Consider the following 55,692-nt stretch of genomic DNA (forward strand, 5'->3'; position numbering starts at 1 on the left):
GAGAACGTCATCAGGCCTGAGGTTGGGATCAGGCCCCTGATATGATCCAAAAGCGGCAGGCAGGGCAGAGATTTGGCCACCAGTCGCCGATCCAGCGCAGCATCCGCGCCAGCATCGGCGGCTGCGCAATTCGCCTCTAACCGGTCCAGATCGACGGCCACAACGGGCTGATCTACGCCATGTTTGTGCAGCGTTTCGGACAATCGTTTTAGATACGGATCGCTCATGGCCGGAACAGCCGCGCCAATGCGGGTGTCAGGAATTTATCCTGCGGGTCCAGCTGCGCGCGCAAGGCACAGAAGCGGTCGAAATCCGGATAAAGCCCGGACAGGTCCTTGTAGGTCAGGCTGTGCATCTTGCCCCAATGCGGCCTGCCCCCGGCCTCAAGGAACAGCGGTTCCAGCGCATTGAAGTACCGGCTGTGATCTTGATCCGCATCCGTGTGAACCGCGACCGAGATCCGGGGGCCGCCCTGAAATGGAGACAGACACGCAGTATCTCCGGCGGTTTGCCGAACCTCGATCGGGAAATAGATGTCCTTGTGATCCCGTTCCAGCCTGCGAAATACTTCGTTCAGCACGTCACCGGCAGTATCGGGCGGCAGATGATATTCCATTTCCTTGAAACGAATATGTCTGTCGCTGCACAGAACCTTCCAGCTTTCACCAACATAGTCCTCGTCGGACTGCGCCAGCGTCAGCAGTTTCAACAGCGCGGATCGCAGGCCTGCGCTGAAGCGGCCCGCATTCCGGGCAAGTTTCAGCACCTTGACCGCGATCATATCCAGATCGCGCGGCGCCTTGCTTTCCGGACCATCAACAACGGCATGCCTCAGTTCGACCGCCTTGCCGGTGAAGGGGATGTAGAAGAATTCGAAATTACGGTTCTCGGCCCAGTTCTGGTGCATATTGGCCAGACACTCTGACAAATCGGTCAGGGTCACGCGTCGGCGCAGGTTGTATTTGGGCACGACATTGATGCGTGCTTCGGTCAGCACCCCAAGCAGGCCAAGCGATACCTGTATCATTTCCAGCGGCACGTCACCCGTGGTCAAGATCTCTCCGCCTGCGCTGATCAAACGGGCATCGGTGATCTCGGCCGACAAACAGGGCAAGCTGCGCCCGGTGCCGTGGGTCGCGGTTGCGGTTGCACCGGCCAGAGACTGCGCGTTGATGTCACCGAGATTGCGAAAGGCCAGACCCTGTTGACCCAGTGCGGGCGACAGGTCGCGCAGGCGGGCGTTGGCGTTCACCCAGACCTGACTATCCTTAGCGTCGCCGACTGCGGGCAGGTTCAGGTTTGACAGGTCCAGAATTCTGTCGGCCCCGGCCACAATGGGCGTAAACGAATGCCCGGCCCCGACTACACGCAGGCTTTCGGGCGCGGATACCGCCTGCTGCAACTCTGCAAGCGTTTCGGGGCGCGCGACGTTGATCTTGGCGCTTTCGTTCCCTGCCCAGTTTGACCACATGCTCCTGCTCCTCCGTTGCAAGAGGATTGCAGCCAGCAGACTGTAAAACAAGTCAGGGAATCAGCGCGTTACGCTACGTGACCCGCACCTAAGCCGCGTTGGCCCGCTGCGCTGAGACGCGCTTGAACCACTCGGACACGGCGGTCAGGTCCGGGGCCAGCTGCTCGGCCTCGCCATCCGTGAACTCTTGAAACTTTTCGCTGTTCATCCCATTCACACCGACCAGAACCGGGATGTCCTGCGCCAATGCCTCGGCAATCACAGGGCGGAACCCACGGCCATCAGCTTCATGCTTGCCGAACTTGTTGATGATCAATAGCTGCGGCGCATCCGACAGCGAGGCGGTGACATAGCCAACCGCCTGTTCCAGCGCCGCCGGGTCCAGACGACACCCACGGGATTCGGTCCCCAAGGATTGGGAAATCCGGATTGTCTCACCTTCCGGCAACACGCGCACATCCATGTCGCATTTGCTGCTGTCAGCGCATTCCGTGTTGGTCTGGACAACGCCTGCCAGCTTCGCGCCCGATGCCAGCAGGTGCTCTGCCACTGCGCTCAGCAAGCGGTCGGTTGCGCCGCGATCGGTGGTTGTGACATAGGCCAGATTCATCTTTGGACCCCCGTGGGATGAGTTTCAGAGTTTCAAATAGCACGCCGACTGCGGCTCGACCACTCCCGGCGTCAGGGAAGCGGCGACAGGCCGGTCACGAGAGGGTGTAGCACAAGCAGCACCGCATAGGCCGCAACCGCGCTCACCCACACCCAAGGCCCGGGCCAAGGGCGGGGCGCGCGCAGCGACAGGCGCGCGGTATTGCGCGACAGGCGCACCCACTCTGGCCCCATTTCTCGGGCCTTGCGGCGATCGATCAGGGCCATTCCCATCAGCGCGAACCCGGCAAACAACCCAAAAAGGATCACATGGGACAGGCTGCCATTGGCGACCAGATGCGCGGCGGCCCACAGCATCAGGGCGGCAAGGATGGGATGGCGCGTGGTGCGCAGAATACCCGGGCATTCGGGGTCAAACCTGCGCGTACCCATGCCACCAAACGAGAACGGGTTTTCGATACTCAAACCGGCGACTGCCAGCCAGCACACAAGCGGCATGACCAACATCGGAACCCATCGCAGGGCCTGCGCCGGTGGGATGATCTCGACATAAGGCGCGTTTGCGGCGGCTATGATCAGCCAGATCAGCACTGCGACGGACAACAACGAATAAGCGGCGAAATAGGCCCGCCGCCCCATCGCATCGATCAGCCATCCACGAACGGGTGGGCGCACGGGTATGACGTGGCTGAGCAGAAATACTGTCAACGCTGCTATGAAGATGCCCCATCCGGCCATTTCGATCTCCGAACCTGTTTTCTGGAATTGGTAGGTTTACCGGACCGGCGGGTCTTTGTCCGAAATCAAGTCGCCGGGCCATGGATTGGCAAAACCTCCTGCAATCTGGCATCAAAGAAAAAGCGTCACAGGCGGAGGTCGCAACAATGCGTTCATTTGATGAGATTTTTGACATCGCAGCAGGTCGCCACGGCGGGGTCGACGCCCTGAATGCAAACCTGAGCAAGCCCAAAACCCCCGCAGAACTGGCTGCGATGCCCGAGGATCGCTGGCTTGCGACCCTGACCAAATGCATCTTTCAAGCCGGGTTCAACTGGAAGGTCATCGAGGCCAAGTGGGGCGGATTTGAAGAGGCGTTTGACGGCTTCGACGTGGGCCGCTGCGCCTTTATGGATGACGAGAAATTCGACGCGCTTTTGCAGGACACACGTATCGTGCGCAACGGCACCAAGATTGCCACCGTGCGCGACAATGCGGCGTTTCTGCTCGAACTGAGGGGTGAAGGCGGTGCCGGTCAGGTTCTGGGCGGTTGGCCCTCGACCGATTACATCGGCCTTCTGGCGATGCTGGCAAAACGGGGATCACGGCTGGGCGGGGCCTCGGCCCAATATGCGATGCGGTTTGCCGGGCGCGACAGTTTCATCCTGTCACAAGACGTGACAGCCCGGTTGATCGCCGAAGGCGTGATCGACAAGGCCCCGACGTCCAAAAAGGCGCTGGCTGCCGTGCAAGAGGCATTCAATGCATGGATGGATCAGTCCGGACGCTCACTGACGGAAATCAGCCGTGTTCTGGCGATGAGCATATGAAAACGGCTTGCGGAACCGATGGGGCAAGCTAAATTTTGCTTCATGGGTTTGCGTTTTTTGGTTCTGGCGTTTCTGTTTCTGGCGGCTTGCGGACGCCCGTTGACTCAGCAGGAACGCGACTTTGCTGATGCCGTGCAAGGCGAGACGCTGAATCTGGATCGCGTTCGTCTTGTCGAGGGTGCCCCGGTCGCGCCGATCACCTATTACCGCGAAGCCCGCCCGCGTCTGGCCTGCCGCGAGCGCATTCTGCCCCCGGTCGAGCCGGGACCGGTCACCGGCAAGCCTGCGGCCATCGCCTTGTTCAACAAGGTCTATTTCGCCCGCGACTGGTATCTTGAGGACTATATGTCTGACTATCCCGAGCAGATGAACCTGATCGCGGCCATGTTGCTGGCGCATGAATTGACCCATGTCTGGCAATGGCAAAATCGCAAGACCACTGGCTATCACCCCCTGCGCGCAGCGGCAGAGCATGGCGGGCGCAAGGATCCGTATCTGTTCGATCTGGATACCTCGCCCGATTTCCTGTCCTACGGCTATGAACAGCAGGGCGCGATTGTCGAAGAGTATGTGTGCTGCCGCGCGCTGGACCCACAGGCGCAGCGGACCAAACGGCTGCACCGGATGCTGGGCGCGCATTTTGACCTTTCTCCGCTGCCGCAGGAAGGGCGCGAGCGTGCGGTGGCCATCCCATGGAACGATGCGCAGGTCGAAGGGATCTGCAGCTAAGCGTCAGTTGCGCTGCAGGGTTTTCAGATACGCCACCAGATCGACGATTGGCTGACTTGTCAGGATAGGCTGGCCATCTTCGGTTTTCATCGACGTGTCTTGCCCGTCGAAATACGGCCCGTAGACCGGCATCGGGCTTCCGTGGCTGACCAACGGATCACGCCCGTCGATCCGGGCAACAACCCGCGCGGTTGGAAAGCCACCCCCTTTCGCCAAGCCGGTCAGGTCGGTCGGCTGAATGACCAGAACCCCGGCCATCGGACCGTGGCCGGTGGCATCTATGCCATGGCACGTCGCGCAATAGTGCTGATACAATTCCGCGCCCGTTTGCGCATCCTGCGCCGCGGCGCTGTGTCCGGCGAACATGAGCAAGGCAGATACAGTTCCGAGCTTTGACCACTTCATCGCATCCTCCTGTCAGCATTGGCATTTACAGGCTTGCCCGAGCCGCGGCTTGGCGCAATGATCCAGATCAACGAGGCAGGAGGGTTCGGGCCATGACACAATACGCAGCCATCATGCTGGCCGCAGGGATCGGTGTTCCCATTCTGGCCGCATTGAACGCGGCGCTTGGCAAGCTGATTGGGTCGCCCACCACCGCTGCCGTGGTCCTGTTTGCCATCGCCTTTGCCGCGTCGGCCCTGGTGATGCTGCTGTTTCCCGGATTTGAGGCGCTGTCCAAGGTGGCGCAGGCCCCCAAACACCTGTTGCTGGCAGGCGTTCTGATCGCGTTTTACGTGCTGTCGATCACCCACGTTGCCCCGCATTTCGGGGTCGGAAATGCCGTCTTCTTCGTTCTGCTGGGTCAGTTGATCAGCACAGCCGCGATTGACCATTTCGGGCTGTTCGGCGCTCAGATAACGCCCCTGACATGGATGCGCGCTGGTGGGATTGCCGTGATGGCCGTTGGCGTGGCGATCACTCAGCTGGCTTGAGAACGCCGCCTTCAAGCCGCACCATCCGGTCCATACGCGCGGCAAGCTCCATGTTGTGTGTGGCGATCAGGGCAGACAGGCCCTCATCCCGCACCAGCACCATCAACGCATCGAACACCTGATCCGAGGTCTCGGGGTCAAGGTTCCCGGTTGGCTCATCTGCCAGCAGAACCTTCGGCTTGTTCGCCAGCGCGCGGCAGAACGCCACGCGCTGTTGTTCGCCGCCCGACAACGCCGCCGGGCGGTGGCTGGCGCGTGGGGCCACGCCGACGCGGTCCAGCAGGTCCATGGCCCGCTCCTGCGCCGCTTTTTCAGAGACGCCGTTGGCCAGTTGCGGCAGGGTGATATTTTCCGACGCTGTGAACTCGGGCAGCAAATGGTGGAACTGATAGACAAAACCCACATCCTGCCGCCGCAAGGCCGTTCGCGTCCGATCGCCCTTGCCGCTGACATTCTGCCCGCCGATCTCGACCTGGCCGTCATCCGGCATGTCCAGAAGGCCCGCGATATGCAGCAGGGTGGATTTGCCAGCGCCCGACGGCGCAACCATCGCCACCGCCTCCCCCGCGCGCAGGACCAGATCGACGCCGCGCAAGACCTGCACCTCGCCCGGAGTGCCTTGCAGATAGGTCTTGGTCAGGCCCTTCAGTCGCAATGTCACATCATTCATAGCGCAGCGCCTCAACCGGGTTCAGCCGCGCCGCGCGGCGGGCGGGAAAATAAGTGACGATAAAGGACAGGCCCAGCGACAAAGCTACGGCCTTGAGCACGTCGCTCAGGTGCAGTTCAGCCGGAAGGGCATAGATGCCGCGAATGGACGGATCCCAGACGCCACCGCCCATCACATAGTTCACGAAAGAGAAGATCGGATCGATATAGATCGCAAACAGGCAACCCAGGATCACGCCCATCACGGTTCCGATGATGCCGGTGAAGGCACCGCAGATAAAAAACACCCGCAGGACCGAGCCCTCGCTCAGACCAATCGTTCGCAAGATGCCGATGTCGCGCCCCTTGTTTTTGACCAGCATGATCAGGCCCGAGACGATGTTCATTGCCGCAATCAGTACGAGGATCGACAGGATGATGAACATCACGTTGTCCTCAACCTCAAGCGCGCGCAGGAACCCGCCCGAGGCGTCCTGCCATGTCCAGATCTGACTGCGCTGGCCCGACGCTTCGAGGATCGGGATCAGGATCGGACCCAGCGCCTCGGGTTGGGTGACCATCACCTCGATCTCATCCGCCACGCCCTCGCGGTTGAAAAAGCCCTGAGCTTGGGAAAACGGCATGTAGACGCGCGTGCGGTCGATATCGTAGCGCCCGGCAGAAAACACGTAGACCACGCGATAGGCATTGACGCGCGGTGAGGTTCCAAAGGCGGTTTTCACCCCGTTGGGTGAGGTCAGCTTGACCGTATCCCCCACAGTGGCCCCGATGCTGCGCGCCACGCCCGAGCCGATGGCGATCACATCCTCGCCCGTCTGAAACAGGGACAGATCCCCTGCCGCCTGTTCGGCTTGCGCAATGCCTGGCAGGTCCATCAGGTCATCGGGACGGATGCCAAATACCTCGACCCCGCTGCTGCGGTCGCGGTTGGTGATCAGCACCTGACCTTTGACCAACGGCGCAGCCCGTTCGACGCCCGGCACCTCAGCGATCCGCGCGGCCCGTTCCTCATAATCTGCCATGGTGCGCACCGGGCGGCCCTGCGCGTCAACCTCGCCCGAGGAATACACGGCGACATGCGCGTTGGCCCCAAGGATCGTGCCCACGAACTCGGCCCGGAACCCGGACCGCACCGCCAGGGTCGCGATCAGGGCAAATACCGCCAGAGTGATCCCGATCAGCGAGATCCACGTCATCACGCTGACGCCCCCCTCGGCCCGGCGGGCCCGAAGGTATCGCCACGCGATTTTCCATTCGAAAGGGGCAAAAGGCGGGGGTGTCTTGGCCATGCCTGCTCCGGTCTTGTTGTTTGGCGGCGACCCTTTCGGCATTTCGCGCGATGGTCAAGCCGCTTATGGGCGTGTCGGTCCCGGCAGGCGAATTCGGCGTGGAAAACCCCAATATCGAACCGAATCAGTTCCGGCTGCCGGACACAGCGCTCAGATAAAAAGTGATATTAGAATCAAAGACTACACTATTGGTTGTGACGACCTTCACAGACCACGCGTCATTGTTTCAGCTATGAAGTCAATATCGGCATTGCGTGATCGACTGAACTCAAAATGCCACATATAGTAAGCAATATTATTTCGCTTTTTGCTTATTTTCAGAAACTTTGTCACCCTGCTTGCGGGGGAACACATTTCAGAGCGGGGGTCGCTCAATGAATATTCACAATACACCGGAAGGGTTGGACCCGATTTTGGTCCGCGCATCATCAACGGAATTGGATTGCGAAACGGCCGCGTTGCTGCGGGCCGCGATCCGGCCAATCTTCGCAAAAGCAGCAAGCTGGGGCAGCTTAGCGGATCGGCTAAGGGAAAAGGGCTATCGCCTTGCCTTTCTCAAAGGCCGCCTTTGCATCACCGATCGTACAACCGGTCAGCGCATCTGCGGGATACGGTTTCTGGGCTTTGAGCTGAAAGAACTGGTCAACCGGCTGGGCCGCCCCATCGTGGTTGCACGCGGCAATCAGGCGGATGGCGAGCTGCTGATCGCCCGCCCTGCGTCGGCGCGGTTGTAACACCGCGCCAGCATTGATCGAGGCCTATCGCCGTGGTCAGGCGATACCCTGATAAATTTCAGCGATCTTGGTAACAGCCGCCTCGGGGCTTAGTTCTTCGCTTTCGCCGGTCCGGCGGCTGGTCAATTCAACCACACCGTTTTTCAAACCACGCGGTCCGACAGTGATCCGCCAGGGCAGACCGATCAGGTCCATCGTGGCAAACTTGCCCCCGGCCCGTTCGTTGCGATCATCATAGAGCGGCTCAAGGCCTAGTGCCGTCAGCGCGACGTAGAGTTTCTCACAGGCCGCATCCGCCTCTTCATCGCCCTGCTTCAGGTTGACGATCCCGCAATGGAACGGGGTCACGCCTTCGGGCCAGATGATGCCCTTGTCGTCATGGCTGGCCTCGATGATCGCACCGATCAGGCGGCTGACGCCGATACCGTGGCTGCCCATATGTACCGGAACCGGCTTGCCATCGGGGCCCTGAACGGTCGCGCCCATGGCCTCGGAGTATTTGGTGCCGAAATAGAATATCTGGCCGACCTCGATCCCGCGCGCAACGCGGCGGCGATCTTCGGGGACCTCGTTGAACAGCGCCTCGTCATGGGTTTCATCGGTGCGCGCGTATTTCGAGGTGAACTCTTCCAGGATCGCCTGACATTGGTCGCGGTTGTCATAGTCGATCTCCCGATCCCCAAAGGTCAGATCGGTCACTGCGCTGTCATAGAAAACCTCGGACTCGCCAGTGTCGGCCAGTACCAGAAATTCATGCGTGTCGTCGCCGCCAATGGGACCAGAGTCCGCGCGCATCGGGATTGCTTGCAGACCCATGCGTTCATAGGTGCGCAGATAGCTGACCAGATGGCGGTTATAGGCGTGCAGCGCGTCCTCTTTCGTCAGGTCGAAATTGTAGCCGTCCTTCATGTAGAACTCGCGCCCGCGCATAACACCAAAGCGCGGGCGGATTTCGTCGCGGAACTTCCACTGGATCTGGTACAGCGTCAGCGGCAGGTCCTTGTAGCTGCTGACATGGCCGCGGAAGATGTCCGTCACCAATTCTTCGGCTGTGGGTGTATAGAGCATGTCGCGGCCATGGCGGTCCTGCATCCGCAACATCTCCTGACCGTAGTCGTCATACCGCCCGGACTCGCGCCACAGGTCCGCCGATTGCAGAATCGGCATCTGGATCGCGATATGACCCGCGCGCGCCTGTTCTTCATGCACGATGTTTTCCAGCTTGCGCAGCACTTTGAAGCCCAGCGGCAGCCAGGAATAAATCCCGGCGGCGGCCTGCTTGATCATCCCGGCGCGCAGCATCAGCCGGTGGCTGACGATCTGAGCCTCGGAGGGGTTTTCCTTGAGAACGGGCAGAAAGTAACGGCTGAGGCGCATGGGTGGACCTTCAAAGGTGAATTTGGACTTCAAAGGTCATTATTCCAAAGCCCCGCCGGGGGCAATCGCGCATTGGCGAATTTGCGACCCCAGACCTGTCGGTTTTTGATTGACCCGCCAGTCAGGGTTTTCAATTGTGACAGGAATGTAAAACCCATGAGGCGCCGATGCAGACGATTCAGGAACCCGCCCGCCAAATCCCTGTTGTTCACCAGACCGATATTCTGGTCGTCGGCTCAGGCCCTGCCGGGCTGGCGGCTGCGTTGGCGGCGGCGCGGGCGGGGGCCGAGGTGTCTCTGGTCGACCGGTTCGGCTGCATGGGCGGCAATATCACCGCCGTGGGGGTCGAGGGGTTCGCCTGGTATCGCCACGAACAGACCGTCGAAGCCGGCGGTATCGGCATGGAGTTCGAAACCCGCGCCAAAGAGATGGGCGCGGCAGTGCCCGAAAGCCAATCGCTGAGTTATGAGCTGGACAGCGAAGGCTTCAAGCTGGTGGCTGACAAACTGGTCGAAGAGGCGGGCGTGCATCCGATGCTGCACCGTCAGTTCGTCGCCCCGATCATGGACGGCGACCGGATCACCGGCATCATCACCGAATCCAAAGCCGGGCGTGAGGCAATTCTGGCCAAGGTGGTGATCGACGCCACAGGCGACGCGGATGTGGCCCATCGGGCCGGAGCGCCGACGCATAAAACCCCGCGCGAAGACATGATGGCCGCCTCGGTCATGTTCCATCTGGCGGGCGTCGACAAGCGCGCGTTCATGGAAGGCGTCAAGGCCGACCCGCAGACCTACAAGGACTGGGGCGGTGGTGGTGAGTGGAACATCGAAACCAGCGGAAAAGAGGACGACATGTTCTCACCCTTCGTGCACAAGCCGTTCCAGCAAGCCATCGATCAGGGGCTGATCCCGCCGCATCTGAACACCATCGCGGGCACGTGGGGTGCGATGCATGACACGGGTGAGCTGACCTATATGAACCTCATCCATCTGGCCGAGGTGGACGGCACCGATCCCGACAGCCTGACAAAGGGTGAGATCGAAGGCCGACGCCAGTCGATGCTGGCCATCGAAGCCCTGCGCCGGTTTATGCCGGGCTGTGAAAACGCGCGGCTTCGGAACTTTGGCATGACCATCGGTATCCGCGACACCCGCAAGATCGACGCGGTTTACAATATGACCGAGGATGACGCCCGCTATCAGGGTCGGTTTGAGGATACGATCGGCATCTACCCCGAATTCATCGATGGTTATGGCATCCTGATCCTGCCGACCACGGGGCGATACATGCAAATCCCCTATCGCTCGATGCTGCCCAAAGGGGTCAAGGGCCTGCTGGTCGCCGGGCGCTCGCACGGTGCGGACCGGGTGGCCCATGCCGCCACACGCAACATGGCCTGCTGTGCGGTGATGGGTCAGGGCGCGGGCATTGCGGCCGCGCTGTCGCTGAAAAGCAATCAGGAGCTGGATCGGTTGAATCTGACCCCCGTGCATACCGAATTGGAACGTCAGGGCGTTAGGATCAGCTGATGGATACAATCCCGACCATAGATATCTCGGCACTGTCCCACCCGGGCAGCCCGGAATACGCGGCGACTGCGCAGCAGATACTCGACGCCTGTATTGGCATCGGCTTCTTGTCGATTACCGGGACGGGCGTGTCGCAGGACAGCGTCGATCAGGTCCGGCAGACGGTGCGCAAGATCTTCGACCTCGAAGAGAGCCGCAAATGGGATCAGGCCATAACGCGCGAAAACTATCGCGGGTACATTCCGATGGGGTTTTTCACCCCGAATGACGGGTCGGGAAAAGCCGACAAATACGAAGGCTACAAACTGCATCACGAAGTCCAGGAAGACGCGGAAATCCGGCAGGCCTGCGCGCTGTATGGCCCGAATATCTGGCCGGACCACGCGCCCGAGGCGCGCGGGATCATTCTGGACTATTGGTCCCAGTTGGACCGTGTGACCGACCTGTTGCTTGGCGCGCTTGAGACCAGCCTGAACCTGACACCGGGACAGTTACAAGACGCGTTTCGCGATCCGTTGACCAACATGACCCTGCTGCACTATCCGCCGCAGGCCCCGGAAGAGGACGGGTACGGCATCCATCCGCACAAAGACACCGACGCGCTGACAATCATCGCCCCCGACCCGGTCGGCGGGCTGGAGGTGCAAACCCGCGACGGTGGCTGGATCACACCTGACTGTCCCGAAAGTGGCTTTGTCGTAAACATTGGCGACATGTTAGAGCTATGGTCAGGCGGGCGGTTGAAATTGACTCCGCACCGCGTCATCAATCGATCCGGCAAGGAACGGTACTCGTTCCCTTATTTCGCCGTGCCGCGCCATGACGTGGTGGTCCAGCCGCTGCTGCCCACCCTGCCCGGTTTTGATCGCCCGGCCGTGCATTGCGGTCATTGGTCGGCGGAAATCTGGCGCACAAACTGGCCGGACGAGGCGGCGACAAGCGACACTCCGGAATTGGGGACGCTGGCGGATTAAGCGCCTAAATCTGCGTGTCATGAACCGCTTGCATCATGTGTCGGTATAAGCGAAGAACATCCCCGACGGTCAAAACACGAGGACGACCATGGCGCTGCCGGTAAAGGATCAACTGAGATACTGGGGCTTCGCCGCAGCGATTTTCATTCTGATCCTGTGGACCTTGGGCGACGTCCTTTTGCCTTTTGTGATTGGTGGTGCGATTGCCTATTTCCTTGATCCGGTTGCGGACCGGCTGGAAAAGCTGGGCCTGTCTCGGGTTGCGGCGACCGGCATCATAACCGTTGTCGGCGTTCTGGGATTCGTCCTGATGATCCTGATGGTCGTCCCGGCCCTGATCACGCAGCTGCTCGAACTGGTCGACATCCTGCCCAGCCTGTTCAAGCAATTGCGCGGCTTCGTCGAACAACAATTCCCATCCTTGCTGGACCGCGAATCCAGCACCCATCAGATGCTGGTCTCATTCGGGGAAACTCTGAAATCGAAAACCGGCGATGTGCTGGAAACGGTGCTGGCCTCGCTGGGTTCGGCCATCAACATCGTTGTTCTGCTGGTCATCGTCCCGGTTGTCGCGGTCTACCTGCTGCTGGACTGGGACCGTATGATCGCCCGTATCGGAGAGCTTCTGCCCCGCGATCACGCCCCCACAATCAAGCGGCTGGCCAGTGAGATCGATGCAGTTCTGGCCTCATTCGTACGCGGTATGGGCACGGTCTGTTTAATCCTGGGCACCTACTACGCAGTTGCCCTGATGATTGTCGGCCTGCAGTTCGGGCTGATCGTCGGCTTTATCGCCGGGCTGGTCACTTTTATCCCCTATCTGGGCGCGCTGATCGGGGGTACTCTGGCCATCGGGCTGGCCCTGTTCCAGTTCTGGGGCGATTGGGCCCATATCGGTCTGGTTGCCGGGATTTTCGCGCTGGGTCAGGTGACCGAAGGCAATTTCCTGACGCCCAAACTGGTCGGCAGTTCGGTTGGATTGCACCCGGTCTGGCTGCTGCTGGCCCTGTCGGTCTTTGGCGCGCTGTTCGGATTTGTCGGGATGCTGATCGCTGTGCCTGTCGCCGCAGCCTTGGGGGTCGTAGCGCGGTTCGGCACATCGCTTTATCTTGACAGTCGCCTTTACACCGGCCTTGAAAGCCCGGATCAGGAAGACAAATAAATGGCTCGACAACTGAGCTTTGATCTACCAGCCAAAACCGCGCTGGGGCGCGAGGATTTCTTTGTCTCGCCCTCTAATGCGCTGGCCGTGGCGATGATTTCGGCCTCATCCTGGCCCGGCAACAAACTGGTGCTGAGCGGCCCGGCAGGCGCGGGCAAGACCCATCTGGCACATGTCTGGGCCGCCGAAACCGGGGGACGTATCGTGCGCGCGGCGGACCTGCATCATGACGAGGTGCCGGAACTGGCACGCTCGGCCATCGCGGTCGAAGACGTGCCGGATATTGCTGCCGATATCGAACAGCAAAAGGTTCTGTTTCACCTGCACAATCTGGTCCTTGCCGAAGGTCACGCCCTGCTGATGACCGGCCGCCTTGCGCCTCGGTTCTGGCAATTGCCGCTGGCCGATCTGCAAAGCCGGGTCGAGGGTGCGCATCACGTAGCACTGGATCCCCCCGATGACGCGCTGTTGGGTGCAGTGCTGGCCAAGCTGTTCGTCGACCGCCAGCTGAACCCCGGACCCGAGGTCATTGCCTATCTGGTCAAACACATGGACCGCCGCTTTGAAACCGCAGCGGACGTTGTACAACAACTGGACCAACTGGCGCTGGCCGAAAAGCGCGAAATCACGCGGTCGCTGGCCATCCGGGTTCTGAACACGGACCAATACGAAATGGATACTGGCGATTGACCGGGCACCGGGGATTTCGCATCTTACGTCTGGAATATCTGGAAGACACATGGATCAGACCGTCGAAACCGACATCCCGGATTGGGGCCCCTTCGGTAAACCTCTGTTCGATGACCCTGGCAGCCGCGCGCTGTCGCGGGTGGGGGTCGTCGATGTAGGGTCGAACTCGGTCCGAATGGTGATCTTTGACGGCGCGGCGCGCTCGCCCGCCTATTTCTACAACGAAAAGGTCATGTGCGAGCTTGGCGCCGGCCTGTCCGAGACCGGCAAGCTGAACCCGCGCGGGCGCGACCGGGCGCTGGCAGCGTTGCGCCGGTTCCAGCATCTGGCCCGCGATCTGGACCTGCCCGGCCTGCATGTCGTTGCCACCGCCGCCGTGCGCGAGGCAAAGGACGGCCCGGATTTCTGCGCCCAGGTCAAAGCCGAAACCGGCCTGCATGTGGCCGTGATCGACGGCGGGGAAGAGGCCCGGCTGTCCGCTCAGGGCGTGCTGCTGGGCTGGCCCGGAGCCTATGGTTTGATCTGCGACATCGGCGGATCCTCGATGGAACTGGCCGAGATTGGCGACGGGCAAGTGGGTCGCCGTGTAACCTCGGACCTTGGCCCCCTGAAACTGCGCGACATCAAGGGCGGGCGTCGGGCGCGCAAAGCACACATCAAGGGCACGATGGAAGACCTGCGCGCGCAGCTTGGCCAGCAGCGCGACCGCCTGTTTCTGGTCGGCGGCAGCTGGCGCGCCTTTGCGCGGCTGGACATGTTGCGGCGCGGCTACCCACTGAATGTCATGCACGAATACCGCATGACCACCAAACAGGTGCGCGAGACGATCAAGTTCATCGAAGCCAATGATCACGACAAGCTGCGCAGTCAGGCTGGCGTGTCCAGTTCCCGGATGGCTTTGATCCCCTATGCGATGGATGTTCTGGCCCGACTGATCCGCACCTTCAAACCCAAGGATATCGCGATCTCAAGCTATGGCATCCGCGAGGGGTTGCTGTACGAACAAATGTCGCAGGAAATCCGCGACCGCGACCCGCTGATCGAGGCCAGCCGATTTTCCGAATCCAAAGACGCGCGCCTGCCGGGCTTTGGGCGGCACCTGTATGACTTCGTCATGCCCCTGTTCAAATCCGCCCCGCCCGCGCGGGTTCGGCTGATCAAGGCGGCGTGCCTTTTGCACGACGTCAGTTGGCGCGCGCATCCCGACTACCGGGCCGAGGTGTGTTTTGACTATGTCACCCGCGCCAATCTGGGGGGCCTGAAACACTCGGAACGGGTCTTTATCGGCCTCGCCTTGCAGCATCGCTATCGCAACAAACGCGAAGGCAACCGGTTCGCACCGTTTTACGAGCTGCTGGACGAGCAAGGGCAAAAACAGGCTGAGATTCTGGGCAAGGCGATGCGGTTCGGCGCGATGCTGTGGATGCATAACGATGCCAATATGGGACGGTTGCGGTTCTATCCCAAAAAGCGGCAGCTTGACCTGTTCCTGCCCAAAGCCGCGGGTCCTCTGTTCAACGAAGTGGCCGAGGCGCGCCTGAACTCGCTCTCAAGCGCGCTGAAATCCGAGGCGCGGGTGATCATCAAAGGTTAAGCACGAAACGCTTCAGATATCCGTGCCTTCGTCAGGGGTTTCTTCCTCGGCTTTCGGATCCTCTGGCGCGTCCTGAGTTGGCTTCTTACGGATGATAATATCGCCATTTGGCAGTATTTCGGGCGCTTCATAGGCGCTCCAGTCCTTGACCTCTGCGGCCAGTTCCGCCAGCGCGGGGCCCATTTCTTCCAGAAAGGACTGCATCGCCGGGCCGAAGGTTTCTGCCATGCCCAACAACTCGTCCAATGCAGGCTCCATTTCCTTGCGCAAGCCTTCCAGGAACAGTTCGGCCCCTTGCTCCATCAGGGATTTGCTGTCCTCTTCCTGCGCGAACGCAGTTGTACCGATGCCGGACGACAAGGCGGCGATGATCAGAATGTGTTTCATGTCAGGAATATAGGCACCGGGGTGGCGTGAGGAAAGATCACAGATCGATATCCAGCGTGACCGGGAAATGGTCCGAGGCCGTCAGCAACGCCTCGCGCAGTTCCGGGTTTGACCAGCAGGTCGTGTCTCGAAACGGATGCCAGATGCGCCAGGCCGGGCGGCAGGCCCGCAGGTCCTGGCTGATCATGATGTAATCCAGCAGCGCTTCAAGGAACTTCCCCTCTTTGGGCCGCGCAAACCGCGCAGTCGAGGGGACCGAGCCCGGTCGCGGGCCATGTGCCGTCACCGCATGCGGATCAAACAGACCCGCCTGCAGCAAGATTTCGACCGAGGATCGCCCGAACAGATGTTCGAACTCATCCAGTCCCGGCCCGTCGTTGAGGTCCCCCAGCAGGATCACCGGTTCCTGCGCCTCGACATGCGCCTCGACCCGCCGGGCCAACCAGATCGCTTGTGCCAACTGCTTGCGCCGATTGGCAATCGAAATCCGGATCGCTTCGTCCCGCGTTTCCGCCCCATGCGGTGCCTTGGATTTCAGATGCGCCCCGATCAGACGAAATTCAAATCCGGCCTGTGTCTGGATCGACAGTTCCATCGGCGGTTTCGAAAAGCGCACCACATCTTCGGTCGCGTCCACATCCAGATCGATGCGGAAATCGCCATCAAAACGGGGCGTATGAGCATCGCCCCGAGGATCGTGTCGCGCAGTCAGGGCTCCGGGATCATACAGCAACGCCAGTTCCTGATGGGTATCGTTGGCAAACCCCATGATCGCATGACTTGTTCGCAGATCGAACGCTTCGGCAAACTGTTGTAACGCCCGCACGGTGTTCTGTTTGCGTCCGGTGTTCGGAGCCTCGACAATCAGGATCGCATCCGCATCCAGCGCAGTCAGAACCTTGGCAATCGCTTCGACCTGCTGCGCCTTGGTCACGTCGTGCCGCCCGGACCAACTGTCATCCACGATCAGCGCGTCGTTCTTGTCGAACAGATTGGCGAACCATTCGATATTGTAGGTCGCCAGCCGCATCCGCTCAGGCTCGCGCGCCGTTGATGTCGTCCCAGGCGCGGTTGATGTCGATCATCTTTTTCTCGGCCAGCCGGATCGCCTCTTCCGGCACGCCCCTTGCCATCATAGCGTCGGGATGGGTCTCGCGCACCAACTGACGCCAGACTTTGCGTATCTCGGACACCGGCATATCGCGCGAGACACCCAGCACCACGTAAGGATCGTTTGGCGCATCCGGCACAAAACGCGCGCGCAGGGCCAGAAACTGCGCGTCGGTCTGGCCGAAAATGCGACTGACATCCTCAAGAAACTCGTTCTCGTTAGGATGATAGAACCCGTCCGCCATTGCGATGTGAAACAGCCCCTCCATCAAATCGCACAGCGTGGTGCTGTCTTCGGCGAACATCCGGGCGATCTTGCGGGCATAGTCCTGATAGCCTGCCACATCCGTCCGCGCCATGTTGAAGACGCGTGCGGCGCCTTCCTCATCCTCGCGCGCAATCTGGAACACATCGCGGAAGGCCGTGACCTCATCCCGCGTCACCTGCCCATCGGCCTTGGCCATTTTGGCGCCCAGGGCAATCACCGCGATGGTAAATGCCACGGATCGCTCGGGCGGCGAGCGCAGCTTCTCGAAAACAGCGGTCAGGCTTTCGCCTTGGGCCAGCGCGCTCAGCGCGTCGGATATGCGGGTCCAGATCGACATGGGCGTACCCTAGCGTCCCATTTCGGGACTGTCAGGTGGAACAGGTCACTCAGTGGCAAGAATTTTCTGCATCAGCACAAGATCCAGCCACCGGTTCCATTTGAACCCCACTTCCGGCATCAGGCCGACCTGCTGAAAGCCCAACGCCTTGTGAAACGCAATGGCCGCAGGATTGGCCGAGGACACCCCGGCGACCAGAACATGGATTCCGTCAGCACATGCGGCGGCTTCCAATTCCGTCATCAAAGCCCGCCCCGCGCCTTTGCCCCGCGCATCTGGGGCCAAATAGATCGCATGCTCGCAGCTACGGGCATAGCCGGGCCCGTGCCGAAATGGACCGTAGGTGGCAGAGCCTAGTACCGCACCGTGATCCTCGACCACCAGATAGGATGGGCCACGTTGGCGGATGTCGGCTGCAATCGCCTCGGCACTGCGTTCGTCGGTTGTGAAGGTCACCAGCGTGTCGCGAATGATCGCGTTGTTGATCGCGGCAATGTCGGCGGCGTCCGAAGGTTGGGCCTGACGCACCCTCATTCCAGCACGCGCAGCCCGTGCGGCGTATCAAACTCGGCCCGCATGGACACCGGACCGGTGTCAAAGACAACCAGATCGAGTGCGCCCAGATGCTGCGCCAAACGCATCGCGTCCGGGTGGTACACCACCAGTCGCCGCAAGCTGCACCCGCTGTCCTGCAACATCTGCGCCGGATGCAGATCGCCTTGCCACTGGATCAGCGCGGGAAACAGATTGTCAAAAGGCAGGCGGCCATTGGGCGGCACAGCCATGCGCCAGCGCAATGCCCCACGGGTCAGATCAATCGGCGTGCCGACGCCATCGGGAAACAAAGCAAGCGACGCTTCGATATCGGGCACACGGCATATCCAGTTGGTCAGGCGCGGCTTGCCTGCGAACCGATCCAGATCGAACCAGCGGGTACGCTCGGGCACCGGAGCATCCGGATCGATGGCAATTGCTTCCAGATACAGACCATCCCGCAAGCCCAGCAGGCGATTATAGGTGCCGAATTTCTCGTGCTTTCCGCCGGGCTGAAGCGGTACATCCAGCGCCTGTTCGATATGCGCGGACGCCTCTTCCAGCGTCTCGCCCGCAACGGCCAAATGATCGAGTATCATGCGCGCCCTCCCAACAAAACGACCAGACCCAAGCAGGTCTGGTCGCATGTTTTCGCCAAAGGCGGCGGACCACAAGATTTTTCGTCGAAAAACCGCGGTCGCTGTTAGCCGCGCGCTTCGCTGATCAGGCGCAGAATGTCCTGCGCCGCTTCGGGAATGTTTGTTCCAGGTCCAAAGATCGCCTTGACGCCGTGGTCATACAGGAACTGGTAATCCTGCTGCGGGATCACACCGCCGCAAATGACGATAATATCCTCGGCGCCGGCTTTCTTGAGTTCCTCGACCAGTTGCGGTGCCAGCGTCTTGTGCCCCGCCGCCTGAGACGAAATGCCGATCACGTGCACGTCGTTGTCCACCGCGTCCTGAGCGGCCTCGGCAGGCGTCTGGAACAGCGGGCCGACATCCACGTCAAAGCCAATATCGGCGAACGCGGTGGCAATCACCTTGGCACCGCGGTCGTGACCGTCCTGGCCCATCTTGACCACCAGCAGACGCGGGCGACGGCCTTCGGTCTCGGCGAATTCCTCGATGGATTTCTGGATCGCGGCAAAACCTTCGTCGCCTTCGTAAGCCGCGCCATAGACGCCAGCCAGCGTTTTTACTTCGGCGCGGTGACGACCGAACTCTTTTTCCATTGCCATGCTGATCTCTCCTACGGATGCGCGGGCACGGGCGGCCTCAACGGCAGCGGCCAGAAGGTTGCCACCCTCGCGGGCGGTGGTGGTCAGGGCCTCAAGCGCGGCCTGACATGCTGCTTCGTCGCGGGTGGCACGGATACGTTCCAGACGCGCCACCTGCGCTTCGCGCACGGCGACGTTGTCGACGTCCAGAATGTCGATCGGGTCTTCCTGTTCCTTGCGGTATTTGTTGACGCCGACGATCACCTCTTCGCCCCGGTCGATCATCGCCTGACGACGTGCCGCGCTTTCCTCGATCCGCAGCTTGGGCATACCCGAAGCCACGGCCTTGGTCATGCCGCCCATCTCCTCGACCTCTTCCATCAGGGCCCAGGCTTTTTCGATCAACTCGTTGGTCAGGCTTTCGATGTAATACGAGCCCGCCAGCGGATCGACCACATCGGTCACGCCGGTTTCTTCCTGCAGCACCAGCTGCGTGTTCCGCGCGATACGGGCCGAAAAGTCAGTCGGCAGCGCAATCGCCTCGTCCAGCGCGTTGGTGTGCAGCGACTGGGTGCCGCCCAGAACCGCGCTCATCGCCTCATAAGCGGTGCGGATCACGTTGTTATAGGGGTCTTGTTCCTGCAGCGACACGCCCGAGGTCTGGCAGTGGGTGCGCAGCATTTTCGACCGCTCGGATTTGGCCCCGAATTCGGTCATCGCGCGATGCCACAGGGTCCGGGCCGCGCGCAGTTTGGCGATCTCCATGAAGAAGTTCATACCGATGGCAAAGAAGAAGGACAAACGGCCCGCGAACTTGTCCACATCCATCCCGGCTTCGGTCGCGGCACGCACGTATTCGCGGCCATCGGCCAGCGTATAGGCCAGCTCCTGCACCAGGTTCGCACCGGCCTCTTGCATGTGGTAGCCCGAGATCGAGATCGAGTTGAATTTCGGCATCTCGTTCGACGTGTATTCGATGATGTTCGAGATGATCCGCATCGACGGCTCGGGCGGATAGATATAGGTGTTGCGCACCATGAACTCTTTCAGAATGTCGTTCTGAATGGTGCCCGCCAGCAGCGATTTGTCATGCCCCTGCTCTTCGCCTGCGACGATGAAATTCGCCAGAATAGGGATCACCGCGCCGTTCATGGTCATCGAGACCGAGACCTTGTCCAGCGGAATGCCGTCAAACAGGATCTTCATGTCCTCGACGCTGTCGATGGCCACACCGGCCTTGCCCACGTCACCCACCACGCGCGGGTGGTCGCTGTCATAGCCACGATGCGTCGCCAGATCGAAGGCCACCGAGACGCCCTGCTGACCTGCGGCCAGGTTGCGGCGGTAAAACGCGTTCGATTCCTCGGCGGTCGAGAAACCGGCATACTGACGGATCGTCCACGGGCGCCCCGCATACATAGTGGCCTTCACGCCGCGCGTGAACGGGCCGAAACCGGGCAGCGAGCCCATATGCGGCAGATCGGCGGTGTCTTCCTGCGTATACAGCGGTTTGACGTCGATGCCTTCCAGCGTTTCCTTGGTCAGATCGTCCAATGGCCGTCCGCGCAGCTCTTTCTCGGCCAGCGCGCGCCAATCCTTTGTGTCGGTCATTGAGGGGTCCTCTTGTCAATTCGGATCGCAGATGGCTGCAATCCGTGCGTATGGTTGATCAGCATCCAATCGGTCGGGGCAACGCGCAACAAATTGAGCATCATGTGCATTTCGTCAGTCGCATTCGCGCGCGCAGAGGCTATATTCAACGGGACAGGAGGCCCCATGAACAGAACGCTTGCCCTTGTTTTCTCGGCACTAATCCCGCTGGCCGCGATGGCCGCTGACGGGTCTGCACCTGCTGATGATGAATTTGTCCGCCCGGTCGGCGACAGTGAATTGTCTGAATTTCTGTGGACCCACCGGCCCATAATCGTCTTCGCAGACACGCCAGCCGACCCCCGGTTCCAGCAACAGGTCGACATGCTGCTTGAGGGGGAAGTGGCCATGCGGGACCGCGATGTGGTAGTCCTGACCGACACCGATCCGTCGGCCCGATCCCCGATCCGGTCGCAACTGCGCCCGCGTGGGTTCCAGATGGTGTTTGTCGACAAGGACGGCGTGGTCAAACTGCGCAAACCCAGCCCGTGGAGCGTGCGTGAGATTGGCCGGTCCATCGACAAAACCCCCCTGCGCGAACGCGAAATCCGCGAGCGGCGCGAGGGCGGCTGAGCGTTTTTGCCACGCCCGAAGGCCCCAGCGCAAAACGCCGGATACCTTTGGAGATATGACAAAAACGCGGTCATGATCACTCGAATTCGATGATCACATCGTCCACGGCAAGGCTGTCGCCGGGGCCTGCGTTGATCTTGGCAACCACGCCTTTCTTCTCGGCGCGCAGGATGTTTTCCATCTTCATCGCCTCGACGGTGCACAGCGCCTGACCTTCCTGCACTTCCTGACCCACCTCGACATCGACCTTTACGATCAGGCCGGGCATCGGACACAGCAGCATTTTCGAGGTATCCGGCGGCAGTTTTTCCGGCATCAGCTTGGCCAGTTCAGCCTGACGCGGACGGCGCACCTGCACCTTCAGGTCAGCACCCCGGTTGCGCACGCGGAACCCGCCCGAGATCTTGCCAACCTTCAGAACCAGCGGGCTGCCATCGACGTCCAGAACGGCCAGTTGGTCGCCCGGTGTCCAGTCAGAGGCCACGCGCAGGGTCGAGCCGTCCTCGAACTTGACCGTCGCGCCTTCTTTGTCGGCGTTGACCTGAACGGCGAACTCGTGACCTTCCAGCGAGACGACCCAGCGCTTGCCAACCTTGCGTTCATGGTTGTCCATCCGGCCCGATACGCGGGTGCGGCGAATTTCGGCCACGCGGTGCATCGCGGCGCACGATGCTGCGATCTGGCGCAGATCGCCCTCGGGTAGGGTGACACCTTCGAACCCTTCGGGATATTCCTCGGCGATGAAGGCGGTGGTCATGTCGCCGCTGATGAATTTCGGGTGATCCATCACCGCAGACAGGAACGGCAGGTTGTGGCCGATACCTTCGACCTCAAAGCTGTCCAGCGCCACGCGCATTGCCTCGATCGCGGCCTCACGGGTCGGGGCCCAGGTGCACAGCTTGGCGATCATCGGGTCGTAATACATGCTGATCTCGCCGCCTTCATAGACGCCGGTATCGTTACGCACTGCGGCCTCACCTTCGGGTGCCTCGCCCTGCCATTTGCCGTTTACCTGCATCGGGCCAGCCGCGACCTCTTGCGGCGGGCGATAGCGGGTCAGACGCCCAATCGAGGGCAGGAAGTTGCGATAGGGATCTTCCGCATACAGACGGTTTTCGATGGCCCAACCGGTCAGGGTCACGTCATCCTGCGTGATCGACAGAGGCTCACCGGCTGCAACACGGATCATCTGTTCGACCAGATCGACGCCGGTGATCAGCTCGGTCACAGGGTGTTCCACCTGCAGGCGGGTGTTCATTTCAAGGAAGTAGAAGTTCTTCTGACCATCAACGATGAATTCCACCGTACCGGCGCTGGCATAACCCACGGCCTTCGCCAGAGCCACGGCCTGTTCCCCCATCGCCTTGCGGGTCGCTTCGTCCAGGAATGGCGAAGGGGCTTCTTCCACCACTTTCTGGTTCCGGCGCTGGATCGAGCATTCACGCTCGCCCAGGTAGATGCCGTTGCCGTGGCTGTCGCACAGAACCTGAATCTCGATGTGACGCGGCTGGGTCACGAATTTCTCGATGAAAATCCGGTCATCGCCGAACGAGTTCGCGGCTTCGTTCTTGGACGACTGGAAACCTTCGCGTGCTTCTTCGTCGTTCCACGCGATCCGCATGCCTTTACCACCGCCCCCGGCGCTGGCCTTGATCATCACCGGATAGCCAATCTCGTTGGAAATCTTGACTGCCTCTTCCGCATCCTCGATCAGACCCATGTACCCCGGAACCGTCGAAACACCGGCCTCCTGAGCGATCTTTTTCGAGGTGATCTTGTCACCCATGCTTTCGATTGCGCCGACTGGGGGGCCAACAAACGCCACGCCTTCTGCCGACAGCGCCTCGGCGAATTTGGCGTTTTCCGATAGGAAGCCGTAGCCGGGGTGCACCGCCTGCGCGCCGCTTTGGCGGATGGCGTCCATGACCTTGTCGATCACGATATAGGACTGGTTCGCAGGGGGCGGGCCGATATGCACGGATTCGTCGGCCATCGACACATGCAGCGCGTTTTTGTCTGCGTCCGAGAAGATGGCAACAGTGCCGATACCCATCTTGCGGGCGGTCTTGATAACCCGGCAGGCGATCTCGCCCCGGTTGGCGATCAGGATCTTATTGAACATGGAACGTCCTTTGGCTTGGTGTTCTGGAAACGCACAACGCCGCCGCAGGGAGCAACCCCCACGACGGCGTGATGCGCGATGACGGACGGGGCGACGAAACGCGCCCCGAAAATTTCAGGTTAGCGGCAGGTGTTCTGCGTTTTGCAGTATAACACGTTGCCCGCGGCGCCCACTGCGGCCCCGAACAGCGGATCGGCGCTGAGTACGGCAGCGCCAACTGCCCCTGCACCGCCGCCCAGGATGGCCTGTTCGCCGGTTGTGTCGCCGCACGCGGCAAGGCCCGCACAGGTTGCCGCAACAAGGAAGAAACGTGAGAGTCGCATGATGTCTGCCCTTTTTGTCGTCTCGATAGCTTTGAGGGCAGATGCCGGTTTTGGGCCTTGTTATTCAATATCAGACGCGGCATTTCCGCGTTTTGCGCAGATTTATGCCGCTTTACGCCTACAGGCTGCGCAAAGAAAAACGCGGACAGGACTATGTGGGGAACACAAGCCTGCCCGCGGAAGGAAGGGGTACGGAATAGTAGGTGCATGTGCGGCGCAGGCAAAGTAGAGCCGCACGGCTTGAACAGGTTGCACGCCACAATCATGGCCGCAAACAAAGTATTGTTTCCAAGCGAGATTCCGGCTGGAAATTGCCCATCCGGCAAAAATCCGCGCAAAATCGTGCCGATCCGGTTTTCTGACATTCCAGCCAAATGCACGAGATCAGCAGTCACATTGCTGTTACATTTTTCTCTCTGGCTGAGACTATTCGCACAAGCAGCATCACAATCCAATGACTCGCTGTCGTGCAGAAACACGTTCGGATTCATAAGGTTGACCGATCTGTTCACCTTGGCGTGAGAATTTTCCGCGACCAAAGCACAATTGCTTGAGAAGTTTGGGCTTTTCGATCCCATTCTCGTGATTTCCTTCACTAACAACTGCGTGAAACGGTGCGAGCGCACACTCGCACACAAGGAAACACCTACATGAAGACCATACGAACCAAGGCAATCCTGCTTGCTGCCTCTGCGCTTTGTGTGACCGGCACGGTTGCTTTTGCCCAGGACGCCTCGCAGGCCGAACTCGACGCGCTGCGCGCCCGGGTCGAAGCGCTCGAGGCCAACAAGTCCGGCCCCGCCAACGGCGACTTCAGAATCGGAAACACCACTCTGGACGTCTACGGATACGTCAAAGCCGACTTCTTCTACGATTTCGATTTCGATCAGGGAGACACGGCTTTTGTGAACGTCATCGGTGAGCCTTCTGCGGCTACTGACGGAACGTTTGGCGCCACGATCCGCCAATCGCGTATCGGTTTGCGGACAAGCACCCCCACCAGCATCGGCGAAATCGGAGGTCAGTTGGAACTGGACTTGTTTGCCAGTGGCGGCGCTGCTGAGCTTCGCCTGCGTCACGCGAACATCACCATTGGTGATCATTGGCTCATCGGTCAGTACTGGACAAACTTCCAGCCGCTGGACACCTATCCTACCTCGGTCGAATTCAACGGTCCGGTTGGTATTCCGTTCGCTCGCGTACCCCAAGTGCGCTACACGAACACCATTGGCGCGAACACTACTTTCGCAGTGTCTGTTGAAGAGAACGTAGGCGGCTCGAACTCGGACGATCCGGTTCTGACCGGTGCGGTGGAGTACAATGATGGCAAGTACATCGCGCGTGCGTCGGCGCTCTACGGCAAGGCTGAGTCCGGTAGCGTCGAGGTGGATCAGACCGGCTTTACACTGTCCGGTTCGATCCGTCCGTGGCAGGGCGGCTTGTTCCAAGTCAACTACGTGACCGGCGAAGCGCTTGGCCCCTACCTGATCGGCCTTGGTGATCCAATCGTCGGCGGGCAGGCCAACGATGTCGACGGCTACACGATAGAGTTCCGGCAGGATCTGAGCCCGAAGTGGAATGTCGGCATCGCCTACGGTCGCGAGGATTACGACCTCCCCACCTCGACCGGCGATCTGGCCTTCACCGAACTTGAGACGATCCACGTCAACGCCTTCTACAAGGCCACCGACAACCTGACGCTCAGCGCCGAGTACATCTACGGTGAGCGGAATGACGTGAATTCCGGCGACACCTTCGATGGCAGCCGGGTACAAGTCGCCGCCCAGCTGAACTTCTGATACCGCAAATCGGCCTCGCCCATTTCTGGGCGGGGTCTTGCCACACCGGACGAGATTATGCGGCATCGGCCTCTGCATGATCAGGCCGCTCCAAACAGATCAGGGAACGACGCACGCGCCGCATCCGGGTCGATCACCAGCAGCGCATCATAGCTTGCCGGATCAAACGGATCTTCCGCCGGAACAACCTCGCGCCCGAACAGCCAGCTTAACCGGCCTGCATCCAGGTTGCCGCGTTCAAACGGCTGATCTCCGAAATGGTGCCACAGCGCTTCCATGAACGCCGCATCAGCCCGCCGGTCCGCCGGTTTGCGATCCCGAAACCGCTCGCGCCGTGTGATCGGCGTCACGCCCTTGGGGTTGGCGCGGCGGATGGTGAATTGAAAATCTGTCCCGGCCAGACGTCCGGGGAATCCACGATGTTTCAGCATGTCGTTACCTCCGTGCCCCGGGTAGCACCGAGACGGGAAATAACACAGCCTTTATGGGGCGCTTTCATGCGGCGCACCCCGAATATGGCAGCTTTGGCCTGCGGCGCGCTGAGGTCGCGAAACCCGAAGGACATGATCAAAGCCCCTCCCAGATGCAATCTGACGATTCCAGCCTGTAGGCTTCGAAGAATTGCGTGGCATCCGGTGCCGTGTTGCCGAACTCGATCGGGCGATCGGCCAGCGAAATGATCACCAGCGCCGGGTCCAATCCATGCTGCGCAACATAGGCCACCGCCAGCGTCTGGCACAGATGCGCCATGTCCTGCGATGCCACATCATATCCGATCCGTCCCACCGTCGCGCCGATCTTCGGAGCGATGAACCGGAACCGCACCCACAGCTCTCCGGGGTTATTGTCCAGCAAGACATCGTTCAGGTGCACCGGCTGCCCTGACGGAACCGGCAAGGTTACGTCGGATTGCGCAAAGGTTGCGGTGCCAAGAACGGACAAGACCAGACCAATGGCGCGACCCCGGACCCACCGACGGCAGGCTCCTCCTTCCGGAGTCGCGCGCGCAGTGCTGTTGGCCTGCGCGGTTCTATGTCTGGTGGGACGGATCATTTAACTATTTATCGGCTATTGTCAAACCTGCCTCATTTGGCGGTGAGTTCTGACCTGTTTTTCGCGTTACCCGGCCAAGGGCCGGATGGGGTGGGTTGCCCCACCCCGTAGGCTTACAACGGAATATTGTCGTGCTTTTTCCACGGGTTCTTCAGCTGCTTGCCGCGCAGGCTGGCGAATGCGCGCGACACCCGGCGACGGGTCGATTGCGGCATGATCACCTCATCGACAAAGCCACGCTCGGCCGCCACGAACGGATTCGCAAAGCGGTCTTCATAGTCCGCCACATGCTGCGCCGTCTTGTCGGCATCGTCCAGATCGGCGCGATGGATGATCTCGGTCGCGCCCTTGGCGCCCATCACGGCGATTTCAGCGGTGGGCCAGGCATAGTTGAAATCGCCCCGCAGGTGCTTGGACGCCATAACCACATAAGCACCGCCATAGGCCTTACGGGTGATCACGGTGACCTTCGGCACGGTTGCTTCGCCATACGCGTACAGCAGCTTGGCCCCGTGCTTGATGATGCCGCTATATTCCTGCTGCGTCCCGGGAAGGAAGCCCGGCACGTCGACCAGAGTCAGGATCGGGATCTCGAAACAGTCGCAGAAGCGCACGAACCGCGCGGCCTTGCGCGAGCTATCAATGTCCAGACACCCGGCCAGAACCATCGGCTGGTTGGCCACAACGCCAACCGTCTGCCCTTCGAGGCGGATGAAACCGGTGATGATGTTCTTGGCGAAATCTTCCTGAATTTCGTAGAAGTCACCCTCATCCGCGATCTTGGTGATCAGCTCTTTCATGTCATAGGGCGTGTTCGGATTGTCCGGGACCAACGTGTCCAGCGATTTCTCGACGCGGTCCGGTTCATCAAAGAACGGGCGAACCGGCGGCTTCTCGCGGTTGTTGAGCGGCAGGAAATCGACCAGACGACGCACCTCGGCCAGCGCCTCGACATCGTTTTCGAATGCGCCGTCCGCGACGGACGATTTCTTGGTGTGGGTCGATGCGCCACCCAGTTCCTCGGCGGTCACGACCTCGTTGGTGACGGTTTTCACCACGTCGGGGCCGGTGACGAACATGTAGGACGAATCCTTTACCATGAAGATAAAGTCCGTCATCGCCGGGCTGTACACCGCGCCACCGGCACAGGGGCCCATGATCACGCTGATCTGCGGCACAACGCCCGAGGCCGTGATGTTGCGCTGGAACACTTCGGCGTAACCGGCAAGCGAGGCAACACCTTCCTGGATTCGCGCACCGCCCGAATCGTTGATGCCGATGATCGGCGCGCCGTTCTGCACCGCCATATCCATGATCTTGCAGATCTTCTGAGCGTGCGTTTCAGACAGAGAGCCGCCGAACACGGTGAAATCCTGGCTGAACACATAGACCATACGGCCATTGATCGTGCCCCAGCCGGTCACCACACCGTCACCGGCAGGCTTTTGTTTATCCATCCCAAAATCTGTGCAGCGATGGCTGACAAACATGTCGAACTCTTCAAAGCTGCCTTCATCCAGCAACAGTTCGATCCGCTCGCGCGCGGTCAGTTTGCCACGCCCGTGCTGTGCATCAATTCGCTTTTGCCCACCACCCAAACGGGCGGCTTCGCGACGGTCTTCAAGCTCGGAAAGGATGTCTTTCATGGCGCGTATCCCCTATTAAATTTGGACGGACAGTATATGCAGTTGTGATCCGACCAAAGCCCTTTTCGGCAAATTTGCAAAGTTTTGGCAACTGCATTTTGGAAAACTGTAAAAGTGCAAATTGCTGACGTGGCGGCAGCACCCGTCTGGCATTCCTCGGAACCGCAGCTATACATGTGAACTATGCAGTTCAGAACGTCAGCGGTCCGCCGCACACCCCCAAAGATCGGCACACTTGTCTTGCTGTCTGGCCTCGCCGCGCTCAGCATGAACCTGTTTCTGCCCAGCCTGCCGAACATGGCACTGCATTTCGAGACCGATTACAAGGTCATGCAACTGTCCATCGCGCTGTACCTGCTGGTGAACGCTGTCCTGCAAATCCTCCTTGGCCCGCTGGCTGACAAGGCGGGGCGCAGACCGGTTCTTCTGTGGGGACTGTCGCTGTTCCTGCTGGCCACGCTGGGCTGTATTTTCGCTCCAACTGCCGAGATATTTCTGGCCTTCCGCATGTGTCAGGCGGTGGTTGTTGTGGGAATGGTCCTCAGCCGGGCAGCCGTGCGGGATCTGTACGATCAGGACCAAGCCGCATCGATGATCGGCTATGTCACAATGGGCATGGCGGTGGTTCCGATGATCGGTCCCGCCATTGGCGGGTTGCTCGAAGAGACCTTTGGCTGGAAGGCCAATTTCTGGCTGCCATTTGCCTTGGGCGCACTTACGCTTCTTTTGACATATGTGGACTTCGGCGAGACCTCGGCCAAAAGCGGCAAAACTCTGATCCAGCAATTCCGCGAATACCCCGAGCTTCTGAAATCCCCCCGCTTCTGGGGCTATTCGCTGTCTTCAGCGTTTTCGTCGGGCGCATTCTTTGCCTATCTCGGTGGCGCACCTTTCATCGGAACCGAGGTTTTTGACCTGAGCGCGGCCGAGGTCGGCATTTACTTTGGCGCGCCTGCCGTCGGGTATTTCCTCGGCAATTTCCTCAGCGGTCGGTTTTCCGTCCGCTTTGGCGTCAACCGTATGGTTCTGTGGGGCAGCATTCTGAATGCAACCGGCGTCGCCATTTCTGCAGTCATTTTTCTGACCGGGATGGGAACTGCGCTTAGCTTTTTCAGTTTCATGACTTTTGTGGGCATCGGCAACGGCATGACAATCCCGAACGCCACATCCGGCGCCCTGTCCGTGCGCCCGCATCTGGCGGCCACGGCCTCGGGCCTCAGCGGGGCAATCATGCTGGGCGGCGGGGCCGGCCTGAGCGCGCTGGCCGGCGCATTGCTGACCGTGGAATCGGGCGCTATGCCGCTGCTTTGGCTGATGCTGACCACCGCCATCCTGGCCATCTGCGCGATCTGCACTGTGATCTGGCGCGAGCGGCAATTGGGCCTTTAACATCGCTTGCCATTGTGGGTTTGCAAAGTTAGCCTGCAACAAAAGTAAAGTTGCAAAGGCACTCCATGGCCACCCAGAAACTCTACGCCGGTGCAAAACTGCGCGAGATGCGCACACGATTGTCCCTGACACAACGGGAATTCGCCGCAAAGCTCGGCGTCTCGCTGCCCTACCTCAATCAGATGGAGAACAACAACCGCCCGATCTCGACCACGGTGGTTCTGGCGCTTGCGCAGGAATTCGGCATGGACGTCACCGAGCTCAGCACCGGTGACAGCGAACGCCTCGTCTCGGACATGCGCGAGGCGCTGGCCGATCCGGTCTTTGCCGACGCGGTCCCGCCGCTGGCCGATCTTCGCCTGACGGCTTCGAACGCCCCCGCTCTGGCCCGCGCCTTTATCGAACTGCACCGCACCTATCGCCAAACCCACGAACGTCTGGCATCGCTGGACGAAGCATTGGGGCGCGAGGATGCCAGCACACAGGCCAGCCCCTGGGAAGAAGTGCGGGATTTCTTCCATTATTGCGACAACTATATCGACGCCGTCGACCGCGCTGCCGAACTGTTCGCCAACCGCGCAGAAGAGCCGGGCGGCATACGAGAAGCCGCCCTCAGCAGCCTGTCTGAGCGCGGGATTCAGGTCGTCTTTTCCGATATCGAGGACCTGCGCGTCTATGACGCCGAAAGCAAAACGTTGCGCCTGTCCTCACGGACCGCACCACAGACGCAGGTTTTTCAACTGCTGCTGCAAGTGGCCCTGATCAGCCAGGACAAGCTCCTCGAAGCCACACTGGATTTCGCCAAATTCCAAAGCGAAGAGGCGCGCTCGATCGCCAAAATCGGACTAGCCAATTTCTTTGCAGGCGCATCCCTGATGCCCTATGCCAAATTTCTGGCCGCCGCACAGGATTACCGACACGATCTGGAATTGCTCAGCACCCGGTTCGGCGCATCAATCGAACAAATCGCCCACCGCCTGTCCACACTTCAAAGACCCGGCGCGAAGGGTATCCCGTTCTTCTTCGTACGCGTCGATCAGGCCGGAACAATCACCAAACGCCACTCGGCCACGCGGCTGCAATTTGCGCGTTTCGGCGGCGCCTGCCCTCTGTGGAATGTTCACCGCGCGTTTGAGACACCCGGTCACTTCCTGTTGCAACTTGCGGAAACGCCGGATGGCGTCCGCTACATCTCATTGGCCACAGATGTTTCGAAATCGGGCGGATCTTATGGCGCGCCCGTCCGCCGCTATGCCATTGCATTGGGGTGCGAGGTGCGCCACGCCCAAGCCCTAGTCTATGCCGACAACCTCGACATCAACAACGCCAGCGCTTATGAGCCCATCGGCATTTCCTGCCGCATCTGCGAGCGGCAAACCTGCCACCAGCGCTCGGTCCCGCCGTTGGAACGTCGCCTCACCATCGACACCCATACCCGCGGCACCCTGCCCTATCAGGTCACCTGAACTTCACCTGGCTGAAAATATCCCGGGGGAGTCGCGGCCTGCCGCGACGGGGGCAGAGCCCCCGCCACATGGCTCAGGCTTTTGAAAGAATCGCCCAGATCTCGTCTTTTAGGGCCGCGCGTTTCTTGCGCATCTCACCCTCAGCCAGATCTTCCATCGGCTCGATATTGGTTTCGGCCCGATGCACGACGCGATTGATCTCGTGATATTCCTCGGCCAGCCGGGCGAAATGCGCGTCCGATTGCTTGAGCTGGCTCATCAATTCGACCTTGTCCGGAAACTCTTCGGCCAGTTCATGCGGGGTGTGGGACATTCCTGTTCGCTCCTGAATTATGTCATTGCGAGTCACATCTACCGGACGCTGCCCCACCCCGCTTTGACGCGGATCAAATCACCGCTGCGCAATGGCCCATTGCGGGTGAATCCAAGGGCGATCATTGGCCTTCGGCAACGCGTCTTTACCCAGCAGGTGGTCCGAGACTTTTTCGCCAACCATGATCGACGGCGCATTCAGGTTGCCGTTTGTGATCTGCGGGAAAACCGAGCTGTCGGCGACGCGCAAACCGTCCACACCGATGACGCGACCCTCAGGATCGACAACGGACATCTTGTCGTCCGCCCGCCCCATCCGACAGGTGCCGCAGGGGTGATAGGCGCTTTCGGCATGTTCCGCGATGAAGCCGTTCAATTCCTCATCACTTTGAACATCTGCGCCCGGCTGAATTTCTTTCCCCGCATAGGGCTTAAAGGCATCCTGACCAAAGATTTCGCGGGTCAAGCGGATGCAGGTTCGGAAATCCTCCCAATCCTCTTCGTGGCTCATGTAATTGAACCGGATAACAGGCGCATCCTCGGGCCTGCTCGACCGCAAGGTAACTGCCCCGCGCGAGGGTGAGCGCATCGGACCGACATGCGCCTGGAACCCATGCCCCTCGGCCGCTGCCTGCCCGTCGTACCGAACAGCCATAGGCAGGAAGTGGTACTGAATATCGGGATACTCCACACCCGGTTTCGACCGGACAAAGGCCGCGCTTTCGAACTGGTTCGAGGCACCAAGCCCGGTTTTGGTGAACAGCCATTGCGCCCCGATCAGCCCTTTGCTGATCAGATTCCAATGCTTGTACAGCGTGATCGGCTGCAGCGAGGCCTGCTGGATATAAAGCTCCAGATGATCCTGAAGGTTCGCACCCACGCCGGGGCGATCTGCGACCACATCGATCCCATGCTCGGCCAGATGGGCCGCAGGGCCGATCCCCGACAGCATCAGCAGTTTGGGAGAGTTGATCGACGATGCGGCCAGAACCACTTCGCGCCGGGCGCGGATAATTTCGGTCTTTCCCCCACGCACCAGCTCGACACCGGTGGCGCGTCCGTTTTCCATCACCACACGCGCCGCCAGACCGCGGATGATTTCGCAATTGTCCCGTTTGAGCGCAGGCCGCAGATAAGCATTCGCCGCCGACCAGCGCCGCCCTTTCCAGACGGTCTGCTCCATCGGGCCAAAGCCTTCCTGCTTTTCGCCATTATAGTCGCCCGTGACTTGGTATCCCGCTTGCCGACCTGCATCTACAAAAGCCTGGAACAGCGGGTTTTCGCGGGGACCGCGCGAGACATGCAGCGGACCATCCGTACCGCGCCATTCGGGATCGCCCCCATGGCCGCCATCGTGCCAGGTCTCCATCCGTTTGTAATAGGGCAGCACATCGGCATAGGACCAACCATCGGCCCCCATTTCCGCCCAGGTGTCAAAGTCGCGCGCATGGCCGCGCACATAGACCATGCCGTTGATCGAGGACGACCCGCCAATCACCTTGCCACGCGGGCAAGCCAGACGGCGGTTGTTCAGATGTGGCTCGGGTTCCGAGCTAAAGCCCCAGTCATAACGCGACATATTCATCGGGTAGCTCAGCGCGGCGGGCATCTGGATGAACGGTCCGGCATCCGTGCCACCATGCTCGATCACCAGAACCGAGGCCCCGGCCTCGCTCAGGCGATAGGCCATCGCGCAACCGGCGGAACCGGCACCCACAATGACGAAATCAGCTTCCATTTTCGGGTCTCCTTTGCCCGCCAGCCCAGATTATCCGTCGCATAATCAATTCGCCTCCGGCGGGAGTATTTTCAAAAAGATGAAGAGGTTATTCGCCGCGCGGGAAGCGCTGGCTTTCCTCGACGATGTTCAGATCCATGTGGTTGCGCATGTAGCGTTCCGAGGCCTTTTGCAGCGGCTGGTAATCCCAGGGGTAATAACCGCCCTGCCGCAACGCCTCGTAAACCACCCAGCGGCGGGCCTGACTGGCGCGGACATCAGCATCGAACCGGTCGAGATCCCAGCGTGCCTCGGATTTGGCGCGCAGGGTTTGCAACGTGCCTGCGTGTTCCGGATTGCCCGCCAGATTGGTCAATTCCTGCGGGTCGTTTTCCAGATCAAACAGTTGGTCCGGGTCCAGCGCGCAGCGGTTGTATTTCCATTTGCCATAGCGCAGCGACACCAGCGGCGCATAAGACGCCTCGGCCGCGTATTCCATTGCCACCGGTGTGGTGCGTTCCTCGCCCTGCGCCAGCGGCACAAGGTTTTCGCCATCGGTCCAGGGCGCGATCTCGGCCATATCCACGCCTGCTAATGCGCCTAAGGTCGGCGTGACGTCGATGGTCGAAACCGGCGTATCGATCCGTCCGGCAGGCAGGTCCGGCGCGGAAATCATAAGCGGTACACGTGCCGAACCTTCGTAGAAGGTCATTTTGAACCAAAGACCACGCTCGCCCAGCATATCACCGTGATCCGAGACAAACATGATGATCGCCTCTTGCCGGGTGCTTTCCAGTACCTCAAGGATTTCGCCGATCTTGTCGTCAAGATACGAGATGTTGGCGAAATAGGCCCGGCGGGACTTGCGGATGTTCTCTTCGGTAATGTCAAAGCTGCGCCAGTCATTGGCATCGAAAATGCGCTGCGAATGCGGATCCTGATTGTCATAGCCAAGGTCTGCGACCTCGGGCAGCAGGTGCTCGCAATCCTCATAGAGATCCCAGTATTTCCGGCGCGCCACATACGGATCGTGCGGATGGGTAAAGCTGACGGTCACGCACCACGGGCGCTCATCCTTGCCCCGGGCCAGATCGTAAAGCTTGGCCTTGGCGTTGTAGGCGACCTCATCATCATATTCCATCTGGTTCGAGATTTCGGCCACGCCCGCGCCTGTGACCGAGCCCATGTTGTGGTACCACCAGTCGATGCGTTCGCCCGGTTTGCGATAATCAGGGGTCCAGCCGAAATCGGCGGGGTAGATGTCGGTGGTCAGGCGATCCTCGAACCCGTGCAACTGGTCGGGGCCGACGAAATGCATCTTGCCCGACAGGCAGGTGTAATAGCCCGCCCGGCGCAGGTGGTGCGCATAGGTGGGGATATCGCTACGAAACTCAGCGGCGTTGTCATATACCCCCGTGCGCGAGGGCAACTGACCGGACATGAAGCTCGCTCGCCCCGGCGCGCAAAGCGGGGACGCCGTATACGCATTGGCAAACCGGGTCGAACGTTCGGCCAGCTTTTTCAGGTTCGGTGCATGAAGCCATTCCGCGGGACCATCGGGGAAGAGGGTTCCGTTCAGCTGATCCACCATCAGGATCAGAATGTTCGGGTTTGTCATTTTTCAGCCTCGAGCAGAGTGTTGAGGACACGCATCGCATGGTTCACGGCCAGTTGCGGGTCTTCGGGCGCGCTGAGCGCCGCGCGGATATATAGCCCGTCGATCAGCGCGGTCATGTCTTCCGCAGCAGCCACCGGATCGTCGAGCAAGGGCCGCAGCCCGACGATCAGGTTCGACCGGATCCGCGCCTGATAGATCTTCCACAACCGCAGCGCATCATCATTGGTCTGCGCGAGAACATAGAATGTCATCCAGGCGGCGATCACATCCGGCGAGAAACACGAAGGGGCAAAACAGGCGCGGATAATGGCCTGCGCGCGCTCGGTCGGGGCGGCAGCTTTGAGCTCGGCCCGTGCCTCGGCCCCGAAATCCGACAGAATCTGTCGCATGGCCGCCAGAAAGATCTGGTCCTTGCCACCGAAATAGTGATGGGCCAACGCGCTGGACATGCCCGCCCGCTTGGCGATCTGGCTGACCGTGACGTCCAGGGATTTCTTCACGCCAAGCTCGGCGATCGTGGCACGGACAATCGCATCGCGACGGATTGGTTCCATTCCGACTTTCGGCATCCCTACCCCCTGAACTGGCGCTACACGCCAAAGCTAGGGCGTTTTTATTGACTCGTCAATCAATAACGAAGCCGCGCCGGGTTACAGCTTGGTCGCGATGCTGGGTGGGGTCACGTCGCGGCGGTTCAGCACAAATTCGCGCCAGGAAATGAAACTGACCGCCGCAAGGATCAACGTACCACCAGCCACCACCCACACGTCAACGCCTTCGTGAAACACAGCGGCGCCCAGCAAGGTCGCCCAGATCAGTTGCAGGAACGTTACCGGCTGCGTCACCGCAACCGGGGCCGCCTGCAAGGCAAGCGTCATGAAATAATGCCCGGCAGTGGCGAAAGTGGCGATCAGGAACAGAACACCGATGTCGCGCAGGCTGGGCGCGCTCCAGACCGCAATGGCGAAAGGGATCAAAGCCAGCGTCGTCCAGATCGACAAATGCGCCACCACGACCGAGGGCGGGATGTCGCGCACCAGCAGCTTGGCCAACAGGTAAGACCCGCCCAGCGTCAGAGCGGTACCGATCATCGCTATGTGCCCGGTCGAGACCTCTCGGAATCCGGGGCGCAGGATGATAAGCACGCCCACCACCGCGACCAGAATGGCAGCGATCCGGCGAAAGGCGAGTTTTTCGCCCAAAAACAGCGCAGCCCCAAGAGTGACGTAAACCGGCGTCATGTAGTTCATTGCGGTAACTTCGGCCAATGGGATCTGGGTCATCGCATAGAACCACAGCATCACTGCGCCCGCATGGATCACGCCGCGTAGCCCGAACAGCGTCAGATCACGTTTGCTGAGACGGGTGGCCAAGATGGATCGCAAGGCGGGCAGCAGAAACACAAGCCCCAGCGCATAGCGCAGAAACGCCGCCTGAATGGGGTCCATCGTCGAACCGAGCGATTTCACCAGCGCGGTCATGACAACAAAGCACAGCCCGGCGGAAAACATCCAGAACATGCCTGCGATCGGGCGGGATGAAACGGCAAGGGTGGTCATGGCTTTGGTTGAACACTGAAACCCGGTCGGGAACAACCCTTCACATGATAACAAGTTTCAAAGCGATACTCAGCATGACCAGACCGATAAGGACATCCAGCACCTGCCAGGCCCGAGGACGTGCAAAAAGCGGGGACAGAATTCGGGCCCCGTAGCCAAGGGAAAAGAAGAACACAAAGCTGGACAGAATGGCCCCGACCGCAAAGCTCAGCCGGTCGTCATATTGCGCCGAAATCGAACCGATCAGGACAACCGTATCCAGATAAACATGCGGATTCAGCCAGGTGAAGGCCAACACTGTCAGCAACGCGCTGCGCAGGCTGGTGCGTTGACCATTGCCTGCCTCCAATGCCGCGCCACCTCGCCAGGCCGACAGAAAGCTGCGCAGCCCGTACCAGGTCAGAAACGCGGCCCCGCCGTACCGCATGACGGGTTCGAACCAGGGCATTGCCTTTGCCAACGAACCAAACCCCGCCACACCCGCTGCAATCAGGATCGCGTCAGAGACCCCGCAAGTCAGGCACAGGACAAACACATGCTCGCGCCGCACACCCTGCCGCAGGATGAAGGCGTTTTGCGCCCCGATGGCAAGAATCAGGCTGAAGCTGAGTACAAATCCGGCGATGAGGGTTGTCGACATGGGGCCTCCTGCTGTTGCGAGGCGTTGACTAGCGGTCGCGGGGCGTTCTATCAAATTAAAGATGCTGAAGCGAATTAAATCTGGCTAATGCTACTTGATCCCAACCATCTGTCGGCTTTGTCCGCCATTCTGCGCCATGGCAGCTTTGATGCCGCTGCAAACGTGCTGGCGGTGACGCCTTCGGCGATCTCGCAACGGATCAAAGCGCTGGAGGATCGCATCGGCGCGGCGCTGATCAACCGGGGGACACCCTGCACCGGCACACCGGCTGGCCTGCGCATCGCACAATATGCCGAGGATATCGGACTGCTAGAGGCGCAGCTGGCCCGCGAGCTCACGCTGGATCAAGGCACCGATCCGGCACGTGTTCGGGTGGCGATTCCGGCAGATGTTCTGGCCACGTGGTTCGTGGGTGCGATGGCCAGCGCACCGGGCTTGCTGTTCGATCTGGTCATCGACGATCAGGACCATTCTGCCGAGTGGCTGCGCCGGGGCGAAGTCAGCGCGGCGATCACCGTGGGCGGCCAGCCGGTCACGGGCTGCGACGCGGTCGAGCTTGGGGCCATGCGATACCTGCCAACTGCCAGCCCGGACTTCATCCGACGCTGGTTTCGCGACGGTGTCGATGCCGAATCCCTCAGCGCGGCGCCCAACCTTGTGTTCAATCGCAAGGACGGGCTGCAAAAGGCGTGGATTGCCGGGCGGACCAGTCGCCGCATTTCTCCTCCGTCACATTTTTTGCCGTCATCCCATGGGTTCGTCGATGCGGCGATTGCGGGGATCGGCTGGGGCATGAACCCCGAACCCCTTGTGCGCGGCCCCATATCAGATGGGCGCTTGCAGCCGATTGTCCTGGACGCGCCGCTGGACATTGCGCTGACCTGGCAGGTCAGGCGCGTTCTGGCCCCGGCGCTGGCCCCGTTGACCCGGGCAGTCAAACACGCTGCTGCCAAAGTCTTGATCTCTGTCGCTGACCGCCGGATAAAAGGGAAACCTTCGGAGTAACTTTATGTTTTCACGCGACGCTCTCAGCTATGATCCCATTCCCCTGCCCGACCGCTGCGATATCACAGACGCACAGATGCAGGAGGCGGCGCAGGCCTTCTATGACAAGATGCGGCAGCGCCACTCGGTCCGCGACTTCACAGATCGAGCGGTTGAAAAACAGGTGATCGAGACCTGCCTGCGTACGGCGGGTTCCGCGCCCTCTGGTGCGAACCATCAACCCTGGCATTTCGCGGCCATTTCCGACCCTGCCCTGAAACAGCGCATCCGCGAAGAGGCAGAAGAAGAAGAGCGCCGGTTCTACGATGGCGGTGCAAGCGATGAGTGGATCAAGGCGCTGGAACCCATCGGCACCGACGCCGTCAAAGAGCACCTGACCATCGCCCCCTGGCTGATCGTGGTGTTCGCCCAGCGCTGGGGTGAGTTCGAGGACGGGACGCGCTACAAGAACTACTACGTTCCCGAAAGCGTCAACATCGCCACCGGCTTTTTGCTGGCCGCCTTGCACCACGCGGGGTTATCCACCCTGACGCACACGCCCAATCCCATGAAATTCCTCAACGACGCTTTGGGGCGTCCGGCCTCGGAAAAGCCCACGATGATCATCGCGGTCGGGCACCCGTCGAACAGTGCGACGGTTCCGGCTGTGGCCAAGTTGAAAAAGCCGCTGGAGGAGATTTCCTCCTTCTTCTAAGCAACTCGATCTTGGATCAGGTGCCGGTTGCGCTGCCTGGCGCAACCTGTGCCTCTTTCGGCAAAACCACACGGTAACAGGCCACCGCGGCGATCAAACTGCACAACACGATGAAGGCGACCGCCAGCGACACCTCATGCAGATGCGCAACGCCTGCAAGGGCGGCGGATACGGCAACGGCGGTCAGGCGCACGATGCTTTTGATCGCGGCTGACCCCTGAACGCGCTGCTCTTTCGGCGCGACATCCAGAAAGTACAGCTTGCGGGCGCTGCTGATCCCGGTCACCGCGACCGTGACGATGAACAACGCAATCGCGTGCAGGTGAACCTCGTGATCGATACCAAGATAGTGAAACCCCAGCAGGATGATCCCCGTCGCCGCCACCATCAGCGTTCCGGCCACCATCACCGCGCGATGAGATTTCATGTTCACGATCTGCCAAAGCGGGGCCGAGACCAGATATCCCGACGCCGACGACACAATCATCGCCGTCAGCCCTTTGGCCGAACTGTGATGCGCCTCGGCCGCGATCAACGCGAAGAAGGGCACAGATAGCGAGACAACAACCAGCGGCATCCGCATGACCAGATAGCGCCGGAACCACTGATGTTGAAACATGCTGAGAACGGATTGGATATTGGCCCTCAGCGACAGTTTCGGTGTCGATTTTTCAGTGCCTTTGCCCTGTATAGCCTGACCAATCTCGGCCATGGCAAGGATCGACAGGCCGGACAGCAGGAAGAACGTGACCGAAACGGCAATAACGGCAGAATGGCGGGAAAAGGGCGGGTTGTCCTTGGTGATTTCGTGGACCAGCAATGCCAGCCCAATTGCGCCCAAACCGCCTGCACCCAGTTGCAGGTAATGCATCAGCATTCGGGATTTGGACTGAACATGATCCCCGATCAGATCCGTATACATCAGGTTTTGGATCTCATCGAACAGACCGATCAGGAAAAAGATCGAAATGAATGCAACCGCGATCAGGGGCACCAATCCCGTCGCCGCCACAGCTATGGCGATCAACAGGCAGGCGCCAATTGCAACCTCGGTCATCGCGATCCCGCGCTTTTTCTGCGTCTGGGCGGCAATGGTTCGGGCCAGGAAAAAATCGGCGATCATGCTGCCGACCATCCGAACCGAGACCAAAGCCCCGGCGACGAACATCGGCAATTCAAAAGACACCGCCAGAAACGGCAGAACAACGGATGGGCTTCCCAACGTCCAGGCGACCTGAGACAGAATGCTCTGCCCCGCCAAAACCGGAACGTTTCGCCTTGCCAGATCTGATGGGTCTTTTGCCATGCTTGTCAAAATCCCAAGCCACGCAGCCAGCCTGCGGGCCCGTCCCGGTTGCTTTGTCAGGCCCCCAGACTATTGCGTTCCCGGGCCTTGACCAAGCATCCCGTGAAATGCCCGAAACAAAAAAGCCCGGCCAAACTGGCCGGGCCCAACACCAATCGGGTTGAAAGGGTCAGAGCTGCGCCATGACCTCATCAGTCGCTTCGAAATTGGTTGTGACGCGCTGCACGTCATCATCGTCTTCCAGCGCATCGACCAGTTTCATCAGCTTTTGCATGTCTTCCAGACCAAGTTCGGTTGTGGTCGTGGGTTTCCAGACCAGCTTGGTGGATTCGGATTCACCCAGCGCCTCTTCCAGCGCGTTGGACACGTCGTTCAAATCGGTATCCGCGCACCAGATGATGTGACCGTCTTCCGAGCTTTCGACATCTTCGGCCCCGGCCTCGATCGCGGCTTCGAAAATGGTATCCGCGTCGCCTGCGTCCGCCTGATAGACAACCTCACCCTTGCGGTCGAACATGAACCCGACCGAGCCGGTCTCACCCAGATTGCCGCCATTCTTCGAAAACGTCGAGCGCACGGTCGAGGCCGTCCGGTTGCGGTTATCCGTCATCGTCTCGACAATCACGGCAACACCATTGGGGCCGTAGCCCTCATACCGGATTTCTTCGTATTCATCGCCTTCACCCGCGACCGATTTCTTGATCGCGCGGTCGATCACGTCCTTGGGGACCGAGTTCGACTTGGCCTCTTTCACCGCCAGACGCAGGCGCGGGTTCTTGTCGGGATCGGGGTCGCCCATCTTGGCGGCCACGGTGATCTCTTTCGACAGTTTGGAAAACAGTTTGGACCGCGCGGCGTCCTGACGTCCCTTGCGGTGCTGGATATTGGCCCATTTGGAGTGGCCTGCCATAATGCGTCCTCGTCATCGTGTTTGCGTATTCGGCGCTCATATAGACGTTTGCGGGGGGCAGGATCAAGAGACCGGCTTGCGAGACGCCCCCTTGCGGGTATGGTGAGCCCATGACGACAGATCAAATCATTCTTTTTGCGCTTTTCATTACTGTTTTTGGACTGCTGCTGTGGGGGCGTTTCCGCTATGACCTTGTGGCCTTTGCCGCCTTGATGGTGGGCGTCGTGCTGGGCGTGGTGCCGGTCGACGACGCTTTTGCGGGGTTTGGGCACCCGGCCACGATCATCGTCGCACTTGTGCTGGTCGTCTCGGCCGGGCTGGTCCGGTCCGGGGCCGTGTTCCTGATCACGCGCACTCTGGTCGATGCCTCGCGCGGTCTGGGGGCGCATATCGCGCTAATGGGTGGGATCGGTGCGGTCCTGTCGGCCTTCATGAACAACGTCGCCGCACTGGCCCTGTTGATGCCGGTGGACATTCAGACCGCACGCAAGGCGGGACGATCCGTGGGCCTGTCGCTGATGCCGCTGAGTTTCGCGACCATACTGGGCGGGATGGCAACCCTGATCGGTACGCCGCCCAATATCATCATCGCCTCAATTCGGGCAGAGACGCTGGGTGAGCCCTTCAGGATGTTCGATTTCGCCCCGGTCGGTGGCATTGCCGCCATTGCCGGGCTGGCCTTTGTATCTCTGATCGGCTGGCGACTGATCCCCAACCGGGGCAAGCAGGAAGAGGCGTCCGAGACCCTTGCCGAATATATCGCCGAACTGACCCTGCCGCCTGAATCGTCCCATATCGGCAAGCGCGTCAGCGAGCTGTACGAGGCCGCCGAAAAATCCGACGTGGCCATTATCGGCCTGATCCGGGACGGCAAGCGGCGCTATGGCCGCTCTGCCCATGCGACTCTGGCCGAAGGCGACGCGCTGGTTCTGGAAGCCCGCCCCGAGGCGCTGGACGAGTTCCGCGCCGCCCTGAACCTGGATTTCTCGGATACCCGGCGGCAAGAAGTGCTGACCGCCGAAGGCGAAGGGCTTGAGGTTATCGAGGTCGTCGCCACCGAAAGCGCCCGGATCACGGGCCGTACCGCGCAAGGGTTGGGGCTGGCCTGGCGGCAGAGCACGGTGCTGATGGGTATTTCCCGTCAAGGCCGCCGGATCACAGAACAGGTCCGCAAGACGGAAGTCGAGGCCGGTGACATCCTTCTGCTGCTCTGCCCCCGCGACCGGGGAGCCGACGTCACCGAATGGCTGGGCTGTCTGCCTCTGGCGCAACGGGGCCTGAACGTGACGGCGAATGAAAAGGCGTGGCTCGCCATTGGTCTGTTCGCAGCCGCCGTTCTGGCCGCCAGTGTCGGCCTGATCTATCTGCCTATCGCTTTGGGATTGGTGGTCATCGCCTATGTCCTGACCAAGATCATGCCCATCAGCGACATCTATAATCACATCGAATGGCCGGTTGTCGTGTTGTTGGGTTCGATGATCCCGCTGGGCAGCGCTTTGGAGACCTCGGGCGGCACCGAGTTGATCGCCAACGCCTTGATCCAATTGACCGGCGGATTGCCCGCTTGGGCCATTCTGACCGTGCTGATGGTTGTGACGATGACACTGTCAGACGTTCTGAACAACACAGCCACTGCCATTGTCGCCGCCCCGGTCGGTATCCAGATGGCCCGCACGCTTGACGTTTCGCCGGATCCGTTCCTGATGACGGTGGCCGTGGCAGCCTCGGCCGCGTTTCTGACGCCGATTGGGCACAAGAACAATACGCTGGTTCTGGGTCCCGGAGGGTATCGGTTTGGCGACTATTGGCGCATGGGATTGCCGCTTGAGATCCTGATCATCGCCGTCTCGATCCCCGCCATCCTTGTGTTCTGGCCGCTTTGACAGGTAAAGCCAGCCCATGAAACGTTTTCTGATCCTCCAACTGCGTCCCGAAACCGATGCCTCGGACGCGGAATATGCCTCGATCCTGGACAAGACCGGTCTGTCGCCCGAGCAGACCCACCGCATTCGGCTGGATTGCGAAGACCTGCCCGCGGGGCTGGATGTCACCGACTATGCGGGCGTCATCGTCGGCGGTGGCCCGGGCTGCGTCAGTGACGAGCCCGAGACAAAATCCGCGTTGGACGCAAAGATCGAAGGCGCGGTAATGGGGCTGATGCCTCAGATCACGGCGCAAGATCATCCCTTCATGGGCTGCTGCTATGGGCTGGGCGTTCTGGCCGCGCATCTGGGCGGGGATGTCAGCAAAGCCCGGTTCGGCGAGCCGGTTGGCCCATCATCCTGCCGACTGACCGACGACGGCGCATCAGACCCTTTGACAGCAGGGTTGACCCCGGAATTCGACGCCTTTGTCGGCCACAAGGAAGCCGTGCAAGCTCTGCCTGACGGCTGCGTGCACCTTATTGCGTCTGACCCCTGCCCGTTTCAGATGATCCGCTGGGGCCGGAACGTGTATGCCACGCAGTTTCACCCCGAGGCGGACGCAAAGGATTTCGAGCAGCGCATCAATATCTACAAGCATCACGGCTATTTCCCGCCTGAAGACGCGCAACGTCTGATCGATATCTGCAACGCCGCAGACGTCACCCAACCCGGAGAAATCCTGAGACGCTTCGTCGACCGCTACAAGTGACCTAACGGCGGTATTGCCTGCGGCTTTCAGGCTAGCATAGGCTGATCCGAAACGACTTGGGGAGGAGTTGTTCTTGGATCTACTCATTAATGTCGGCCTGCCGATCTCGCTGGCCATTATCATGCTGTCGCTGGGCGTCGGGCTTGAAATCGCGGATTTCCGGCGTGTGCTGAGCCGCAAATACCCTTTTGCAATCGGTGCGGCATGTCAGGTCGTCCTTCTGCCCTTCGCGGCGTTCACGACCGTCAAGCTGTTCGGCCTGCCACCTGAAATCGCGGTCGGTTTCATGCTGCTCAGCTTTTGTCCCGGCGGTGTGACCAGCAACATCCTGACCAAACTGGCCAAGGGGGACGTGGCCCTGTCGGTCAGCCTGACGGCGGTGATCAGCATCCTGTCGATCCTGACGGTACCCGTTCTTGCAGCATGGTCCATCACGCATTTCATGGGCGAAAACGCGCCCGAGGTTTCGATCAGCGGTCTGGCCATTGCCATGTTCCTGATCACAACACTTCCCGTGGCCATCGGCGTGGGACTTCGCAGGTTTGCAACTGGGTTTGCAAACCGGATCGAAAACGGTTTGTCCAAGCTGGCAACCGTATTGTTCGTTCTGATCGTCGTCGCCGCGCTGGCCGGAAACTGGCAGCTTTTTGTCGATAACCTCGGGATCATGGGTGCGGGCTTGATTTCCCTGAACGTTGCGCTTTTGCTGATCGGGCTGGGGATCGCGCGTGCCGCAAATCTGTCATGGCCCGAGAGTAAAACTGTCTCGGTCGAAACAGGTATCCAGAACTCGACGCTGGGGATCACGCTGGCGGCCCTGATCACCGGCACGGATAGCGGGTTCAGCCCCCTGGCCCTGCCATCTGCTGTCTATGGGATTACGATGTATGCGGTCGTGTTCCCCTTCCTTGTCTGGTTTCGCCAACGCTGAAAGGACTGTTCATGACCAATAACACGGCAGATGCGGTTGTCGTCGGTGGCGGACTGGCGGGATTGGTTGCGGCAGCGGAACTGGGTGATCGGGGTAAAAAGGTAATCCTGCTGGATCAGGAGCCTGAGCGTTTTCTGGGCGGTCAGGCATTCTGGAGCCTTGGTGGGCTGTTCATGGTCGATACCCCCGAACAACGTCGGATGGGGATCAAGGACAGCCACGACCTGGCCTTGCGCGACTGGATGGGCAGCGCGCAGTTCGACCGGGACGAGGACGCGTGGCCGCGCAAATGGGCCGAGGCTTATGTGGAATTCGCCGCCGGAGAAATGCGCCCATGGCTGCACGAGATGGGTCTGCGCTGGTTTCCAATCGTGGGATGGGCCGAGCGAGGCGGGTCTTATGCGGACGGTCACGGCAACTCGGTTCCCCGGTTTCACATCACGTGGGGCACCGGTCCGGGCGTTCTGAAACACTTCATCCGCCGCGTGCGTGACCATGTCAGCGCCGGACGGATCGAGTTGAAATTCCGCCATCAGGTTAGCCATATCATCATGCAGAACGGCAGCGCCAAGGGCGTCTCGGGCGAGGTGCTGGCGGATGATACCGCTCCGCACGGTGCCAAAACCAACCGGGATGAGGTGGGTGAGTTCGAGGTCTATGCGCCCTCGGTCATCGTCACCTCGGGCGGGATCGGCGGCAATTTCGAGATGGTGCGCAAGAACTGGCCCCGTGACAGGCTGGGCGAGCCCCCGAAGGACATGGTGGCGGGTGTTCCGTTTCATGTGGATGGCCGCATGATCGCGATCAGCGAAAAGGCCGGAGGGCACGTGATCAATGGCGACCGGATGTGGCACTACACCGAAGGGCTGCGCAACTGGAACCCGATCTGGCCCTCGCACGGTATTCGCATCCTGCCCGGCCCCAGTTCCATGTGGTTCGACGCGCGCGGCAACCGGATGAAACCGCCATGTCTGCCGGGGTTTGACACGCTGGGCACGCTGAAAGAAATCCTGAAAACCGGGTATGACTATAGCTGGTTTGTGTTGACCCAGAAGGTGATCAAGAAGGAATTCGCCCTGTCGGGGTCTGAACAAAACCCCGACATGACCGAAGGTGGCTGGCGCGAGGTGCTGTTCCAGCGCGTCCTGACCGGGTCAAAAGCCACTACCCCGGTCGAAGCGTTCAAGGAACATGGCGAGGATTTCATTGTTGCCAACACGCTAACCGAACTGGTCAGCGGCATGAACCAACTGGGCGGCGGCCTGATCGACGAGGCGCATCTGCGCGCCCAGATCGAGGCGCGGGACAGCCAGGTCGACAACCCCTTTACCAAGGACGCGCAGATTGCGGCGATTCTGGCGGCGCGCAACTATCGCGGCGACAAACTGATCCGCACAGCCAAGCCGCACAAATTCCTCGACCCGTCCAATGGCCCGCTGATCGCGGTCAAGCTGCATATCCTGACCCGCAAGACTTTGGGCGGATTGCAGACCAATCTGGACAGCCAGATGATCGGCGCAGATGGTCAGGTCGTCCCCGGCCTGTTCGCCGCCGGAGAGGTCGCCGGGTTCGGCGGCGGTGGCTATCACGGATATAACGCGCTTGAGGGCTCGTTCCTGGGTGGCTGCATCTTCTCGGGCCGCAACGCAGGCCGGTCCCGGGCCGTGGCGTAAACGCTTAGGGCAGGCGGATGAATTTCAACACCGGCTCGCCATTCTGATCCAGCATGACCAGACTGTCGCCCGCAACGGCATAGGTCGCGACCTGTTGCAGCGCGTCAAAGAACTGGCGTTCCGTCTGCTCGGCCTCGGGCGGGCAGGCCATCAAGGTCGCGGCGATATTCTCGGGGAATTCGATCCGATCCCCAGACATCTGGGCCCGTCCGGTAAACCGGTTGCACCCGCCGCTGCCGCCAAATGCACCATCGGCTTCAAAGGCAAGTTCGGGGCTTTTTTCGGCGTTTAACACGGCCCCGTCGATACCGATGGCGGACCATTTTGTGTTCTCCAACACCGCGGCATCCGGTGTTTGCGCCGGATCGCTGTCACTCTGCGCCATGCTGTGGGTGCCCAACAGGGTCAATACGATTGCACCGGCAACAATGGCCTGACCGATCTTTGGAAAAGGCATCATTCTGTCCTTTTACTTCAAACATTTGAAGAAAAGATTGGGACAGAAACGGGATTTACAAGGTTGCGACGTTGCGTTCGGCAAAACAGCGCCGGTATCACAGCGGCCAGATCAGCGGGATCAGCAGCGAGGCCAGCAGGCCGACCGTCAGGTTCAGCGGGATGCCAACCTTCATGAAATCGGTGAACCGGTAGCCGCCAGGGCCGTAAACCATCATGTTGGTCTGATAGCCGATAGGTGTCGCGAACGAGGCCGAGGCGGCGACCATAACGGCAACAACCAGCGGGCGCGGATCAATGCCCACCGCCTGCGCCAAACCGATGGCAATGGGGGTCACAACCACCGCCACCGCGTTGTTGGACACCAGCTCGGTCAGGACCGAGGTCAGAAGGTAAACCGCCCAGATGATCAGGAAGGGCGGCAGCAGCCCCAGCGACGGCGCGATGGCTTCCACAATCAGCGATACTGCGCCCGAGGCATCCAGCGCCGCCCCGATAGCCAGCATGGCAAAGATCAGCGCCAACAGGCGGCCTTCGACAAAGGAAAACGCCTCATCCGCGTCGATACAGCGGGTCAAAAGGACAATCGCAACCGCAAGGATCGACAGCAACAAAATAGGCGCCACGCCCAGCGCGGCCAGAGCGACGATCCCGATCAATGCGCCAATCGCAATCGGGGCATGGCTGCGGCGGAACGCTCGGGCCGAAGGTTGGCTGACATCGACCATATCCATTTCCGCCGCCAGACGCTGAATATCCGCCGGGGCCCCTTCCAACAGCAGCGTGTCACCAACACGCACCACCAGATCATCCAGCTGTCGCCCGATATTCTGATTCCGGCGATGTACGGCCAGAGTATAGACACCATACCGGCGACGCAGACGCATTGCGCCCAACGTGCGACCGACCATGCGGCATCCGGGGGTGATCAGAACCTCGACAGTTTTTGTCTCAACCGCCGAGACCTGATCAACGCGCTTCAGCTCTTTGTTGCTTTGCAGGCTGAGAAGCTCGGTCATTTCAGTGCGCAGAACCACCCGGTCACCGACGCGCAGCTCGATCCCTTTAAGGTTGCGCCGCAGGGACTCGTCGCCCCGAACCACGTCGATCAGACGTACGCCGGGGCGTTTGAACAGCTGGACCCCAGTGACCTCGCGCCCGATCAGGTTGCTGTCGGGGGGAATGACGGCCTCGGTAAAGAATTTCATCTTTGACCGGTCGCTGAGCAAGGTTGCCATGCTGTCGCGATCCGGTAGCAGGCGCGGGGCGATAAAACGCAGATAGACCATGCCATAAATGACCAGAGCGATGCCCAATGGCGTAACCTCGAAGATCGTGAACGCCGCCATGCCCTGCGCGCGGGCTACGCCATCCACCAGCAGATTGGTCGAGGTTCCGATCAGGGTCAGCGTTCCGCCCAGAATGGCCGCATAACTCAGCGGGATCAGCAGTTTTGAGGCCGGTACGTTCAGCGTGCGCGCGATCTGGACGAAAACCGGGATCATCACGACGACAACCGGCGTATTCGACACAACCGCCGAGGCCAGCACCACAAAAGCCATCAGCAGCCCAATGGCAATGCGCGGGTTCACCTGCGCCTGTTTCTGCGCGGTCGAGGTGAAGGCGTCCAGTGCTCCGGTGCGGACCAGCGCCCCCATGATGATGAACATCGCGGCAATGGTCCATGGGGCCGGGTTCGACAGGACGGCCAGCGCGCTTTGATAGGGCAAGATCCCAGTGACCAGCATCAGGGCAACGCCGCCAATGGCCACAACCTCGGTCGGGTAGACCTCGCGCAGGAACATGACGAACATGCCCGCAACGATCAAAAGCGCCAGAATTGCGCTGCCCGTATCTGTCAGTGTGAGGAATTGCATTCGTGGTATTCTGTCCGAACCCTGGCCCAAGCGCCTGATAGGTAGTTTCCCGCATTGCGCGGGGCAGAGCAAGCCTTTACGGCCCCGCCTGTTCCAACCGCCCACCGACGCGCACCATTCGCACGGTTTTTGCGCTGCCGTCCTGATCGTTGGTCTCGACGAATACACCGCTTAGCGTTGCCTCGCCATTCGCCGGGGTAAAGCGGGCCTTGGGCATGCCGGTGATGAAACGGCGCATCGGCTCGATCTTGTCCATGCCAATGACCGAGTCATAGTCGCCGCACATCCCCGCATCCGTCAGATAGGCGGTGCCACCGGGCAGGATCTGTGAATCCGCCGTCGGCACATGCGTATGCGTCCCCACCACAAGGCTGGCGCGCTTGTCGCAGTAATGGCCCATCGCCATCTTCTCGGACGTGGCCTCGCAATGCATATCAACGATGATGGCGTTGGCCTGCCCGCCGCGCGGGTGGGATTTCAGGATCGGTTCAATGGCCGAAAACGGATCGTCAAAGGGCCGTTTCATGAAGACCTGCCCAAGCACCTGAGCCACCAGCACCTTGCGGCCGCCGGGCGCATTGAACAGGCGATGCCCCCGCCCCGGTGCGCCTTTGGCAAAGTTCACCGGGCGCACGATGCGCGGCTCTTTCTCGATGAATTGCAGCATGTCCTTCTGATCGAAGGCATGATCACCCAGCGTCAGACAATCCGCGCCCGCATCCAGCAACAGCTTGGCGTGATCGCCCGTCAGGCCCATCCCGTTCGAGGCATTCTCACCATTCACCACAACGAAATCCAGCCGCCATTCGTCGCGCAGACGCGGCAGATGCTGCTGAATGGCCGTGCGTCCCGCGCGGCCCATGACGTCACCCAGAAAAAGTATCCTCATGCCAACCGTCCTAAGTGTGGTCAATGCCAAGCACAAGCGGTTAAACTATGGCGATAGAGCGCAAAACTGCATTGGACAGGAGAGATTTATGACCCGCTACCTCATTTCGGTTGCCATACTGATCCCTCTGGCGGCCTGCGATCAGCCGTCGAAACAATCGACCGAACTTGCCAACCCGGCGGCGACCTACTGCGTCGAAAAAGGCGGGCAGTACGAGATAAAGGACGGCGCGGACGGTCAAACAGGGACCTGCACCTTGCCCGATGGCTCAACACAAGATGCGTGGGAGTATTTCCGGGCAGAGAATATGGGTTAGGGTCCGAAACTCAGCACCCGGCTTTCGGTGATGACCATGTCCAGCGGCTGATCGGTCGGTTCCAGCGGCAGCCCCTCGGCCTCTTGCGCATCGAAGGCGAACCCTATGGCCAGCGTCGGACGCTTGGCGCGCAGTCCTTCCAGTGTACGGTCGTAGAACCCGCCACCATAACCCAAGCGGCCACCCTGAGAATCGAAGGCCACCAGCGGGACGATCAGGATCTCGGGGTCGAAATAGTCGTCAACCTCGGGCACTTTTGCCCCGAAAGGCCCGTCTTTCAGCGCGCCTTCGGGCGTCCAGCGCGAAAACTTGAGCGCCTGACCGGCGGCTTGAATCACAGGCACACAGACCGGACCATAGGCCGAGGCCTCGGCCATGGCGGGCAGCGGATCAATCTCGGTTCGGATTGGCATGTAGCCCGACAGCGGCACACCGCGGTAGCCAGCCAGCACTTCGGACAGACGCCCTGCGGCGCCGGGCAGGCGCGCGTCAAACGCAGCTTTGCGGCGGGCGAACGCCGCTTTGCGCGCTGCGGCCTTGATTTCAGTCAGATCGGTCACAAAAGCACCACGCTGGCCAGCCCCAAGAAGATAAAGAACCCCATGACATCCGTTGTGGTTGTCACAAAGGTCCCCGATGCCAGAGCCGGGTCAACGCCCATTCGGTCCAGCAAGACCGGTACTACCGTACCCGCAAAGCCCGCGATGATCATGTTCACGACCAAGGCTGATCCAATCACGACGCCCAGCAGCGGCGAGTCGAACCACAGCATCCCAACCGTCCCCAGAACGATGGCAAAACACAGCCCGTTGAGCATGCCGACCAGTAACTCTCGCCGGATCACACGCATCACGTTTGAACCGGTCAGGTCGCGCGTGGCCAACGCCCGCACCGCAACGGTCAGCGACTGCGTGCCCGCATTGCCGCCCATCGAGGCCACAATCGGCATCAGGATCGCCAGTGCCACCAGTTGATCAATTGCCGCCTCGAACTGCGAAATCACCAGCGAGGCACAAATGGCCGTACACAGATTCACCGCCAGCCACGGCAGACGCCGACGACTGGTCGCGGCCACACTATCCGACAGAGAGCTTTCGTCGCTGACACCGGCCAGACGCAGGATGTCTTCCTCGTGTTCCTCATCCAGAACCACCATGGCGTCGTCGATGGTGATCACCCCGACCAAACGGCCATCGGCGTCAACCACGGGGGCCGAGATCAGGTGGTACTGGTTGAACGCATAGGCCACATCCTCTTCGTCCTGATCGACGGGAATGATGTGGAACTCTTCCTCGGCCAGATCCTGCAACGGAACCTCGCGCCGCGTCGCCATCAACTTGCCCAGCGTGACCTGAGCAATAGGTTTCAGGCGCGGGTCGACCAGAACGACGTGGTAGAATTGCTCGGGCAGATCATCATTGGCGCGCATGAAGTCGATGGCCTGACCCACGGTCCAATGCTCGGGCGCCATGACGACCTCGCGCTGCATAAGGCGACCGGCCGAGTTTTCGGGGTAGGACAACGCCTGCTCTGCCGCCAAACGCTCGGAATCTTCCAGAGCGTCAAGGATGGTCTCCTGCTGGGGTTCCTCAAGGTCTTCCAGCAGGTCGACGACATCGTCGCTTTCCATGTCCCGCACCGCTTCGGCCAGAACATCCGGCTTCAGAACACCGATGACCTCTTCCCGGACGGCTTCATCAAGTTCCGACAGAATGTCGCCGTCGAATTCCTTGTCATACAGGCGGATCAGGCGGGCGCGGTCATAGGGGTTGATCTGTTCCAGAAGGTCGGCGATGTCGGCGGCGTGCAGCGGCTCCATCAACTCTATCAGTTGGGCCCGGTCTTCCACATCCACTGCATAAAGAATCGCCGCCACGGTTCGGCGGTCCAGCGCATAGACGTCTTCGTCTGCCGAGTCGGCTGCGGGATCATCAAAGCCTGTCGTCATGTGCTGCCCCTGCCGTTTTCATGCCATTGGCCCTTAATTAGAAGAAGCAGCTACCGGAAAACAATGACAATGCGCCGATTTACCCACATCTTTCGCCGACATATGCTGATCAACGGTCTCAAACAGCTAGGGAACAGGGCGAATGGCGCAAAAGACGCTTTTGAAAGGGCGCGTTCTGAGTTTCGACAGATCGCCGTTTGAAGGGGAGCCAACCGACGCGACCCGGCTGGACGAAGCCGTTCTGATCGAAGACGGGCGCGTTCAGGCAGTCGGCGCGCTGGACGCGCTGCGCACCGCGCATCCGGATGCCGAAACGCGGGACTATGGCGACCATCTGATCATGGCGGGCTTTGTTGACCCCCACGTTCATTACCCGCAAACCGCAATGATCGCGAGCTGGGGCAAACGGCTGATCGATTGGCTGAACACCTACACGTTTCCAGAAGAGATGAAGTTCGGCGACACGGACTATGCGACCGAGATTGCCAACCGCTATCTCGACCTGACCACCGGGCATGGCACGACGACCATGTGCAGTTTCTGCACGATCCATCCCGAAAGCGTCGATGCGTTCTTCTCGGTCGCTCAACAGCGCGGCCAGCGGGTCGTCGCGGGCAAGACCTGTATGAACCGCAACGCCCCCGAAGGGCTGCAGGACACCGCGCAGACAGCCTATGACCAATCCGAGGCCCTGCTGGAGAAATGGCACCGCGTGGATCGGTTGTCCTACGCGATCACGCCCCGGTTCTCGCCCACCTCGACGCCCGAACAGCTTGAGGCTTTGGGGGCGCTTTGGGCCGAGCATCCGCATTGCCTGATGCAAACTCATCTGAGCGAGCAAACGGACGAGATCGAGTGGGTCCGGTCCCTGTTCCCCGACGCGCGGGATTATCTGGACACCTATGAGAAATTTGGACTGCTGGGTCAGAACGGCTTGTATGGCCACGTCATCCATTTGGAAGACCGCGAGCGCGACCGGTTGCGCGAGGTGGACGCGGCGCTGGTGCATTGCCCGACGTCGAACACTTTCATCGGCTCGGGTCTTTTTGACATGAACGGGCTGATCCATGACGGCCACCGGGTCGGGCTGGCCACCGATACGGGCGGCGGGTCCAGCTTTTCGATGCTGCGCACGATGGCCACCGCTTACGAGATCGGCCAGTTGCGCGGCCGCCCCCTGCACCCGGCGCAGTTGCTGTGGCTGGGTACAGTCGGTTCGGCGCGGACACTGCGGATGGAGGATTGCATCGGCAATATTGCTCCGGGGATGGAGGCGGATCTGATTGTGATCGACCTTGCCTCGACCCCGGCGATTGCCCAGCGTGAGGCCCACGCAGATGATCTGTGGGAGGCCGTGTTTCCGACCATCATGATGGGCGACGACCGCGCCATTGCCGACGTCTGGATCGGAGGCACGCAAGCCGCTTGCTGAATGCGCCTGCGGCGCATGCCTCCGGCGGAGATATTTTTAGCCAGATGAAGGGCGGATCCCGCTATTGTGCAAGCGCGCGCGCCAGACGGTTTTGGGTTTCGATGGCGCGTGGCAGGTCGATTGTTGTGATCTGACCGCCCCTCACGATCTGACGTCCTTCGACAAACAGGTGTCTGACCTGCATCGGTCCGGCCAGCAGCAGGGCCGCCGGATCCCAACTGCCCGCGCTTTCGATGCAGCGCGTATCCCACACGGCGATGTCGGCCCGTTTGCCCGGCATCAGCCGCCCGCAATCGGGCCGTCCCAGCACATCCGCGCCGCCTCGGGTCGCGATCTCAAGCGCTTCGCGGGCGGACATGGCGTCGGCACCGTTGGCGACACGTTGCAGTAACATCGCCTGCCGCGCCTCGAGCATCAGGTTGCCGTTGTCATTGCTGGCCGACCCGTCCGCGCCCAGACCAACCTTCACCCCGTGATCGCGCATGGTTCGAACCGGCGCGATGCCCGAGCCGAGACGGCAATTGGAGCACGGGCAATGGGCGACGCCTGTTCCGGTTTCCGAGAACAGGTTGATTTCAGCCCCGTCCAGCTTGACGCAATGGGCGTGCCAGACATCGGGACCGGTCCAGCCCAGATCCTCGGCATATTGTCCCGGGCGACAGCCGAATTGCGCCTGGGAATAGGCGATATCCTCGTCATTCTCGGCAAGATGGGTGTGCAGCATGACGCCCTTGTCGCGCGCCAGAAGGGCCGCATCGCGCATCAGATCGCGGCTGACCGAGAAGGGCGAACAGGGTGCGAGGCCGACGCGGCACATCGAGCCTTCGCTGGGGTCGTGAAAGGCATCGACCACGCGGATCATATCGTTCAGGATATCATTTTCGGCTTCGACCAGACTGTCCGGCGGCAGGCCGCCATCGCTTTCACCGATGCTCATCGCACCGCGGGTGGGGTGAAAGCGCAGGCCGAGTTCCGAGGCTGCGGCAATCGTGTCCTCAAGCCGCGCGCCATTTGGGTACAGGTACAGGTGATCGGAACTGAGCGTGCAGCCGGACAGCACCAGCTCTGCCAGCCCGATCTGGGCCGAGGTAAACATCTCATCCGGCCCGAAGCGGGCCCAGATCGGGTAGAGCGTTTGCAGCCAGCCAAACAGCAATGCGTCCTGTCCGCCCGGAACCGCGCGGGTCAGGGTTTGATAGAGGTGATGATGCGTGTTCACCAGACCCGGCGTCACCACGCAGCCCTTGGCATTGTGCACTTCGCCTGTTGTTGTCAGCCCATGGCCAAGCTGCGCGATCTGGCCGTCGCGGATCAGAATGTCGGCACTGGTCAATTCGCGGCGGTCGTCATCCATAGTCAGGATGGTATCGGCGTTTTTGATGAGAATTTCGGTCATATCAGCACTCCTGCATCTGCCCGTCTCATGCAAGGAGTGTGCGGCCGGTGGAAAACGGGCGTAAGAACCGGCTGTTGCTTACTGTAATTGCAGGCCCGGCAAGCGGCAACCAATTTCAGTGGTTGCGCAGGATCTGCAAGGCTGCGGCGTGGATCTCGGCGTTGGCGGCGGCCAAAGCGCGGCCGCCATTATGGGCCGGCCCGCCCTGCCAATCGGTGACAATGCCGCCAGCGGCTTCGATCACAGCAATCGGCGCCTGTATGTCATAGGAATTCAATCCGGCTTCGATCACCAGATCCGCCTGCCCTGCCGCCAACAGAGCGTAGGCGTAGCAGTCCATCCCATAGCGCGTCAGCTTGACCTGTTTGGATACAGCTTCGAACCCCGCGCGATCCTGCGCCGTGCCGACCTCGGGGAAAGTTGTGAACAGGATTGCCTCGTTCAGCGTTTTTGTTTTGCGTGTCGCCAGATCAGATGTGCCCAACGGGCCCTTCAGTTGCGCTATGTCCGAGGATCCCATGAACCGTTCGCCGATATAGGGCTGATCGACCACACCCAGGAATGGCCCATCCGCTGTGCCCAGCGCGATCAGAACGCCCCAGGTCGGTGTGCCGCTGACGAACCCACGTGTGCCGTCAATCGGGTCCAGAACCCAGACGCGTCCGCTGCTGCCTTCGGTCTGGCCGTATTCTTCCCCCAGAATCCCATCATCCGGGCGGTGACGGCTGAGAACCTCGCGCATTGCCTGTTCCGCAGCGCGGTCCGCAACGGTGACCGGGTCGAACCCGTCTTCCAGCTTGTTCGAGGTTTCAAGATCGTGTTGGCGAAAATGCGGAAGAATAGCCGCGCGCGCCGCGTCGGCCATTGCTTCGGCTACATCCATGTCGGTCAAAGGCGTCTGGTGCATGGGCCACTGGTGCGGCCAACGCCCGGCAGAGTCAAGCGATCAGGCGACGTCGCTGAGAACCCGTGCCAGTTCAAACAGACGGCGGCGCTGGTTTTCCGGGATTGCGTAGTAAGAGCGCACCAGATCCAAGGCTTCCTTGTCCCCCATCAGGTCAGCAGGCACCGATTTCTTGTCCGACGGGCTTTTTTCTGCTTCTTCGAGACCTTCAAAGAAAAAGCTGACCGGAACGTCCAATGCCTCGGCGATGTCCCACAGGCGGGATGCGCTGATTCGGTTGGCTCCGG

The 55,692-nt window shown here is 60.5% G+C and carries 56 protein-coding genes (2 of these 56 running past the window's edge); 21 read left to right on the forward strand and 35 right to left on the reverse strand.

Going from position 1 to position 55,692, the window contains the following annotated elements; translation table 11 throughout:
• The 4 genes from ACR0C9_RS17745 to ACR0C9_RS17760 all read right to left on the reverse strand — a co-directional run.
• Positions 1-227, reverse strand: the 5' portion of a protein-coding gene (locus tag ACR0C9_RS17745; protein WP_170624326.1) for an alanine racemase. It extends 895 nt beyond the left edge of the window; 227 of the gene's 1,122 nt are visible here — the first part of the coding sequence; it begins with the start codon at positions 225-227; its stop codon lies off the left edge, out of view.
• Positions 224-1,471, reverse strand: a complete 1,248-nt coding sequence (locus tag ACR0C9_RS17750; RefSeq protein WP_480781594.1) for a D-arabinono-1,4-lactone oxidase — start codon at positions 1,469-1,471, stop codon at positions 224-226. The genes ACR0C9_RS17745 and ACR0C9_RS17750 overlap by 4 nt, the downstream gene beginning before the upstream one ends.
• Positions 1,472-1,559: 88 nt before the next feature.
• Entirely contained in the window at positions 1,560-2,081 is a 522-nt protein-coding gene (locus tag ACR0C9_RS17755; protein WP_170454843.1) for a DUF2478 domain-containing protein, read from the reverse strand.
• A gap of 71 nt (positions 2,082-2,152) precedes the next feature.
• On the reverse strand, positions 2,153-2,818 hold the full coding sequence (locus ACR0C9_RS17760; RefSeq protein WP_170520071.1) for an NnrU family protein: 666 nt from the start codon (positions 2,816-2,818) through the stop codon (positions 2,153-2,155).
• 146 nt (positions 2,819-2,964) lie between these two features.
• Between ACR0C9_RS17760 and ACR0C9_RS17765 the strand changes: the two genes are divergently transcribed.
• The gene (locus ACR0C9_RS17765) at positions 2,965-3,627 is read left to right on the forward strand and encodes a DNA-3-methyladenine glycosylase I (protein WP_480781595.1); all 663 of its coding nucleotides are present in this window, start codon (positions 2,965-2,967) and stop codon (positions 3,625-3,627) included.
• Positions 3,628-3,669: 42 nt separating this feature from the next.
• Positions 3,670-4,356: a hypothetical protein gene (locus tag ACR0C9_RS17770; protein ID WP_480781596.1), complete on the forward strand. Its 687-nt coding sequence runs from the start codon at positions 3,670-3,672 to the stop codon at positions 4,354-4,356.
• Between the two features lie 3 nt (positions 4,357-4,359).
• Here the strand turns inward: ACR0C9_RS17770 and ACR0C9_RS17775 are convergent, their stop codons facing one another.
• On the reverse strand, positions 4,360-4,761 hold the full coding sequence (locus ACR0C9_RS17775; protein WP_480781597.1) for a c-type cytochrome: 402 nt from the start codon (positions 4,759-4,761) through the stop codon (positions 4,360-4,362).
• Positions 4,762-4,853: 92 nt separating this feature from the next.
• Between ACR0C9_RS17775 and ACR0C9_RS17780 the strand changes: the two genes are divergently transcribed.
• Positions 4,854-5,291 (forward strand): DMT family transporter, encoded by a 438-nt coding sequence (locus ACR0C9_RS17780; protein WP_170633984.1) that lies wholly within the window; start codon positions 4,854-4,856, stop codon positions 5,289-5,291.
• Here ACR0C9_RS17780 and ACR0C9_RS17785 read toward each other — a convergent pair.
• Both ACR0C9_RS17785 and ACR0C9_RS17790 read right to left on the reverse strand, forming a co-directional pair.
• The gene (locus ACR0C9_RS17785) at positions 5,275-5,961 is read right to left on the reverse strand and encodes an ABC transporter ATP-binding protein (RefSeq protein ID WP_480781598.1); all 687 of its coding nucleotides are present in this window, start codon (positions 5,959-5,961) and stop codon (positions 5,275-5,277) included. The genes ACR0C9_RS17780 and ACR0C9_RS17785 overlap by 17 nt on opposite strands.
• A complete protein-coding gene (locus ACR0C9_RS17790) occupies positions 5,954-7,249 on the reverse strand; it encodes a lipoprotein-releasing ABC transporter permease subunit (RefSeq protein WP_480781599.1) in 1,296 nt (431 codons plus the stop codon). Before ACR0C9_RS17790 ends, ACR0C9_RS17785 begins: the two co-directional genes overlap by 8 nt.
• A gap of 374 nt (positions 7,250-7,623) precedes the next feature.
• On the opposite strand from ACR0C9_RS17790, the gene ACR0C9_RS17795 reads away from it, so the two are divergent.
• A complete protein-coding gene (locus ACR0C9_RS17795) occupies positions 7,624-7,983 on the forward strand; it encodes a hypothetical protein (RefSeq protein WP_170454857.1) in 360 nt (119 codons plus the stop codon).
• Positions 7,984-8,019: 36 nt separating this feature from the next.
• Here the strand turns inward: ACR0C9_RS17795 and proS are convergent, their stop codons facing one another.
• Positions 8,020-9,360 carry a proline--tRNA ligase gene (proS, locus tag ACR0C9_RS17800; RefSeq protein ID WP_170454859.1) on the reverse strand — a complete coding sequence of 447 codons (1,341 nt, stop codon included), beginning with the start codon at positions 9,358-9,360 and terminating at the stop codon, positions 8,020-8,022.
• A gap of 167 nt (positions 9,361-9,527) precedes the next feature.
• Here proS and ACR0C9_RS17805 point away from each other — a divergent pair, with 167 nt between their 5' ends.
• From ACR0C9_RS17805 to ACR0C9_RS17825, 5 genes are all read left to right on the forward strand, one after another.
• Positions 9,528-10,892, forward strand: a complete 1,365-nt coding sequence (locus tag ACR0C9_RS17805) for an FAD-dependent oxidoreductase (protein ID WP_170520032.1) — start codon at positions 9,528-9,530, stop codon at positions 10,890-10,892.
• Positions 10,892-11,866, forward strand: coding sequence for an isopenicillin N synthase family dioxygenase (locus ACR0C9_RS17810; protein WP_480781600.1), 975 nt, complete (start codon positions 10,892-10,894; stop codon positions 11,864-11,866). Before ACR0C9_RS17805 ends, ACR0C9_RS17810 begins: the two co-directional genes overlap by 1 nt.
• A gap of 88 nt (positions 11,867-11,954) precedes the next feature.
• Positions 11,955-13,028, forward strand: a complete 1,074-nt coding sequence (locus tag ACR0C9_RS17815) for an AI-2E family transporter (RefSeq protein ID WP_480781601.1) — start codon at positions 11,955-11,957, stop codon at positions 13,026-13,028.
• On the forward strand, positions 13,029-13,718 hold the full coding sequence (locus ACR0C9_RS17820; RefSeq protein ID WP_480708621.1) for an HdaA/DnaA family protein: 690 nt from the start codon (positions 13,029-13,031) through the stop codon (positions 13,716-13,718).
• A 49-nt stretch (positions 13,719-13,767) separates the two neighbouring features.
• Positions 13,768-15,312: a Ppx/GppA family phosphatase gene (locus ACR0C9_RS17825; RefSeq protein ID WP_170454869.1), complete on the forward strand. Its 1,545-nt coding sequence runs from the start codon at positions 13,768-13,770 to the stop codon at positions 15,310-15,312.
• A gap of 12 nt (positions 15,313-15,324) precedes the next feature.
• On the opposite strand, the gene ACR0C9_RS17830 is transcribed toward ACR0C9_RS17825, so the two are convergent.
• The 6 genes from ACR0C9_RS17830 to scpA form a co-directional block, all read right to left on the reverse strand.
• Positions 15,325-15,699 carry a hypothetical protein gene (locus tag ACR0C9_RS17830; protein ID WP_480626953.1) on the reverse strand — a complete coding sequence of 125 codons (375 nt, stop codon included), beginning with the start codon at positions 15,697-15,699 and terminating at the stop codon, positions 15,325-15,327.
• A gap of 37 nt (positions 15,700-15,736) precedes the next feature.
• Positions 15,737-16,729: an endonuclease/exonuclease/phosphatase family protein gene (locus ACR0C9_RS17835; RefSeq protein ID WP_480626954.1), complete on the reverse strand. Its 993-nt coding sequence runs from the start codon at positions 16,727-16,729 to the stop codon at positions 15,737-15,739.
• A 4-nt stretch (positions 16,730-16,733) separates the two neighbouring features.
• A complete protein-coding gene (locus tag ACR0C9_RS17840) occupies positions 16,734-17,414 on the reverse strand; it encodes a molecular chaperone DjiA (protein WP_170454875.1) in 681 nt (226 codons plus the stop codon).
• A 45-nt stretch (positions 17,415-17,459) separates the two neighbouring features.
• Positions 17,460-17,948: an N-acetyltransferase family protein gene (locus ACR0C9_RS17845; protein WP_480585151.1), complete on the reverse strand. Its 489-nt coding sequence runs from the start codon at positions 17,946-17,948 to the stop codon at positions 17,460-17,462.
• On the reverse strand, positions 17,945-18,547 hold the full coding sequence (locus tag ACR0C9_RS17850; RefSeq protein ID WP_480781602.1) for a VOC family protein: 603 nt from the start codon (positions 18,545-18,547) through the stop codon (positions 17,945-17,947). Before ACR0C9_RS17850 ends, ACR0C9_RS17845 begins: the two co-directional genes overlap by 4 nt.
• A gap of 104 nt (positions 18,548-18,651) precedes the next feature.
• Entirely contained in the window at positions 18,652-20,778 is a 2,127-nt protein-coding gene (gene scpA, locus ACR0C9_RS17855; RefSeq protein ID WP_480781603.1) for a methylmalonyl-CoA mutase, read from the reverse strand.
• Positions 20,779-20,943: 165 nt separating this feature from the next.
• On the opposite strand from scpA, the gene ACR0C9_RS17860 reads away from it, so the two are divergent.
• Positions 20,944-21,390, forward strand: coding sequence for a DUF4174 domain-containing protein (locus ACR0C9_RS17860; protein ID WP_170520008.1), 447 nt, complete (start codon positions 20,944-20,946; stop codon positions 21,388-21,390).
• A gap of 76 nt (positions 21,391-21,466) precedes the next feature.
• Here the strand turns inward: ACR0C9_RS17860 and ACR0C9_RS17865 are convergent, their stop codons facing one another.
• Both ACR0C9_RS17865 and ACR0C9_RS17870 read right to left on the reverse strand, forming a co-directional pair.
• The gene (locus ACR0C9_RS17865; RefSeq protein ID WP_480781604.1) at positions 21,467-23,512 is read right to left on the reverse strand and encodes an acetyl-CoA carboxylase biotin carboxylase subunit; all 2,046 of its coding nucleotides are present in this window, start codon (positions 23,510-23,512) and stop codon (positions 21,467-21,469) included.
• 119 nt (positions 23,513-23,631) lie between these two features.
• Positions 23,632-23,835, reverse strand: a complete 204-nt coding sequence (locus ACR0C9_RS17870; protein ID WP_170454887.1) for a hypothetical protein — start codon at positions 23,833-23,835, stop codon at positions 23,632-23,634.
• Positions 23,836-24,485: 650 nt separating this feature from the next.
• On the opposite strand from ACR0C9_RS17870, the gene ACR0C9_RS17875 reads away from it, so the two are divergent.
• Positions 24,486-25,634, forward strand: coding sequence for a DcaP family trimeric outer membrane transporter (locus ACR0C9_RS17875; protein WP_480585144.1), 1,149 nt, complete (start codon positions 24,486-24,488; stop codon positions 25,632-25,634).
• Between the two features lie 80 nt (positions 25,635-25,714).
• Here the strand turns inward: ACR0C9_RS17875 and ACR0C9_RS17880 are convergent, their stop codons facing one another.
• The 3 genes from ACR0C9_RS17880 to ACR0C9_RS17890 all read right to left on the reverse strand — a co-directional run bounded on the left by ACR0C9_RS17880 (position 25,715) and on the right by ACR0C9_RS17890 (position 28,333).
• Positions 25,715-26,065 carry a hypothetical protein gene (locus tag ACR0C9_RS17880; protein WP_170624363.1) on the reverse strand — a complete coding sequence of 117 codons (351 nt, stop codon included), beginning with the start codon at positions 26,063-26,065 and terminating at the stop codon, positions 25,715-25,717.
• 136 nt (positions 26,066-26,201) lie between these two features.
• Complete coding sequence (locus ACR0C9_RS17885) at positions 26,202-26,687, reverse strand: DUF6497 family protein (RefSeq protein ID WP_480781605.1); 486 nt, start codon at positions 26,685-26,687, stop codon at positions 26,202-26,204.
• A 113-nt stretch (positions 26,688-26,800) separates the two neighbouring features.
• On the reverse strand, positions 26,801-28,333 hold the full coding sequence (locus ACR0C9_RS17890) for an acyl-CoA carboxylase subunit beta (protein ID WP_480781606.1): 1,533 nt from the start codon (positions 28,331-28,333) through the stop codon (positions 26,801-26,803).
• A gap of 183 nt (positions 28,334-28,516) precedes the next feature.
• On the opposite strand from ACR0C9_RS17890, the gene ACR0C9_RS17895 reads away from it, so the two are divergent.
• Positions 28,517-29,722, forward strand: a complete 1,206-nt coding sequence (locus ACR0C9_RS17895; RefSeq protein WP_480781607.1) for a multidrug effflux MFS transporter — start codon at positions 28,517-28,519, stop codon at positions 29,720-29,722.
• 65 nt (positions 29,723-29,787) lie between these two features.
• A complete protein-coding gene (locus tag ACR0C9_RS17900; protein WP_480781608.1) occupies positions 29,788-31,188 on the forward strand; it encodes a helix-turn-helix domain-containing protein in 1,401 nt (466 codons plus the stop codon).
• Between the two features lie 73 nt (positions 31,189-31,261).
• On the opposite strand, the gene ACR0C9_RS17905 is transcribed toward ACR0C9_RS17900, so the two are convergent.
• The 6 genes from ACR0C9_RS17905 to ACR0C9_RS17930 all read right to left on the reverse strand — a co-directional run bounded on the left by ACR0C9_RS17905 (position 31,262) and on the right by ACR0C9_RS17930 (position 37,034).
• Positions 31,262-31,501 (reverse strand): HP1242/YdcH family protein, encoded by a 240-nt coding sequence (locus tag ACR0C9_RS17905; RefSeq protein ID WP_170454901.1) that lies wholly within the window; start codon positions 31,499-31,501, stop codon positions 31,262-31,264.
• A 78-nt stretch (positions 31,502-31,579) separates the two neighbouring features.
• The gene (gene betA, locus ACR0C9_RS17910; protein ID WP_170737516.1) at positions 31,580-33,238 is read right to left on the reverse strand and encodes a choline dehydrogenase; all 1,659 of its coding nucleotides are present in this window, start codon (positions 33,236-33,238) and stop codon (positions 31,580-31,582) included.
• An 88-nt stretch (positions 33,239-33,326) separates the two neighbouring features.
• Entirely contained in the window at positions 33,327-34,835 is a 1,509-nt protein-coding gene (betC, locus tag ACR0C9_RS17915) for a choline-sulfatase (RefSeq protein ID WP_170519983.1), read from the reverse strand.
• A complete protein-coding gene (gene betI, locus ACR0C9_RS17920) occupies positions 34,832-35,404 on the reverse strand; it encodes a choline-binding transcriptional repressor BetI (RefSeq protein WP_170454908.1) in 573 nt (190 codons plus the stop codon). Before betI ends, betC begins: the two co-directional genes overlap by 4 nt.
• 81 nt (positions 35,405-35,485) lie before the next feature.
• Positions 35,486-36,394 carry a DMT family transporter gene (locus tag ACR0C9_RS17925; protein ID WP_170519978.1) on the reverse strand — a complete coding sequence of 303 codons (909 nt, stop codon included), beginning with the start codon at positions 36,392-36,394 and terminating at the stop codon, positions 35,486-35,488.
• A 40-nt stretch (positions 36,395-36,434) separates the two neighbouring features.
• Positions 36,435-37,034 (reverse strand): LysE/ArgO family amino acid transporter, encoded by a 600-nt coding sequence (locus ACR0C9_RS17930; protein WP_480626957.1) that lies wholly within the window; start codon positions 37,032-37,034, stop codon positions 36,435-36,437.
• 87 nt (positions 37,035-37,121) lie between these two features.
• Here ACR0C9_RS17930 and ACR0C9_RS17935 point away from each other — a divergent pair, with 87 nt between their 5' ends.
• Both ACR0C9_RS17935 and ACR0C9_RS17940 read left to right on the forward strand, forming a co-directional pair.
• Positions 37,122-38,039, forward strand: coding sequence for a LysR family transcriptional regulator ArgP (locus ACR0C9_RS17935; RefSeq protein ID WP_480781609.1), 918 nt, complete (start codon positions 37,122-37,124; stop codon positions 38,037-38,039).
• 4 nt (positions 38,040-38,043) lie between these two features.
• Positions 38,044-38,733 carry a nitroreductase family protein gene (locus ACR0C9_RS17940; protein ID WP_170454915.1) on the forward strand — a complete coding sequence of 230 codons (690 nt, stop codon included), beginning with the start codon at positions 38,044-38,046 and terminating at the stop codon, positions 38,731-38,733.
• A gap of 16 nt (positions 38,734-38,749) precedes the next feature.
• On the opposite strand, the gene ACR0C9_RS17945 is transcribed toward ACR0C9_RS17940, so the two are convergent.
• Together ACR0C9_RS17945 and ACR0C9_RS17950 are read right to left on the reverse strand one after the other, a co-directional pair.
• Complete coding sequence (locus ACR0C9_RS17945; protein ID WP_170454918.1) at positions 38,750-40,039, reverse strand: permease; 1,290 nt, start codon at positions 40,037-40,039, stop codon at positions 38,750-38,752.
• A gap of 169 nt (positions 40,040-40,208) precedes the next feature.
• Complete coding sequence (locus ACR0C9_RS17950) at positions 40,209-40,949, reverse strand: YebC/PmpR family DNA-binding transcriptional regulator (RefSeq protein ID WP_170352472.1); 741 nt, start codon at positions 40,947-40,949, stop codon at positions 40,209-40,211.
• A 110-nt stretch (positions 40,950-41,059) separates the two neighbouring features.
• On the opposite strand from ACR0C9_RS17950, the gene ACR0C9_RS17955 reads away from it, so the two are divergent.
• From ACR0C9_RS17955 to ACR0C9_RS17970, 4 genes are all read left to right on the forward strand, one after another.
• Positions 41,060-42,832, forward strand: a complete 1,773-nt coding sequence (locus ACR0C9_RS17955) for an SLC13 family permease (RefSeq protein ID WP_480781610.1) — start codon at positions 41,060-41,062, stop codon at positions 42,830-42,832.
• 16 nt (positions 42,833-42,848) lie between these two features.
• Positions 42,849-43,583, forward strand: a complete 735-nt coding sequence (locus ACR0C9_RS17960) for a glutamine amidotransferase (protein ID WP_170454922.1) — start codon at positions 42,849-42,851, stop codon at positions 43,581-43,583.
• A gap of 73 nt (positions 43,584-43,656) precedes the next feature.
• A complete protein-coding gene (locus ACR0C9_RS17965) occupies positions 43,657-44,514 on the forward strand; it encodes a bile acid:sodium symporter family protein (protein ID WP_480781611.1) in 858 nt (285 codons plus the stop codon).
• A gap of 11 nt (positions 44,515-44,525) precedes the next feature.
• Positions 44,526-46,187 carry an FAD-binding dehydrogenase gene (locus ACR0C9_RS17970; protein WP_170519948.1) on the forward strand — a complete coding sequence of 554 codons (1,662 nt, stop codon included), beginning with the start codon at positions 44,526-44,528 and terminating at the stop codon, positions 46,185-46,187.
• A gap of 4 nt (positions 46,188-46,191) precedes the next feature.
• Here the strand turns inward: ACR0C9_RS17970 and ACR0C9_RS17975 are convergent, their stop codons facing one another.
• The 3 genes from ACR0C9_RS17975 to ACR0C9_RS17985 all read right to left on the reverse strand — a co-directional run bounded on the left by ACR0C9_RS17975 (position 46,192) and on the right by ACR0C9_RS17985 (position 49,409).
• Entirely contained in the window at positions 46,192-46,644 is a 453-nt protein-coding gene (locus ACR0C9_RS17975) for an META domain-containing protein (protein ID WP_170624506.1), read from the reverse strand.
• A gap of 97 nt (positions 46,645-46,741) precedes the next feature.
• Positions 46,742-48,520: an SLC13 family permease gene (locus ACR0C9_RS17980; protein ID WP_170454930.1), complete on the reverse strand. Its 1,779-nt coding sequence runs from the start codon at positions 48,518-48,520 to the stop codon at positions 46,742-46,744.
• A 76-nt stretch (positions 48,521-48,596) separates the two neighbouring features.
• Positions 48,597-49,409, reverse strand: coding sequence for a TIGR00282 family metallophosphoesterase (locus ACR0C9_RS17985; RefSeq protein ID WP_170624382.1), 813 nt, complete (start codon positions 49,407-49,409; stop codon positions 48,597-48,599).
• An 88-nt stretch (positions 49,410-49,497) separates the two neighbouring features.
• Here ACR0C9_RS17985 and ACR0C9_RS17990 point away from each other — a divergent pair, with 88 nt between their 5' ends.
• Entirely contained in the window at positions 49,498-49,725 is a 228-nt protein-coding gene (locus tag ACR0C9_RS17990) for a DUF333 domain-containing protein (protein WP_170624384.1), read from the forward strand.
• Here the strand turns inward: ACR0C9_RS17990 and ACR0C9_RS17995 are convergent.
• Complete coding sequence (locus ACR0C9_RS17995; RefSeq protein ID WP_170624386.1) at positions 49,722-50,285, reverse strand: 5-formyltetrahydrofolate cyclo-ligase; 564 nt, start codon at positions 50,283-50,285, stop codon at positions 49,722-49,724. The two genes, ACR0C9_RS17990 and ACR0C9_RS17995, sit on opposite strands and share 4 nt — an antisense overlap.
• Positions 50,282-51,673: a magnesium transporter gene (mgtE, locus tag ACR0C9_RS18000; RefSeq protein ID WP_480781612.1), complete on the reverse strand. Its 1,392-nt coding sequence runs from the start codon at positions 51,671-51,673 to the stop codon at positions 50,282-50,284. The genes ACR0C9_RS17995 and mgtE overlap by 4 nt, the downstream gene beginning before the upstream one ends.
• A gap of 142 nt (positions 51,674-51,815) precedes the next feature.
• Between mgtE and guaD the strand changes: the two genes are divergently transcribed.
• Positions 51,816-53,105: a guanine deaminase gene (gene guaD, locus ACR0C9_RS18005; RefSeq protein ID WP_480781613.1), complete on the forward strand. Its 1,290-nt coding sequence runs from the start codon at positions 51,816-51,818 to the stop codon at positions 53,103-53,105.
• Between the two features lie 61 nt (positions 53,106-53,166).
• On the opposite strand, the gene ACR0C9_RS18010 is transcribed toward guaD, so the two are convergent.
• From ACR0C9_RS18010 to ACR0C9_RS18020, 3 genes are all read right to left on the reverse strand, one after another.
• Positions 53,167-54,501, reverse strand: coding sequence for an 8-oxoguanine deaminase (locus ACR0C9_RS18010; protein ID WP_170624390.1), 1,335 nt, complete (start codon positions 54,499-54,501; stop codon positions 53,167-53,169).
• Between the two features lie 115 nt (positions 54,502-54,616).
• Positions 54,617-55,408, reverse strand: coding sequence for a histidinol-phosphatase (gene hisN / locus ACR0C9_RS18015; RefSeq protein WP_170624392.1), 792 nt, complete (start codon positions 55,406-55,408; stop codon positions 54,617-54,619).
• Positions 55,409-55,447: 39 nt separating this feature from the next.
• A protein-coding gene (locus tag ACR0C9_RS18020) for a helix-turn-helix domain-containing protein (protein WP_170454946.1) crosses the window boundary here: on the reverse strand, positions 55,448-55,692 show its 3' portion. The gene runs 127 nt beyond the window's last position; only the last 245 of its 372 coding nucleotides appear in the window; its start codon lies off the right edge, out of view; it ends in the stop codon at positions 55,448-55,450.

It is taken from the genome of Ruegeria sp. C12, assembly GCF_056537745.1.

What these genes read in the sequence shown, in the direction of transcription:
- ACR0C9_RS17815 (WP_480781601.1), top strand. Translation starts at nt 11,955, where the DNA reads ATGGCGCTGCCGGTAAAGGATCAACTGAGATACTGGGGCTTCGCCGCA.
- ACR0C9_RS17810 (WP_480781600.1), top strand. Translation starts at nt 10,892, where the DNA reads ATGGATACAATCCCGACCATAGATATCTCGGCACTGTCCCACCCGGGC.
- ACR0C9_RS17750 (WP_480781594.1), bottom strand. Translation starts at nt 1,471, where the DNA reads ATGTGGTCAAACTGGGCAGGGAACGAAAGCGCCAAGATCAACGTCGCG.
- ACR0C9_RS17870 (WP_170454887.1), bottom strand. Translation starts at nt 23,835, where the DNA reads ATGCGACTCTCACGTTTCTTCCTTGTTGCGGCAACCTGTGCGGGCCTT.
- betA (WP_170737516.1), bottom strand. Translation starts at nt 33,238, where the DNA reads ATGGAAGCTGATTTCGTCATTGTGGGTGCCGGTTCCGCCGGTTGCGCG.
- ACR0C9_RS17935 (WP_480781609.1), top strand. Translation starts at nt 37,122, where the DNA reads ATGCTACTTGATCCCAACCATCTGTCGGCTTTGTCCGCCATTCTGCGC.
- ACR0C9_RS17960 (WP_170454922.1), top strand. Translation starts at nt 42,849, where the DNA reads ATGAAACGTTTTCTGATCCTCCAACTGCGTCCCGAAACCGATGCCTCG.
- ACR0C9_RS18010 (WP_170624390.1), bottom strand. Translation starts at nt 54,501, where the DNA reads ATGACCGAAATTCTCATCAAAAACGCCGATACCATCCTGACTATGGAT.
- ACR0C9_RS17835 (WP_480626954.1), bottom strand. Translation starts at nt 16,729, where the DNA reads ATGCGGCTGGCGACCTACAATATCGAATGGTTCGCCAATCTGTTCGAC.
- ACR0C9_RS17930 (WP_480626957.1), bottom strand. Translation starts at nt 37,034, where the DNA reads ATGTCGACAACCCTCATCGCCGGATTTGTACTCAGCTTCAGCCTGATT.
- ACR0C9_RS17900 (WP_480781608.1), top strand. Translation starts at nt 29,788, where the DNA reads ATGGCCACCCAGAAACTCTACGCCGGTGCAAAACTGCGCGAGATGCGC.
- ACR0C9_RS17880 (WP_170624363.1), bottom strand. Translation starts at nt 26,065, where the DNA reads ATGCTGAAACATCGTGGATTCCCCGGACGTCTGGCCGGGACAGATTTT.
- ACR0C9_RS17755 (WP_170454843.1), bottom strand. Translation starts at nt 2,081, where the DNA reads ATGAATCTGGCCTATGTCACAACCACCGATCGCGGCGCAACCGACCGC.
- proS (WP_170454859.1), bottom strand. Translation starts at nt 9,360, where the DNA reads ATGCGCCTCAGCCGTTACTTTCTGCCCGTTCTCAAGGAAAACCCCTCC.
- ACR0C9_RS17925 (WP_170519978.1), bottom strand. Translation starts at nt 36,394, where the DNA reads ATGACCACCCTTGCCGTTTCATCCCGCCCGATCGCAGGCATGTTCTGG.
- ACR0C9_RS17950 (WP_170352472.1), bottom strand. Translation starts at nt 40,949, where the DNA reads ATGGCAGGCCACTCCAAATGGGCCAATATCCAGCACCGCAAGGGACGT.
- ACR0C9_RS17895 (WP_480781607.1), top strand. Translation starts at nt 28,517, where the DNA reads ATGCAGTTCAGAACGTCAGCGGTCCGCCGCACACCCCCAAAGATCGGC.
- ACR0C9_RS17940 (WP_170454915.1), top strand. Translation starts at nt 38,044, where the DNA reads ATGTTTTCACGCGACGCTCTCAGCTATGATCCCATTCCCCTGCCCGAC.
- betC (WP_170519983.1), bottom strand. Translation starts at nt 34,835, where the DNA reads ATGACAAACCCGAACATTCTGATCCTGATGGTGGATCAGCTGAACGGA.
- ACR0C9_RS17765 (WP_480781595.1), top strand. Translation starts at nt 2,965, where the DNA reads ATGCGTTCATTTGATGAGATTTTTGACATCGCAGCAGGTCGCCACGGC.
- ACR0C9_RS17885 (WP_480781605.1), bottom strand. Translation starts at nt 26,687, where the DNA reads ATGATCCGTCCCACCAGACATAGAACCGCGCAGGCCAACAGCACTGCG.
- ACR0C9_RS17890 (WP_480781606.1), bottom strand. Translation starts at nt 28,333, where the DNA reads ATGAAAGACATCCTTTCCGAGCTTGAAGACCGTCGCGAAGCCGCCCGT.
- guaD (WP_480781613.1), top strand. Translation starts at nt 51,816, where the DNA reads ATGGCGCAAAAGACGCTTTTGAAAGGGCGCGTTCTGAGTTTCGACAGA.
- ACR0C9_RS17980 (WP_170454930.1), bottom strand. Translation starts at nt 48,520, where the DNA reads ATGCAATTCCTCACACTGACAGATACGGGCAGCGCAATTCTGGCGCTT.
- ACR0C9_RS17990 (WP_170624384.1), top strand. Translation starts at nt 49,498, where the DNA reads ATGACCCGCTACCTCATTTCGGTTGCCATACTGATCCCTCTGGCGGCC.
- ACR0C9_RS17850 (WP_480781602.1), bottom strand. Translation starts at nt 18,547, where the DNA reads ATGATACTCGATCATTTGGCCGTTGCGGGCGAGACGCTGGAAGAGGCG.
- ACR0C9_RS17970 (WP_170519948.1), top strand. Translation starts at nt 44,526, where the DNA reads ATGACCAATAACACGGCAGATGCGGTTGTCGTCGGTGGCGGACTGGCG.
- ACR0C9_RS17945 (WP_170454918.1), bottom strand. Translation starts at nt 40,039, where the DNA reads ATGGCAAAAGACCCATCAGATCTGGCAAGGCGAAACGTTCCGGTTTTG.
- ACR0C9_RS17865 (WP_480781604.1), bottom strand. Translation starts at nt 23,512, where the DNA reads ATGTTCAATAAGATCCTGATCGCCAACCGGGGCGAGATCGCCTGCCGG.
- ACR0C9_RS17860 (WP_170520008.1), top strand. Translation starts at nt 20,944, where the DNA reads ATGAACAGAACGCTTGCCCTTGTTTTCTCGGCACTAATCCCGCTGGCC.
- ACR0C9_RS17975 (WP_170624506.1), bottom strand. Translation starts at nt 46,644, where the DNA reads ATGCCTTTTCCAAAGATCGGTCAGGCCATTGTTGCCGGTGCAATCGTA.
- scpA (WP_480781603.1), bottom strand. Translation starts at nt 20,778, where the DNA reads ATGACCGACACAAAGGATTGGCGCGCGCTGGCCGAGAAAGAGCTGCGC.
- ACR0C9_RS17770 (WP_480781596.1), top strand. Translation starts at nt 3,670, where the DNA reads ATGGGTTTGCGTTTTTTGGTTCTGGCGTTTCTGTTTCTGGCGGCTTGC.
- ACR0C9_RS17780 (WP_170633984.1), top strand. Translation starts at nt 4,854, where the DNA reads ATGACACAATACGCAGCCATCATGCTGGCCGCAGGGATCGGTGTTCCC.
- mgtE (WP_480781612.1), bottom strand. Translation starts at nt 51,673, where the DNA reads ATGACGACAGGCTTTGATGATCCCGCAGCCGACTCGGCAGACGAAGAC.
- ACR0C9_RS17825 (WP_170454869.1), top strand. Translation starts at nt 13,768, where the DNA reads ATGGATCAGACCGTCGAAACCGACATCCCGGATTGGGGCCCCTTCGGT.
- ACR0C9_RS17790 (WP_480781599.1), bottom strand. Translation starts at nt 7,249, where the DNA reads ATGGCCAAGACACCCCCGCCTTTTGCCCCTTTCGAATGGAAAATCGCG.
- ACR0C9_RS17840 (WP_170454875.1), bottom strand. Translation starts at nt 17,414, where the DNA reads ATGTCGATCTGGACCCGCATATCCGACGCGCTGAGCGCGCTGGCCCAA.
- ACR0C9_RS17785 (WP_480781598.1), bottom strand. Translation starts at nt 5,961, where the DNA reads ATGAATGATGTGACATTGCGACTGAAGGGCCTGACCAAGACCTATCTG.
- ACR0C9_RS17985 (WP_170624382.1), bottom strand. Translation starts at nt 49,409, where the DNA reads ATGAGGATACTTTTTCTGGGTGACGTCATGGGCCGCGCGGGACGCACG.
- ACR0C9_RS17845 (WP_480585151.1), bottom strand. Translation starts at nt 17,948, where the DNA reads ATGAGGGTGCGTCAGGCCCAACCTTCGGACGCCGCCGACATTGCCGCG.
- ACR0C9_RS17875 (WP_480585144.1), top strand. Translation starts at nt 24,486, where the DNA reads ATGAAGACCATACGAACCAAGGCAATCCTGCTTGCTGCCTCTGCGCTT.
- ACR0C9_RS17955 (WP_480781610.1), top strand. Translation starts at nt 41,060, where the DNA reads ATGACGACAGATCAAATCATTCTTTTTGCGCTTTTCATTACTGTTTTT.
- ACR0C9_RS17775 (WP_480781597.1), bottom strand. Translation starts at nt 4,761, where the DNA reads ATGAAGTGGTCAAAGCTCGGAACTGTATCTGCCTTGCTCATGTTCGCC.
- ACR0C9_RS17795 (WP_170454857.1), top strand. Translation starts at nt 7,624, where the DNA reads ATGAATATTCACAATACACCGGAAGGGTTGGACCCGATTTTGGTCCGC.
- hisN (WP_170624392.1), bottom strand. Translation starts at nt 55,408, where the DNA reads ATGCACCAGACGCCTTTGACCGACATGGATGTAGCCGAAGCAATGGCC.
- betI (WP_170454908.1), bottom strand. Translation starts at nt 35,404, where the DNA reads ATGCCGAAAGTCGGAATGGAACCAATCCGTCGCGATGCGATTGTCCGT.
- ACR0C9_RS17820 (WP_480708621.1), top strand. Translation starts at nt 13,029, where the DNA reads ATGGCTCGACAACTGAGCTTTGATCTACCAGCCAAAACCGCGCTGGGG.
- ACR0C9_RS17760 (WP_170520071.1), bottom strand. Translation starts at nt 2,818, where the DNA reads ATGGCCGGATGGGGCATCTTCATAGCAGCGTTGACAGTATTTCTGCTC.
- ACR0C9_RS17905 (WP_170454901.1), bottom strand. Translation starts at nt 31,501, where the DNA reads ATGTCCCACACCCCGCATGAACTGGCCGAAGAGTTTCCGGACAAGGTC.
- ACR0C9_RS17830 (WP_480626953.1), bottom strand. Translation starts at nt 15,699, where the DNA reads ATGAAACACATTCTGATCATCGCCGCCTTGTCGTCCGGCATCGGTACA.
- ACR0C9_RS17805 (WP_170520032.1), top strand. Translation starts at nt 9,528, where the DNA reads ATGCAGACGATTCAGGAACCCGCCCGCCAAATCCCTGTTGTTCACCAG.